The organism is Sporosarcina sp. YIM B06819 (genome assembly GCF_033485175.1).
Lineage (GTDB): Bacteria > Bacillota > Bacilli > Bacillales_A > Planococcaceae > Sporosarcina.
Genome location: NZ_JAWLIQ010000014.1, coordinates 57,672 through 115,342 on the forward strand (window position 1 = coordinate 57,672; position 57,671 = coordinate 115,342).

General features: G+C 42.4%; 53 protein-coding genes and 1 other annotated feature (2 of these 54 cut by a window edge). Of the genes, 44 read left to right on the plus strand and 9 right to left on the minus strand.

The window, feature by feature from the left end:
• On the plus strand, positions 1-448 hold the end of the coding sequence (locus R2B72_RS10975; protein ID WP_318616589.1) for an EAL domain-containing protein. The gene continues 1,913 nt to the left of window position 1, outside the view; the window shows 448 of its 2,361 coding nt (coding positions 1,914-2,361); its start codon lies beyond the left edge, outside the window; it ends in the stop codon at positions 446-448.
• A gap of 43 nt (positions 449-491) precedes the next feature.
• Here the strand turns inward: R2B72_RS10975 and R2B72_RS10980 are convergent, their stop codons facing one another.
• Entirely contained in the window at positions 492-1,682 is a 1,191-nt protein-coding gene (locus tag R2B72_RS10980) for a coenzyme F420-0:L-glutamate ligase (protein ID WP_318616591.1), read from the minus strand.
• A 309-nt stretch (positions 1,683-1,991) separates the two neighbouring features.
• Here R2B72_RS10980 and R2B72_RS10985 point away from each other — a divergent pair, with 309 nt between their 5' ends.
• Positions 1,992-2,882, plus strand: a complete 891-nt coding sequence (locus R2B72_RS10985; protein WP_318616592.1) for a LysR family transcriptional regulator — start codon at positions 1,992-1,994, stop codon at positions 2,880-2,882.
• A 69-nt stretch (positions 2,883-2,951) separates the two neighbouring features.
• Here R2B72_RS10985 and R2B72_RS10990 read toward each other — a convergent pair whose 3' ends face one another.
• Positions 2,952-4,253, minus strand: a complete 1,302-nt coding sequence (locus R2B72_RS10990) for a uracil/xanthine transporter (RefSeq protein WP_318616593.1) — start codon at positions 4,251-4,253, stop codon at positions 2,952-2,954.
• Between the two features lie 152 nt (positions 4,254-4,405).
• On the opposite strand from R2B72_RS10990, the gene R2B72_RS10995 reads away from it, so the two are divergent.
• Both R2B72_RS10995 and R2B72_RS11000 read left to right on the plus strand, forming a co-directional pair.
• A complete protein-coding gene (locus tag R2B72_RS10995) occupies positions 4,406-5,269 on the plus strand; it encodes a Cof-type HAD-IIB family hydrolase (protein WP_318616594.1) in 864 nt (287 codons plus the stop codon).
• A gap of 15 nt (positions 5,270-5,284) precedes the next feature.
• The gene (locus R2B72_RS11000; protein WP_318616595.1) at positions 5,285-5,902 is read left to right on the plus strand and encodes a class I SAM-dependent methyltransferase; all 618 of its coding nucleotides are present in this window, start codon (positions 5,285-5,287) and stop codon (positions 5,900-5,902) included.
• 29 nt (positions 5,903-5,931) lie between these two features.
• On the opposite strand, the gene R2B72_RS11005 is transcribed toward R2B72_RS11000, so the two are convergent.
• Positions 5,932-8,352: an EAL domain-containing protein gene (locus R2B72_RS11005; protein ID WP_318616597.1), complete on the minus strand. Its 2,421-nt coding sequence runs from the start codon at positions 8,350-8,352 to the stop codon at positions 5,932-5,934.
• 217 nt (positions 8,353-8,569) lie between these two features.
• Entirely contained in the window at positions 8,570-10,531 is a 1,962-nt protein-coding gene (locus R2B72_RS11010; RefSeq protein WP_318616598.1) for a translation factor GTPase family protein, read from the minus strand.
• A 119-nt stretch (positions 10,532-10,650) separates the two neighbouring features.
• Here R2B72_RS11010 and R2B72_RS11015 point away from each other — a divergent pair, with 119 nt between their 5' ends.
• Both R2B72_RS11015 and R2B72_RS11020 read left to right on the plus strand, forming a co-directional pair.
• Positions 10,651-10,827 carry a hypothetical protein gene (locus R2B72_RS11015; protein ID WP_318616600.1) on the plus strand — a complete coding sequence of 59 codons (177 nt, stop codon included), beginning with the start codon at positions 10,651-10,653 and terminating at the stop codon, positions 10,825-10,827.
• Between the two features lie 379 nt (positions 10,828-11,206).
• A complete protein-coding gene (locus tag R2B72_RS11020) occupies positions 11,207-12,439 on the plus strand; it encodes an MFS transporter (RefSeq protein ID WP_318616602.1) in 1,233 nt (410 codons plus the stop codon).
• 1 nt (position 12,440) lies between these two features.
• Here the strand turns inward: R2B72_RS11020 and R2B72_RS11025 are convergent, their stop codons facing one another.
• Positions 12,441-13,406 carry an effector binding domain-containing protein gene (locus R2B72_RS11025; RefSeq protein ID WP_318616603.1) on the minus strand — a complete coding sequence of 322 codons (966 nt, stop codon included), beginning with the start codon at positions 13,404-13,406 and terminating at the stop codon, positions 12,441-12,443.
• Positions 13,407-13,592: 186 nt separating this feature from the next.
• On the opposite strand from R2B72_RS11025, the gene R2B72_RS11030 reads away from it, so the two are divergent.
• From R2B72_RS11030 to R2B72_RS11055, 6 genes are all read left to right on the plus strand, one after another.
• A complete protein-coding gene (locus tag R2B72_RS11030) occupies positions 13,593-14,444 on the plus strand; it encodes a class I SAM-dependent methyltransferase (protein WP_318616605.1) in 852 nt (283 codons plus the stop codon).
• Positions 14,445-14,458: 14 nt separating this feature from the next.
• Positions 14,459-15,760, plus strand: a complete 1,302-nt coding sequence (locus R2B72_RS11035; RefSeq protein WP_318616606.1) for an ectonucleotide pyrophosphatase/phosphodiesterase — start codon at positions 14,459-14,461, stop codon at positions 15,758-15,760.
• Positions 15,761-15,829: 69 nt separating this feature from the next.
• Positions 15,830-17,092 (plus strand): MFS transporter, encoded by a 1,263-nt coding sequence (locus R2B72_RS11040; protein ID WP_318616608.1) that lies wholly within the window; start codon positions 15,830-15,832, stop codon positions 17,090-17,092.
• A gap of 204 nt (positions 17,093-17,296) precedes the next feature.
• On the plus strand, positions 17,297-17,971 hold the full coding sequence (locus R2B72_RS11045) for a hypothetical protein (RefSeq protein ID WP_318616609.1): 675 nt from the start codon (positions 17,297-17,299) through the stop codon (positions 17,969-17,971).
• Between the two features lie 38 nt (positions 17,972-18,009).
• Positions 18,010-18,291, plus strand: a complete 282-nt coding sequence (locus tag R2B72_RS11050) for a hypothetical protein (RefSeq protein ID WP_318616610.1) — start codon at positions 18,010-18,012, stop codon at positions 18,289-18,291.
• A gap of 510 nt (positions 18,292-18,801) precedes the next feature.
• Positions 18,802-19,482: a VOC family protein gene (locus R2B72_RS11055; RefSeq protein ID WP_318616611.1), complete on the plus strand. Its 681-nt coding sequence runs from the start codon at positions 18,802-18,804 to the stop codon at positions 19,480-19,482.
• A 52-nt stretch (positions 19,483-19,534) separates the two neighbouring features.
• On the opposite strand, the gene R2B72_RS11060 is transcribed toward R2B72_RS11055, so the two are convergent.
• Positions 19,535-20,164, minus strand: a complete 630-nt coding sequence (locus R2B72_RS11060; protein ID WP_318616613.1) for a CBS domain-containing protein — start codon at positions 20,162-20,164, stop codon at positions 19,535-19,537.
• Positions 20,165-20,286: 122 nt separating this feature from the next.
• Here R2B72_RS11060 and R2B72_RS11065 point away from each other — a divergent pair, with 122 nt between their 5' ends.
• From R2B72_RS11065 to R2B72_RS11085, 5 genes are all read left to right on the plus strand, one after another.
• Positions 20,287-20,931, plus strand: a complete 645-nt coding sequence (locus R2B72_RS11065; protein WP_318616614.1) for a LytTR family DNA-binding domain-containing protein — start codon at positions 20,287-20,289, stop codon at positions 20,929-20,931.
• A gap of 146 nt (positions 20,932-21,077) precedes the next feature.
• Positions 21,078-22,592 (plus strand): acetyl-CoA hydrolase/transferase family protein, encoded by a 1,515-nt coding sequence (locus R2B72_RS11070; protein ID WP_318616615.1) that lies wholly within the window; start codon positions 21,078-21,080, stop codon positions 22,590-22,592.
• Positions 22,593-22,858: 266 nt separating this feature from the next.
• Positions 22,859-23,413 (plus strand): DUF4358 domain-containing protein, encoded by a 555-nt coding sequence (locus R2B72_RS11075; RefSeq protein ID WP_318616616.1) that lies wholly within the window; start codon positions 22,859-22,861, stop codon positions 23,411-23,413.
• A gap of 224 nt (positions 23,414-23,637) precedes the next feature.
• Positions 23,638-25,047 carry an MBOAT family O-acyltransferase gene (locus R2B72_RS11080; RefSeq protein ID WP_318616617.1) on the plus strand — a complete coding sequence of 470 codons (1,410 nt, stop codon included), beginning with the start codon at positions 23,638-23,640 and terminating at the stop codon, positions 25,045-25,047.
• Positions 25,048-25,058: 11 nt separating this feature from the next.
• A complete protein-coding gene (locus R2B72_RS11085; RefSeq protein ID WP_318616618.1) occupies positions 25,059-26,177 on the plus strand; it encodes a DHHW family protein in 1,119 nt (372 codons plus the stop codon).
• Between the two features lie 81 nt (positions 26,178-26,258).
• Here R2B72_RS11085 and R2B72_RS11090 read toward each other — a convergent pair whose 3' ends face one another.
• Positions 26,259-26,633, minus strand: coding sequence for a VOC family protein (locus R2B72_RS11090; RefSeq protein WP_318616619.1), 375 nt, complete (start codon positions 26,631-26,633; stop codon positions 26,259-26,261).
• A 97-nt stretch (positions 26,634-26,730) separates the two neighbouring features.
• Between R2B72_RS11090 and R2B72_RS11095 the strand changes: the two genes are divergently transcribed.
• Together R2B72_RS11095 and dacB are read left to right on the plus strand one after the other, a co-directional pair.
• Positions 26,731-27,414 carry a GNAT family N-acetyltransferase gene (locus R2B72_RS11095; protein ID WP_318616620.1) on the plus strand — a complete coding sequence of 228 codons (684 nt, stop codon included), beginning with the start codon at positions 26,731-26,733 and terminating at the stop codon, positions 27,412-27,414.
• Positions 27,386-28,933, plus strand: coding sequence for a D-alanyl-D-alanine carboxypeptidase/D-alanyl-D-alanine-endopeptidase (gene dacB / locus R2B72_RS11100; protein WP_318616621.1), 1,548 nt, complete (start codon positions 27,386-27,388; stop codon positions 28,931-28,933). The genes R2B72_RS11095 and dacB overlap by 29 nt, the downstream gene beginning before the upstream one ends.
• A 294-nt stretch (positions 28,934-29,227) precedes the next feature.
• On the opposite strand, the gene rluF is transcribed toward dacB, so the two are convergent.
• The gene (gene rluF, locus R2B72_RS11105; RefSeq protein ID WP_318616622.1) at positions 29,228-29,932 is read right to left on the minus strand and encodes a 23S rRNA pseudouridine(2604) synthase RluF; all 705 of its coding nucleotides are present in this window, start codon (positions 29,930-29,932) and stop codon (positions 29,228-29,230) included.
• Between the two features lie 345 nt (positions 29,933-30,277).
• Positions 30,278-30,507: a binding site (T-box leader), on the plus strand.
• A 117-nt stretch (positions 30,508-30,624) separates the two neighbouring features.
• Here rluF and trpE point away from each other — a divergent pair.
• The 6 genes from trpE to trpA are packed head-to-tail and all read left to right on the plus strand — an operon-like array spanning position 30,625 to position 36,443.
• Positions 30,625-31,998 carry an anthranilate synthase component I gene (gene trpE, locus R2B72_RS11110; protein ID WP_318616623.1) on the plus strand — a complete coding sequence of 458 codons (1,374 nt, stop codon included), beginning with the start codon at positions 30,625-30,627 and terminating at the stop codon, positions 31,996-31,998.
• Between the two features lie 36 nt (positions 31,999-32,034).
• Positions 32,035-33,066 (plus strand): anthranilate phosphoribosyltransferase, encoded by a 1,032-nt coding sequence (gene trpD / locus R2B72_RS11115; RefSeq protein ID WP_318616624.1) that lies wholly within the window; start codon positions 32,035-32,037, stop codon positions 33,064-33,066.
• Positions 33,063-33,851 (plus strand): indole-3-glycerol phosphate synthase TrpC, encoded by a 789-nt coding sequence (trpC, locus tag R2B72_RS11120; protein ID WP_318616625.1) that lies wholly within the window; start codon positions 33,063-33,065, stop codon positions 33,849-33,851. The genes trpD and trpC overlap by 4 nt, the downstream gene beginning before the upstream one ends.
• Positions 33,848-34,465 (plus strand): phosphoribosylanthranilate isomerase, encoded by a 618-nt coding sequence (locus R2B72_RS11125; RefSeq protein WP_318616627.1) that lies wholly within the window; start codon positions 33,848-33,850, stop codon positions 34,463-34,465. Before trpC ends, R2B72_RS11125 begins: the two co-directional genes overlap by 4 nt.
• Positions 34,465-35,658, plus strand: coding sequence for a tryptophan synthase subunit beta (gene trpB, locus R2B72_RS11130; protein ID WP_318616628.1), 1,194 nt, complete (start codon positions 34,465-34,467; stop codon positions 35,656-35,658). Before R2B72_RS11125 ends, trpB begins: the two co-directional genes overlap by 1 nt.
• Complete coding sequence (gene trpA, locus R2B72_RS11135; protein WP_318616629.1) at positions 35,655-36,443, plus strand: tryptophan synthase subunit alpha; 789 nt, start codon at positions 35,655-35,657, stop codon at positions 36,441-36,443. The genes trpB and trpA overlap by 4 nt, the downstream gene beginning before the upstream one ends.
• 91 nt (positions 36,444-36,534) lie before the next feature.
• Here the strand turns inward: trpA and R2B72_RS11140 are convergent, their stop codons facing one another.
• Positions 36,535-37,368 carry an AAC(3) family N-acetyltransferase gene (locus tag R2B72_RS11140; RefSeq protein ID WP_318616630.1) on the minus strand — a complete coding sequence of 278 codons (834 nt, stop codon included), beginning with the start codon at positions 37,366-37,368 and terminating at the stop codon, positions 36,535-36,537.
• Positions 37,369-37,547: 179 nt separating this feature from the next.
• Between R2B72_RS11140 and R2B72_RS11145 the strand changes: the two genes are divergently transcribed.
• From R2B72_RS11145 to ureC, 19 genes are all read left to right on the plus strand, one after another.
• Positions 37,548-38,513, plus strand: a complete 966-nt coding sequence (locus R2B72_RS11145) for a DUF4003 family protein (protein WP_318616632.1) — start codon at positions 37,548-37,550, stop codon at positions 38,511-38,513.
• A 304-nt stretch (positions 38,514-38,817) separates the two neighbouring features.
• Entirely contained in the window at positions 38,818-39,840 is a 1,023-nt protein-coding gene (locus R2B72_RS11150; protein ID WP_318616634.1) for an ABC transporter ATP-binding protein, read from the plus strand.
• A complete protein-coding gene (locus tag R2B72_RS11155) occupies positions 39,827-40,753 on the plus strand; it encodes an ABC transporter ATP-binding protein (RefSeq protein WP_318616635.1) in 927 nt (308 codons plus the stop codon). The genes R2B72_RS11150 and R2B72_RS11155 overlap by 14 nt, the downstream gene beginning before the upstream one ends.
• A gap of 16 nt (positions 40,754-40,769) precedes the next feature.
• Positions 40,770-41,738 carry an oligopeptide ABC transporter permease gene (gene opp4B / locus R2B72_RS11160; RefSeq protein ID WP_318616637.1) on the plus strand — a complete coding sequence of 323 codons (969 nt, stop codon included), beginning with the start codon at positions 40,770-40,772 and terminating at the stop codon, positions 41,736-41,738.
• A gap of 29 nt (positions 41,739-41,767) precedes the next feature.
• Positions 41,768-42,673, plus strand: coding sequence for an ABC transporter permease (locus tag R2B72_RS11165; protein ID WP_412177825.1), 906 nt, complete (start codon positions 41,768-41,770; stop codon positions 42,671-42,673).
• A gap of 21 nt (positions 42,674-42,694) precedes the next feature.
• Positions 42,695-44,524 carry an oligopeptide ABC transporter substrate-binding protein gene (gene opp4A, locus R2B72_RS11170; protein WP_318616638.1) on the plus strand — a complete coding sequence of 610 codons (1,830 nt, stop codon included), beginning with the start codon at positions 42,695-42,697 and terminating at the stop codon, positions 44,522-44,524.
• Between the two features lie 179 nt (positions 44,525-44,703).
• A complete protein-coding gene (locus R2B72_RS11175; RefSeq protein WP_318616640.1) occupies positions 44,704-45,528 on the plus strand; it encodes a M55 family metallopeptidase in 825 nt (274 codons plus the stop codon).
• A gap of 12 nt (positions 45,529-45,540) precedes the next feature.
• Complete coding sequence (locus tag R2B72_RS11180) at positions 45,541-46,476, plus strand: ABC transporter permease (RefSeq protein ID WP_318616641.1); 936 nt, start codon at positions 45,541-45,543, stop codon at positions 46,474-46,476.
• A complete protein-coding gene (locus tag R2B72_RS11185) occupies positions 46,476-47,414 on the plus strand; it encodes an ABC transporter permease (RefSeq protein WP_318616642.1) in 939 nt (312 codons plus the stop codon). The genes R2B72_RS11180 and R2B72_RS11185 overlap by 1 nt, the downstream gene beginning before the upstream one ends.
• Positions 47,415-47,558: 144 nt before the next feature.
• Positions 47,559-48,539, plus strand: a complete 981-nt coding sequence (locus R2B72_RS11190; RefSeq protein ID WP_318616680.1) for an ABC transporter ATP-binding protein — start codon at positions 47,559-47,561, stop codon at positions 48,537-48,539.
• Between the two features lie 62 nt (positions 48,540-48,601).
• On the plus strand, positions 48,602-50,263 hold the full coding sequence (locus tag R2B72_RS11195) for a peptide ABC transporter substrate-binding protein (RefSeq protein WP_318616643.1): 1,662 nt from the start codon (positions 48,602-48,604) through the stop codon (positions 50,261-50,263).
• Between the two features lie 285 nt (positions 50,264-50,548).
• Complete coding sequence (locus tag R2B72_RS11200; protein WP_318616645.1) at positions 50,549-51,472, plus strand: LD-carboxypeptidase; 924 nt, start codon at positions 50,549-50,551, stop codon at positions 51,470-51,472.
• Positions 51,473-51,574: 102 nt separating this feature from the next.
• Complete coding sequence (locus R2B72_RS11205; RefSeq protein ID WP_318616647.1) at positions 51,575-52,741, plus strand: dipeptide epimerase; 1,167 nt, start codon at positions 51,575-51,577, stop codon at positions 52,739-52,741.
• On the plus strand, positions 52,686-53,609 hold the full coding sequence (locus tag R2B72_RS11210) for a C40 family peptidase (RefSeq protein WP_318616648.1): 924 nt from the start codon (positions 52,686-52,688) through the stop codon (positions 53,607-53,609). The genes R2B72_RS11205 and R2B72_RS11210 overlap by 56 nt, the downstream gene beginning before the upstream one ends.
• Complete coding sequence (locus R2B72_RS11215; protein ID WP_318616649.1) at positions 53,606-54,619, plus strand: oligopeptide/dipeptide ABC transporter ATP-binding protein; 1,014 nt, start codon at positions 53,606-53,608, stop codon at positions 54,617-54,619. Before R2B72_RS11210 ends, R2B72_RS11215 begins: the two co-directional genes overlap by 4 nt.
• Before the next feature lie 263 nt (positions 54,620-54,882).
• Positions 54,883-55,827, plus strand: a complete 945-nt coding sequence (locus R2B72_RS11220; protein ID WP_318616650.1) for an urea transporter — start codon at positions 54,883-54,885, stop codon at positions 55,825-55,827.
• 479 nt (positions 55,828-56,306) lie between these two features.
• Complete coding sequence (gene ureA / locus R2B72_RS11225) at positions 56,307-56,609, plus strand: urease subunit gamma (protein ID WP_318616651.1); 303 nt, start codon at positions 56,307-56,309, stop codon at positions 56,607-56,609.
• Positions 56,610-56,625: 16 nt separating this feature from the next.
• A complete protein-coding gene (ureB, locus tag R2B72_RS11230) occupies positions 56,626-56,994 on the plus strand; it encodes an urease subunit beta (RefSeq protein ID WP_318616653.1) in 369 nt (122 codons plus the stop codon).
• A protein-coding gene (ureC, locus tag R2B72_RS11235; RefSeq protein ID WP_318616655.1) for an urease subunit alpha crosses the window boundary here: on the plus strand, positions 56,991-57,671 show its 5' end (the start). It continues 1,035 nt past the right edge of the window; the window shows 681 of its 1,716 coding nt (coding positions 1-681); it begins with the start codon at positions 56,991-56,993; the stop codon falls past the right edge of the window. Before ureB ends, ureC begins: the two co-directional genes overlap by 4 nt.

Below are 57,671 nucleotides of genomic sequence, written 5' to 3' on the forward strand. Positions count from 1 at the left end.
TGTTGACAAGATTCAAAAGAAATTAGCATACTATGAGGTTGATCCATCCTTACTAGAAATTGAAATAACAGAATCCATCATCATCAATCACCAAGAAGAAACCATTAGAAAATTAAATGAGTTAAAAAACTTAGGCATTCAAATTGCATTGGATGACTTTGGTACTGGCTACTCTTCCTTGAATTATTTGCGTATGATGCCAATCGATCGTGTGAAAGTAGATCGTTCCTTCATCCAAAAAGTTGAAGAAGACAGCATCGTGCAAGCTATCTTAACAGCCATTATTACGTTAGGGCATAGCCTTGGGTTTCAAATTGTCGCGGAAGGGGTTGAGGAGGAGGCGCAGCTTCAGATTCTACGTGATATGAATGTCAATACCGTGCAGGGCTATTACTACAGTAGACCGTTGGATGAAGAGGCGCTACTGGACTTTTTACAACAACAATAAAAATACCATGTACTCATCCATTTTGATGAGTACATGGTATTTTTTATTTCGTGAAGTTATCAAAGTATCCTTGGATAAAGACAATCGGTGTACCTTTATCGCCACTGCCTGATGTTAAGTCAGAAAGAGAGCCGACGAGGTCCGTTAGTTTACGTGGAGTTGTACCTTGTGCTTCCATCGAGCCAGTGAGGTCCTCATTTTTGTTGTCGATGAATTCAGAGATAGCTTTTTTCAGCTCATCGCCGCGTAAATCTGCAAAGTTGTTATCCGCGAGATATTTTAATTTTACTTCGTTTGGCTTGCCCGCAAGTCCTGGTGTATAGGCAGGAGAGACGACTGGATCAGCTAGTTCCCAAATCTTACCGACAGGATCTTTGAACGCCCCATCCCCGTAAACCATTACTTCTACGACTTTGCCTGTTTTCTCAAGCAAGATGCGTTGAATATTGTCAACTACTGGTTGGCAATCACGCGGGAATAGCTTAACGCCATCATCCGTTGATTTGTTTGAACCAAGTAGACCGTATTCTTCATTATATCCGCTACCGTCCACAGATTCCGATAAAATATCATCGAGCGTGTAGACTTTTTCGGCGCCATTTTCTTCTAAAATGCGCTTTGTGCGGAAACGCGTGTGAATATCGCAAGTTAAAACACTCTTCGTATATTGTAAAATTGTTTTCGGTTTTTGAGAGAAAATAATTTCGCATTCAACACCAAATTCAGCAGCTAACGATTTGTAGTAGTCAATATAGTCGACGCCTGTGAACGTATGCTTTTGGTAGCCAAAATGCTGGCGGAATTCTTGCTCTGTAAGCACATCAGTCCATGGATTAATGCCTTTTTCATCGAGTTGATCTAAGCTGATTAAGTGATTTCCAACTTCATCAGATGGATAGCTCAGCATGATGACAATTTTCTTAGCACCTTTTGCGATACCACGAAGACAGTTTGCAAAACGATTGCGACTTAAAATTGGGAAAATGACACCAATTGTGTCGTCCCCAAATTTAGCGTGAACATCTTTAGCGATTTGATCGATCGTTGCATAGTTTCCTTGCGCACGGGCAACGATAGACTCTGTAACGGAAACGATATCTTTATCATTAATTTGAAAGCCTTCAACTTCCGCAGCGTGTAAAACACTTTCTACAACGATGTCCTCGATATTGTCCCCTTGATTGATAATAGGGCAACGTAGACCTCTCGCAACTGTTCCAACTACTCTTCCCAATAGAATCGCTCCTTATTATAAAGTTCAAATATCTTACTTCTGTCGAAGTAAGGTAAGCCTCCAGCGGATGTCACAAATTTTGAAAGGAATCAAGGAAGGCAGTCTAAGTTCGCGACGTCCTGTCGCAACAAGGAATGATGCAGTTCAATCCTTCCCCCTATAGGCCTCAAGCACAATTCAAAATTTGGACGCAATTACGCCTTGGCGTAATCGATATTATCATTATCTAACTATCTACTTGTAATATACATCAGTCTAATGGTATAAGTAAAATTAATATATCAAATGACGGCTATAAGGGGTGCTTATGTGGTAAGTAAACTAGATTTATATAAAGTTTTTTGTCAGGTAGCTGTTAACAAAAGCTTTTCCAAGGCGGCAAAAGAGTTGTATATGACACAACCAGCCGTCAGCCAATCCATTATGCAGTTAGAAAAAGAATTGGATACACGCCTTTTTAACCGGACGTCTAAAGGAGTGTCTTTGACAAATGAAGGCAGCCTGTTATTCGAATATGCTAATTCGGCCATTAACTTATTACTTGTCGGAGAAGAAAAGATTTTAGAATTTAAGAATTTAACGACAGGTGAATTAAAGATTGGAGTAGGCGACACCATTTCTAGGTATTTTTTATTGCCATTCCTAGAGTTTTTTCATAATGGTTACCCGAATATTAAGTTCAAAATGGTCAATGGAACAACGGTGGAACTATGTGCGACGTTAAAATCAGGTGGGGTAGATATTGCGATTTGTAACCTCCCTATTGACGATCCTACATTGGAAGTAAGACCTTGTTTCGATGTCCAGGATACGTTCGTCTATGGAGAAAAGTTTAAAAAGATATTAGCAAAGCCATTAAGTTTGGATGAATTAGTGAAATTACCTTTAATATTTCTTGAACCAAAATCAAATTCAAGAAAGTATGTAGAGGACTTTATGATAGCACGCGGCATACAATTTTCACCAGAATTTGAACTAGGTTCACATGAATTATTATTAGAGTTTGCGAAAATCAATTTAGGCATTGCGTGTGTGACGAAAGAGTTTTCCCAAGAGTATTTAACAAATGGGTTGTTATCTGAAGTCCAATTGCTCGAGGAAATCCCCAAAAGAAGTATTGGCGTGTGCTTTTTGAAAAGTGTACCGTTATCTCCAGCCTCCACACGTTTTGTAGAGATTTTGGAGAGTAAGCGCTTTTGATTGTTAATTAGGTAGATAAAGCGGTGAAGGATTATCCAGCAATGGCGTGATACCTTCATAATGCTTTTTTTACAATTGTACTTTTCTATACTGCCCAAGATAATACACCAGCTCCATGAAGAGAGCTGCCAAAATACCGACAAGCATGCCGTTTGACAGAAGTGGCTGTAAGAGTGCTGGCAACGTTGCGAAAGCAGCTGCTGGTAGTGACATGATTGATAGTCCTACCAAAGCGGGCAATGCAATGCGATAGACCGTTTTGGGTTCGAATGTTAAGCCTTCGATGTTTCGGAGTGCGGAACTGAATAATTGCAAATAGGCGACGAATAGTACGGTATTGCCGACACTTTGTGGAATGGTTGAGAAAAAGGCACTAAGTTCAGGAATCATTCCTAGAAGAATAAATAACAGTGATCCGATGAAAAATGGAGTCCGCTGGCGAATGCCGGTAGATTGTAAAAATCCTAATGAAGAAGCATATGGTGTATAAGGAACGAGACCCAGCATGCCAGATCCAGTCGTCAAAGCACCTGTCAGTAAGAAGGAAGCACGGTATTGCCCGGCTGTTGTCTTTTGTTCATAAATATCTTCCGCACCTTTTAATGTGGCAATCGTATTTGTGGTGTTCAATAAACCAGTAATGACAACACTGATGACGATTCCCCATTCAAATGTGGGCTGCCCCCAAGGAAACCAGGTCAGAAACGGTGTGGTTGCAATGGTTTCCGTTGCTTCTATGGGAAATAATAGGACTGCACAAATCCAGCCAACGACCATTCCAATTAATAGATTCAAGCTACTAATTATTCCTTTTCCTTTTACATGGATTAAAATTGTCATCGCAGCGAGAAGGAATGAAAAACAAGCAATTTTGAGATCAATAGACTCACTCGTATTGAGTCCTATCATTCCTTTTAAAAAAATAGTAATAAGCTGATTGGCTAATAATAGAAGAAAAACAAACATGACAATAGGTGTAAACCATTTTTTCAGTAGCTCCCCCATGCCAAGCATTCCAAAGCCTGCTACTAAAACTCCCGAAATCATGACCCCAACGGCAATGCTCCCCCCGACCGTTGTCAGCTCAAGATTCATTGTACTCGCTGTGGCAGCCAAGCTGAGAATAACTCCCCACCAAAGCCCGGACTGACCTTCCATTAATGCTAAACGATGCCCGATAAACCCCTGTAACAGACAGGCGATTCCGGTGAAAATGAAGGACCGTTGGATGGCAGAGACAATTTCAATTTGCTCTAATTGAAAAGCATTACCAACCGAAATTGGAATGACAACTGTATTGGCAAACATAAAGAATAGCCATTGAAAGCCCGCTAACAGCGTAACGGATACTTGTAATGGTTTTGTGTTCATCTAGTCAACTCCTTAATTGGAAGTAGCTTCATACATATAGAGGATATTATACCATGGTATTATCTGAGTTGACTGAAAAATCAAGGAGATTAAAACATCTATCGAGGAATGGGGTATAATGAACAAAGTGTAACTGAATGGAAAGGGGATTGATGGTTTTGAAATTAATCGCGATAGATCTGGACGGTACATTATTGTCGGAAAACGGCACGATTAGTGAAGCAAATAAGGAAGCTATTTTAGAGGTGCAGAAACAGGGGGATGTCGTTGCAATATCTTCTGGACGTGCCTTACCTGACGTGGAAGCAATTCTTCAGCCTACTGGGATAGATTGCCCGATTATGACAGGGAATGGTGCGGTTACTTATTATAAAGGACAAGAGATCCAGCGTTTTTCACTTTCGAATCATGTTGTCGAGGAAGTTGTGGCAATACTTGAAAAAAATGAGGTTCATTATGAGCTTTATACAGCACAGGGTATTTTCAATCGACTGGGTGGCAAGGAATTATTGCGCGAAGAAATTGGACAGTTAGCTGAAAAAGTTACAGGATGGGCGGGCGAATTGCTTCATCATTATATCAATCATCAATATGATTTGAATCAAACATTATCCAAGACTGCTAATCAGACGCCAGATACTGCACACTTGGATGTTTATAAACTATTAGTGTTGTCGCTAGATGAAAAGAAGTTAAGTGAGCTCCGTGAAGTGTTATCGGGGCGGGAAGATTTATCTCTTACTTCATCAGGAAGGGGGAATTTAGAGCTGGGTCATCCTGATGCAGGGAAAGGTAGTGCTTTACGGTTCATGGCTAATTATCTAGGTATTCCTTTAGAAAATACCGTTGCAATAGGGGACAATTATAATGATTTGACGATGTTTGAGGTTGCTGCCACGAGCATAGCGATGGACAATGCGGAAGAGCAATTGAAAGAGTTAAGTACGTATGTAACGAAGCATCATAATGAGGATGGTGTTGCTTATGCTTTACGGACGTATGTCTTACATAAGTGATACGGGGGAATATCCATGAACGATAAAGAATATGATCGCTTGCTGCGCATCAAAACTGTAGGTACACGGGAGTGGCAAAATCAGTCGCCCCATTATAATCGTTACGAAGCAACGCCTTATTTGGCACTAGAAGAGTTATTCCGTGACTATGAGCTGGAAAGAACAGATGGGGTCGTAGATTTTGGCTGCGGCAAGGGACGGCTGGCATTTTACTTGCATCATCGTTTCCAAGTTTCGGTGACAGGGATAGAAATGAGTGCGCAGCTATATCAAGAGTCGCTTGAAAATCAAGCAAGTTATAAGGAGAAGTTGAGTCAAATCAGTGGTGCTATTCGTTTTGACTGCTGTCTGGCGCAGGACTATGCGGTGGAGTTGACGGATAATCGGTTTTATTTTTTTAATCCATTTTCCATACAGATTTTTAGAAAAGTGATAGATACTATTTTACGTTCAGTTGAGAAAAAAAAGCGGACAGTGGATGTTGTTTTTTATTATCCGACTGCTGCCTATATCGAATTTATTGAAACGGAAACTCCTTTTGAATTGATAAAAGAAGTGAAGGTTCCGGGGCTATATGAGCAAAACGACAATGAACGTTTTTTAGTTTTTCGGTTGGAGACAGGCACAGTCTAAGTTAACTGTGCCTGTCTTCGTTGTACCTATCACGTTTTACGTAATAATACTTCAATTTGTTCAACAGGAAGTGGCTCAGAATAAAGGTAACCTTGTACTTCATCACACTGTAATTCTTGCAAGAACTGTTGTTGTTCAGCTGTTTCAATGCCTTTTGCGCTAACTACTAAATTCAAATTTTTTGCCAGCATAATAATCGTTTTGATAATTGTTTGGTTTTTTACACTCAGATCTTGTATGAAAGACTGGTCAATTTTTAAACGGCTAATAGGGAATGTCGTTAAATAGTTGATTGAAAAATAGCCGGCTCCAAAATCATCGATATTGATGCCGATGCCAAGGTCTTTCAGCTGACTAAGGATGCTTTCACAGTTCGTTTTGTCAGATGTTGTAGCTTCAGTGAGGTCCAAGTCAAGATGTTCAGGTTGAAGTCCAGTTTTTTTCAAGGTTTCTTTGAGCTGTTCGACAAAAAAGGCATGCTTGCACTCAGTATGAGAAACATTGATGGTTAATTTTAAATGTGGAAAGCCTACACGATGCAATTTTTTCATTTGTGTACATGCAGTTTCGAGTACCCATTGTCCAATCGGCACAATTAACCCCGTCTCTTCAGCGATTGGAATAAAGCGGGTGGGGGCAACCGTACCCATCGTTGGATGCTGCCATCGGATGAGTGCTTCCAATCCAGTTAATGTTCCTGATTCTAAATTGAATAGCGGCTGATAATACAGTTCAAATTGATTTTTTCTCAACGCCTGTCGAAGTTCTAGTTCAATCATCGTTTTTTCCATCATATCGCGATGTAATTCTTCCGTGAAAAATTGGAAGTTGTTTTTGCCATTATCCTTTACTAAATACATGGCAGAATCAGCATTGGTCATTAACGTATCGTAGTCATTGCCGTTCTCAGGGAATAGGCTAATTCCGATACTGGAACTGACAAATACCTCATGGTTATGAATGATAAAAGGTTTGGACATCTCTTCAACGATTCTTGTGGCTACCGTTTCTGTTAAGGAAGCCGGTGCGTGTGGTAATAAAATGACATACTCATCTCCACCAAGACGCGCAACAATATCCTCTTTACGAACGCAATGCCGAAGCCGTTCTCCAACAAGAACGAGTAGTTGATCCCCGATGGAGTGTCCCATCGAATCATTAATATTTTTAAAACGGTCCAGATCGATGAACATGATGGCGAATGTGTCATCTCTTTCGTCTGAATGCTCGATAACCTCGTTAACTTTCTTTTGAAAAACGCGTCGATTGGGTAAGCCGGTTAAATGGTCGTAATACGCCATATGTTCTACAAGTTTTTCAGCTTCTTTATGCCCCGAAATGTCTGTCGCGGTGCCGACAACCTCAATAACACGATCATTTTCAAAAATAGGCGATAAGTATACAAGGAATGTTTGGTTCAGAAACAGCACTTCGAATTGTGTAGCTTCTCCTCGTAGTGCTGTTTTTAAATAGCCTCCAATTTGAATGAATTCATCTTCGGAAAAGATATGCTTTAGCTGATTGGATGCAACATTTTCTATGGTGATGCCAAATTTCTCTGCTGCTTTTCCTTCAATAAGTGTAAATGTGATGCTATCATCTGGTCCCGCAGTATATTTAAAAATTGCATTTTGAAGATTTTTTACGGTCTGCTGAAAATCATTTTTTAAGGCTAGTTCTAACGCATGTTCAGCCTCTTTTCTTGCTGTAATATCGGTTCGAATTCCGATGTATTGGTAGGGCTTCCTATCCCCATCAAGGAAAGGGACAATTGTAGTATTTACCCAGTACTCTTTGCCATCCTTTGCTCGATTTTTAATTTCACCTTTCCAAATTTCCCCGTTACCAATGGTTTTCCATAGTTCTTTGAAAAAACTTTTTGGATGAAAGCCTGAATTAATAATTCGATGTGTCTGTCCAATGAGCTCCTCTGCTGTGTACTTTGAAAGCGCGCAAAATGTATCATTTGCGTATGAAATAACCCCTTGTGGATTAGTGATTACAATAGCGGAAGACTGATCAAGTGCATTTTCGATAGTCACGAGTCTTTCAAGCGTTTGCTCGTACGACTTATTTGAAATTACTTTAGCTGTAACGTCTATATCTAGGGAAATAAATTGAATAACCGCCTCGTTTTCATCGAGGATGGGGACAATTGTTGCTTGTACCCAATAAGGAGAGCCATCCTTGGCAAAGCATTTAATTTGCCGTTGCCATAATTTGTTTTTGCTGAGCTCCATTTCTAGCTCAAGTCTAAATTTTTCATTAGTGTACTCTGGATTTAATAAACCGTAGTCATTTCCAATTAGCTCTTCTTGGTTGTACTGTGAAAGGTCGCAAAATAGTTGATTTACGTATATGATGGTTCCGTTAGGATCTGTAATGGAGAGACAGAATTTTTCTTCCAGCAGAAGAGAAATAGACGTCATATCTTTAATTCCCGTCAACATGATGAAACAATTCCTTCCTATGCCTATATACTTACTAATCTTAGGATATACGGTAATCCAAAACATTCTGTTGGGATACATTAAATAATCAGTATTAACTCACTTTCGTTTATTCTAACATTTGTTATGCAACTTATCTACTATATCAGTAAATATTAATTGATTCTTTGGTAATGTTTTTGGGTGAAAAATGATAGGTGATATTACTCTAGTTAGGTTAATAGTTACCTTTAGCCTTCAACAAACAATGCATAGCTACTTCTGCTTCATCCCAAGGGACTGGATAGCCTTTGCCTTTTGCAAGGAAAATGGAGATAGATGTGTATTCTGGGTCCGCATCTTTGTTGTACCCGATAATTTCAATCACTTGTTCCTCATTATGGCAACGATCATAGCCGCCAAATTGTAGACGTAGCGTTCCTTTTCCGTGAGTGAAGGAGGCAAATGTCGTGCTGTAGTTCATGAAGGTAGCAACGGGCACTCGTCCCGTAACGGTCACTTTGCCTCCGATGGTTTCGGGCGGGTCAAAGCTACCGTGTGCTTGTTGGATATCTGATAGCACGCGCCCGATATGATCTACTTCCACCTTAATTTTATAATCGTAATACGGTTCAAGTATGATATTTGTGGCTTGCTCTAATCCTTGGCGCAAGGCCCTATGGGTAGCTTCTCTAAAGTCGCCGCCAGACGTGTACTCGTTATGTCCCCGTCCTGTCAGTAATGTGATTTTGACGTCGGTGAGGGCGGAGCCAGTTAACAGTCCGTGATGGTCGCGTTCGAATAGATGATGACGGACTAGGTTTTGATTGCCGATAGACAGATCATTGGGGTGACAGACATTGTCGAAAGAGATACCACTATTTCGTTCGGCGGGTTCGATTTTCAGGTGAACTTCCGCATAATGTCTTAACGGCTCAAAATGCCCATAGCCGTTGACGGTTGTCTCAATTGTTTCTTTGTAAAGAATTTTCGGCTCACCGAATGAGACGGTAAACTGAAATCGTTCTTTGACGATCTCCTTCAACACTTCAAGTTGAATAATGCCCATGACGTGCACGTGAATCTCTTGAAAATGTTCATCCCAATAGACACGCAAGGAAGGGTCTTCTGCGTCCAATAGATTGAAGCATCGCAATACTTCTTTGATATGGATGGACGCATCAAACATAACTTTTGATTTTAGGGTAGGAATCAAATCAAACGTGACTTTTTCTTTCAGTGCCCCTACGCCATCTCCTATAGATGCATTCGTCAGGCCGGTAACGGCAAAGAGTTCGCCAGCTTGAACGTGGTCGACAGTCTTGAATTTACTGCCATTATAGACGCGGATTTGAGTAACTTTTTCGGTCAGTTCCCCGTAATTCACTTCGTCTCGAACACGTAGCGTGCCAGATACTGATTTGAGAAAAGTGACACGGTTGCCGCTGTCATCATGCCGAATTTTATAGACTTGGGCAGCAAACTCTTCGGCATCGTTGTAGGAAGTCTCTGTTAAACAATCGAGTTTCGCGAAAAATTCAATGATGCCTAGATCTTTTAGTGCGGAACCACTGGAACAAGCGAAGACTTTATTGTCTCGAATCATGATCTTTAATGTTTGAAGCCAGAGCTCCTTGTCATAGCCGGATTCCATATAGGTTTCTAATAGTGCTTCATCCCGTTCAGCGATAAATTCGATAAGTTCTTCTTGCATGAGGCCTTCATTGAAAGATGTTGTAAGATTGCAGATATCTTGCGATAAATTAGTGCGAATTTCTTGTAGAGTACTTTCAATATCCGTTCCTTCACGGTCGATTTTATTGATGAAGAAAAATGTCGGTATTTGATGTTTACGTAGTAGTTGCCAGACGGTTTCGGTATGACCTTCGATGCCATCTACAGCACTAATAATGATAATGGCATAGTCCATGACTTGAATGGCGCGTTCCATTTCTGGCGAGAAGTCGACGTGTCCTGGCGTATCGATAATGGTATAGGTAGAATTGTTATACGAGATGATTGCTTGGTCAGCGAACACTGTAATGCCTCGCTCTTTTTCGATGGCATGACTGTCGAGGAAGGCGTCTTTATGATCGACGCGTCCACGTTGCTTAATGCTTTTGGTATGATAAAGTAGTTGTTCTGAAAATGTTGTTTTTCCTGCATCTACGTGTGCGAGGATGCCGATAGTTTTAAACATAATGCCACTCCAATCCATTTCTCGCCGTTATGATTAGTATAGCAAATCTGAATCGAATAGATGCGCGTTAAGCAGTGGTATACTGAAGAGAAAAGATTGAAGCGAAGGAGGATTGGATTATGCAATATTCGAAACCGAAGATGGAGCAGCTTGTGAAGAATGACGCGGAGCTGACAAAGAAGCTTAGACAAATCATGAAAGAGCATGACTTGGAAAAAAGTTTTGCGTTAAAAGCGTTGTATCACTCAGATGTAAAAGGCGGCGGGAGATACCAGCGGGATTATCAGGAGCTGTGAATAGATGTGAAGCGTGGAGAATCCGAGAGGAATCTTTGTGCTTTTTTTGTTTTAAGTAGTGTTAGTGAGCAGCAATGAAGGATTCTTTCAGCTTTTCTGTCATGTTTGGTTAACGTTCCATGTGAAACATTTTTTAAGAGTAACGTTGTCTAGTTTAGTGAAAGTGTTGCTAGGTTTGTGAGAAACATTGTTTGGTTCGTTGAGAGCGTTACCAGGTTGGATGATTATGTTGTTTAGTCAGCAGAGCGTTGCCAGGTTGCATAATTACATTGTTTAGTTGGCTGAACATTGTCTAAGATCTTATTAATCGTTCATTACCGCAAATATGGACAAGAAACTGATTCCCCCTCCACATATAATCAAGCGGAGGGGGAATAAAATGAATAGATTACAGGCAAAAGATCCGTATCGTGTGTATATTACTACTTGCTTCCTATCACAATTATTTTTTACGTTTATCTTTACGCTGAACTTGTTATATCACGTGAAAATTGTAGGACTTAGTCCACTTCAACTTGTGTTAGTGGGGGGAGTATTAGAACTATCGGTTTTTCTTTTTGAAATTCCGACTGGAATACTTTCGGATTTGAAGAGCCGGAAGCTTTCGATTATTGTGGGTTACTTTTTAATAGGAATCGGTTTTTTAATTGAGGGATTGTTCCCATTCTTTATCACTGTGCTGTTGGCTCAGGTAGTATGGGGAATTGGTTATACGTTTACAAGTGGCTCTCAGCAGGCTTGGATTGCGGATGAAGTAGGGGAAGAGCGTGCATCGTTAGCTTTTATTAGGGGGGCTAAGGCCGGGAAACTCGGGCAAGTGATAGCCATTCCATTAAGTATACTAACGGGATATTTTATGATGCAGTTACCCATTGTTATTGGTGGACTCTGCATGGTTGGGCTGGCGGTCTATTTAATTTTATTTATGCAGGAAGAAAACTTCAAACCATTAGGTGGAAAGGAAAGAGTATCGACATGGGGAAGCATGAAGGACAATGTGGGCAAAATTATTTCCCATTCTAAAGCGAGTTTTATCATGAGAATGTTATTCCTGATTGCTTTGTTTGTTGGATTTTATAGTGAAGGTTTTGATCGTTTATGGATTTCCCATTTTTTAGAGGTATCTAACCTATCGAATCTGGCGGATGAGCAATTAGTGATGGTAATGGGAGGAATTCAGTTTATTGTCGTGCTTGTGTCCTTTGTGGCCCTTCATTGGATGAATCGCGGTGCTTTTCACGAGAATATTAGCCGTATTTATATCTTCCTTTTTATCGGAAGTGTCCTTATTATCATCTCGTTGATAGGCTTTGCACTGTCATCCTATGTCATTGGTTTACTTGCTTTCTATATAATTATTCAGGTCACGAGGCAAGTCATGTATCCGCTGGAGGACATTTGGCTTAATAAAGTCATACCCGATTCCTCCACAAGGGCAACTTTCTTTTCGGTAAAAGGCCAAGTGGATGCTATTGGACAAATTGGAGGAGGCCCGGTTATTGGTGCTGTCGCGTCAAGTTTTACAATAAAAGCAGCAATTATCGTGAGTGCAGTGTTATTAGCACCTGTATTATTTTTATATAAGTTGATTTTAAGACAATCCAAGGAATGAATCACTCCTTGGATTTTTCTTTAATCGGTAGGTAGATTTCCATATATATTTTTTCGTACTCCCAGTCATGGCAATGCTCATCATAGTATTCAAAGTCATAGCCTGTTTCATCGACTTCGTAAAGAGAGTGGGGCAGCCAATCTTCTAAGATGTATTGCCAAGTTCCTTTGATGGAGGAGACAAATTGCCCGACTTCAACGGGAGGCGTTCTAAAAACGGCATAAGTTGTTTCTGGAAGTCGTAGCTTTGTCAGTCCAGTAGGTAATTGAACATGCGGATCATAGTTGACTGCAAATAAATACGTAAATCTGTCTTCCAGGTCCCCGCTATTTAGATTGATGCAATACTCGCCATGTATTTCAGGAGATAGTGCCTCATACAGTGTGCTTTCAATTGCTTCATCTGGTGAAATTCTTTGATCCCAAAAGGCGGGGGCATCTCTTGTGTAGGAAATATTTTCGATAATGCTTTCAAAGGTTTTACCAGCAATCGTAAAAGCGGTTTTCTGAACAATTTTGGGTTGCATGACAATACCACCGACCTTTTTTTCAAGGAGGCTTACTAGATCCAGCTTTTGGGGTAATGATAGTGGACAGTGCAGTCGATATAGGCTTGGCGGGCTAGCAAAACATTTCTTAAAAGCCTTTGTAAAACCAGAATGTGTTTCAAAGCCATAGTCCAAAGCAATTTGAATAATCTTCCCACCCTGCGCTAAGTCATATAATGCGTATTGCAGCTTTCTCTTTAAGACGTACTCCATAACGGTGTAGCCGATATGTTTATCAAAAATTCGATAAAAATGATAAGGAGAATAGCCAACTAATTTAGCTAGTTCCTCGGGTTTGATGTCCTCTTTAATATGTTCCTCGATATAATCGATGACTTGTTGTAGTGATTGTAACTGTTGGATAGTAATCGCCTCTTTATTTAAAATGAGACTCTTGGATAGTTTCGACTTACTATTCAAGGGTTTTCAATAAACATTATCACGGGAAAGGTAAATTGAAAACTAAATTATCGGTAAAAAGGAGGAATATGAACTGATATAGGGTGAGAAATCTATTGCTATCTAAAAATAGTAAAGCTGAATAAAGGTAAACAGTGGCATTTTATCGAAATAAAGAGGAGCTGCTATAACAAGTGGGGTGTATATATGAAAAAGGATATGATTGAAAATATCGTTGAATGTATGTCGTCTGATAGGGATATGAGTGTGATTCAACGAATTCAGACGGAGCATCGTTTGAAATTGGTACAGGCGTGGGGGATTCAAGAAGGAAGTCGTGTGTTGGAAATTGGCTGTGGGCAAGGAGATACGACGGCAGCTTTAGCATATATCGTGGGACAAGCTGGGTTTGTAAAAGGTGTGGATATTGCCTCTCCCGATTACGGAGCACCAATCACATTAGGTGATGCTGCCCGTTATTTACAGCAATCGACGTTAGGGAAACAGATTAACATGGAGTTTAACGTTGATGTGTTAGCGGCGGATGTTGATTTTCCAGAAGATAGTTTTGACTATATTGTGTTTTCGCATTGCTCTTGGTACTTGAAGTCATTCGAGGAACTAGAGGGCATATTGAGGAAGGTTAGAAAATGGGGCAAGGGTTTACGTTTTGCGGAATGGGATGCGCGTATTCAGACGATTGAGCAATATCCTCATTTTTTAGCTGTGCTGATTCAATCTCAGTATGAGTGCTTTAAGGAAAGCAGTTTGTCAAATATACGTACATTATTTACGCCAGGTGATGTGAAGCGGATTGCGGAAAGTGCAGGATGGACGATTATCCATGAACAATCTATCCACTCGCCGCAGTTGCAAGATGCTGAATGGGAAATTGCTATGACGTTAGATGATTATAAAGAAGAGATACATAAACTTGTTGATGTGCCTGACAAACTAAAGTACCTCATTCAATCTGAAGTTACTTTATTAGAACAGACTCGTAATCATCGGCAAGTTAAACCAATGTCTACGTATGTATTCAGCGCCAACAGGTCATAAAAAGGAGAATTAGCATGCCACGTTTAACGGATCATTTACTTGTACTTTCGTTTGATTGTTTATCGTCACTTGACCTTCCAATGTTAGAGACGCTACCGCATTTTAAGGAGCTGTTAGACAAGGCGGCGATTTGTAGAAATGTAGAGACGGTTTATCCTTCAGTGACGTACCCGTGTCATGCGAGCATTGTGACTGGTAATTTGCCGAAGCGCCATGGAGTGGTGACGAATACGTTGCTTCAGCCGAATCGACTGTCGCCGGATTGGTATTGGCATCGTCGTCATATCAAAGGAACAACGTTGTATGATGAGGCGAAGAAAGCTGGAATGTTGACGGCTGCATTGCTATGGCCTGTGACGGCAAAGGCAAGGATTGATTATCATATGCCGGAGATTTTTTCTAATCGTCCATGGCATCATCAAATTGCTGTGTCAATTATGAATGGTAGCAAGCGTTACCAGATTGAGATGAATAACAAGTTTGGTCATCTGCGTAATGGTGTGGCGCAGCCCGAACTAGATGATTTTGTAACTGCATCAACGGTACATACGATAAAAACGAAAAGGCCGAATTTGATGCTAGTTCATTTGGTGGACCTTGATACACAACGTCATCATCATGGTTTTTCTTCGGAAGAAGCTCATGCAGCAATTCATCGCCATGATCGACGACTTGGTGAGATTTTGTCGGCTTTAAAGGACAGTGGGATGTATGAACAGACGACCATTGTGGCGTTGGGGGATCATAGTTCACTGGATCATTCGAAGGCAGTCAAGTTGAATGTATTATTGAAGGACAGTGGTTTGATCCAACTAAACGGGCGTGGCATGGTGAAAGATTGGCGGGCATATTGTAAGAGTAATGATGGTTCGGCTTATATCTATGTGAAGGATGAGCAGGCAAAGGATAAAGTGCGTGCGCTGTTACATTCACTTGCGGTTAATGAAAACAATGGCATTGAATTTGTGTTGGAGGGTGCTGAAGCGGGATTACGAGGCGCGGATGAGCATGCAGCTTTTATGGTAGAGGCACGTCGTGGTTTTTATTTTACAGAGCATCTTGATGGAGAGCCAATGGATATCATTACGGCTGAGGATGTGGTAGCGGGCAAGTATACACATGCTTCTCATGGCTATTCACCAGAAAAACAGGATTACTCGACGGTTTTTATTGCGAAGGGGAAAGGAATCCGACCGAATGTGGAAATTGAGCATATGAGACTGATTGATGAGGGACCGACGTTTGCACGATTGCTGGGGTTAGATTTAGGAAAGACGGATGGTAAGTTAGTTGAGGGGATTTTGAAATCCAAGTAGATTGAACCTTTACAATGTTTACATTCATTTTCATGTAAACTATCTGTAGAGAAAGAAAGGGGTGTGGGGATGAAGAAGTATACGAAACAAGAGAATAGTTGGATTTTCTATGATTGGGCGAACTCAGCGTATTCTATCATTATTACGACAGCTGTTTTTCCGCTATATTATAAGGCAGTTGCCACGGACGCTGGCGTGAGTCTGTCGAATTCGACTGCGTATTTGGGCTATTCGGTTGCCATTGCGACGTTCATATTGGCGATGATTGGGCCGATCTTAGGGGCAATTGCGGATTATGAAGGATTAAAGAAGAAGTTTTTCCTGTTCTTTTTCTTAATGGGGTCGGTTTCAACGGTATCATTAGCATTTGTGCCAGGGGATAATTGGTTGTGGTTATTGATTATTTACACGATAACCGCCGTTGGTTTCCATGGTGCGAATATATTTTACGATGCATTTCTTGTGGATGTAACAGCGGAAAAGCGGATGAATCATATATCTGCTCGTGGTTTTGGTTTTGGATATATCGGGAGCACAATTCCGTTTATGATTAGTATTGCTATTATTTTATTGGCTGGAAAAGAGCTTATTCCACTAGCGGTGCCTACGGCAAGTAAGCTGGCTTTTGTCATTACAGCAATTTGGTGGTTTGTCTTTACGATTCCAATGCTGAAAAATGTCCATCAACTTCACGGCATTAAACGTGAACCGAATCTACTTGGTGGTAGTTTCAGACGTCTTGGTGGGACATTTAAAGAAATACGTAAATACCGGACAGTGTTTTTATTCTTACTGGCCTACTTCTTTTATATCGATGGTGTGGGAACGATTATTAATATGTCAACGGCGTATGGAACAGATTTAGGCATTGATGCGACAAGTCTTCTTATTATTTTGTTTGTCACGCAGGTGGTGGCTGCACCATTTTCGATTCTTTATGGCAAGTTAGCGCAGAAGTTTACGGGGAAAAAGATGCTGTACGTTGGTATTTGTATCTATATCATCGTTTGTATTTACGCGTTTTTCATGAAAACGACGATGGACTTCTGGATATTGGCTATGCTCGTTGCGACGTCACAGGGCGGCATCCAGGCACTTAGTCGCTCGTATTTTGCAAGAATTGTTCCGAAAGAGAAGGCGAATGAGTTTTTCGGCTTCTATAATATTTTTGGTAAATTTGCATCCGTCATGGGTCCTTTATTGGTCGCATTGACGACACAGCTGACAGGAAGCTCGGCAAACGGAGTATTTAGTCTGGTGGTCTTGTTTGTTATCGGGCTTGCGATACTTGCGAAGGTTCCAGAACCGGATGACAAAGTGAATGCTGCTTAACTAGAAAAGTGAGGTGCGCCGCGAGAGGTGCCCTCGCTTTTTGGTATTGAATGAACGTGGAGGATGAATGACATTGATTGTATCAATGGGAGAAGTGAGAGGTTTGTCGATTAATCTATTGAGAAGAAAACGACTAATTGATATGTAACTATTCCGAATAATACGCGTCTAGTTAGTGTGGATTGGATTATAGGGGGAGTAGAAATGACGTTGTTAAAATCAAAAGTATTCCTCGTGTTGGCCATTATTGTTGCTGTCATCTGTGGATTCGTTTTTTATTTCAATTACGGGAAACCTTGGGATTTAATTTCGTATAAAAACGAATTCGGGGCGTATTTGGAAGAAAAGTATAACAAGGAATTTGTTATCGAAAAAATTTCATTTGATATTCTTCACGGTGGTACATATCACGCTTATGCCCATGCTAAAGATAACCCAGAAGTAACTTTTTATGTTGGTCAAAATCCATCCACAAAGGATACCGAAGATAGTTACCATTATGATAGCTGGAGAAAACAAGCAAATGAAGCATTAGGTCCGATTGTTGAGAAATTCTTTCCAGACAACTTCAATTATGCTATTCAAATTTTAGGAATGGAAAATAATAATGATGTTGAGGGATCTGAAATACCTAATTTTATACATTACTCGACCGTTGAAGTAGGTATCTCTATGGCAGAACTCGAAGTAACAAATGACAATAGGGATAACGAAATTGAAAGGTTATTCCTGCTATTAAATGCTTTAAAAGAACAAGGTATAAATTTTCATCATTTTGGCGTTAGCTATAAAAACAAAACAATTCAGTTGCAACCTACTGTCATTGATTCAATCAATAGTACTGAAGAATTGGAAAAATTGTTAGTGGATTATAGGTAAGTGCTACGCCTAAAGAGAAATGTCAGCGGGGGGCGTATATGAAAAATAATTTAAATGTATGGTCTTTTATATTTTCATTGTGCTGTATTCCAGCATTTTTTATGGCGACATCATCTGCAAGCTTTTATGAAATGACAGGTATTCATCCGTTAGATATTGTCTTGGGCATGTCGGTGAGTACACTTTTTCTTGGACTGATTGGTTTAAAGGATGTAAGGGAATGGAAGGCAATGGCTAGAAGTGTATTTACTATTATATTCACTGCAGGTTTTTCGCTGGTCTTAACTTTCATTATATTTATTGGTAGGATGCTTAGTTAGTTCTTTACAATAAAATTGGGGTGGGTCACTTGATAATTAGAAAAATTATTTCTGCAATAGTGACCTGTGTCTTGGTTGTGGCCACTTACTTTTTAATAGAACAATCAGGGTTTGCAATTGTTGTAGGTGTGTACTCACTGCCTATTCTTTTATTGTATGGAGTGCCTTCATCGATACTGTCAGACGTCGTTACAAAAAAGTTGAGAGGAACGATTAGAGTGATATCGGCATTATGGATTCACTTATTTCTTGCTACTTTATTTGTTGTAATGTCTCTTTTATTTTCAGAATGGGAAAGAAATATTTTATTGTCTGATATCAAGAGCTTGTTCACGAATTTACTTTTTTGTACTGCAATACTATCAGCTATTCTCTTTTGGTGTATAGATGAGTTTCTTAAATCTACTTGCGTAAAAGCTCTACGTGAGAAGATAGATGATTTGAAGATTTATTAAAGTATCAATGATTGTTCGAGGAAATTTAATCTAAGAAATCAAGGGGGTATTTCATATGTTGATTAGCAAAGTAAAGTTGTATAGTAATGCGCTAGCTAAAACGAAAGATTTTTATGTTACATTATTGGGATTTAACTTGTTGTCTGAAACAAAAGATTCTTTTGCCATTCAGGCGGGGGAAAGTGAATTGGAGTTTCAACAAAGTGATGTGAATGACCATCCCTTCTACCATTTTGCGTTTGACATCCCGTCGAATCAATTCAAAGATGCGAAAAAGTGGGTTGAGGCTAAAGTGGTGCTAAATAGGGAAGACGGTGAAGATGAAGTGCAATTTGAGAATTTAGGTGCACATTCATTATATTTTGAAGACCCATCTAAAAATATTGTAGAATTCATTTCAAGGCAATCATCGCCTAGCATCGAAGGGGATTTTTCTTCCAACTCTATTTTGAATATAAGTGAAGTAGGCATTACGACAAACGATGTGTTGTCAGTGGGTCATCAATTAATGGAATTCGGTATTCCCGTTAAAGATAATCAACCGTTGGAAGAACAATTTAATTTCATGGGGTATGATAATTCGTTTGTAATACTTGTCTGTGAAAATAGAACATGGTTCTTCTCGGACCAAGATTCAGTGATTCACCCGAGTACAATTGAGATAGATAAGCTGAAAGTGATTGAAGTGGATAGACAAGGGGGAATTGAGCTACGGGATGGGCCAATTAAAGTATAAAAAAGGCTAGATCAAGCGAAATTATTCGCTTTGATCTAGCTTTTTTCTTCACTCACTTTTGTTCAATATGGTCAACATGCAAAATTCTAAAACCATTCTTCTCCAGCTTGTCACTCAACTTCTTAATATCTTCTTCTGTCTTGTCGCCCTCAAGCGTAATCACAACTCTTCGTGCCAATACGGAACCATTATCCAGCGTGAACATGCCTTCAATATTTTCACCACGTAGTGTCTTCGTTAATTTCTCAATCATGCCTTTCGCCTCGGTTGATGAAATCGTGATATTAATACCGCCAGTTTTCAAGCCGAATGCATCCTCCAACACACTTTCCACCTTATTATGCGTTAAGATGCCAATCAGTTTGCCATTTTCAACGACATTTAAAAACGGTAACGACTTAATTTCGATTAACGCATTTAAGAAAGAAGATCGATCAGATATAAACGCATCCTGGTGCTTCAATAACTGTTCGACAGGTGTATTTTTATCCCCACCACCTTCGTAAATGTATTCAATCAAATGTACCTTATAAATCATTCCTTTATAATCTTCGTTGCTATCCACAACAGGAATACAGCGGTAGCCGCTTTCTTTGATTTTCGTTAACACGTCCATAACAGTTTGTTCAGTATGCGCAATAATTACATCTTGTTTAGGTAAATATAAATCTCTTACTAGCATGTAATTTCCTCCTTCGAATTTTCGAAATTTTTTGGATGTATTTATATAGTATTATAGTAGAAGAATTGAATGGTAAACAAGTTATTTCGGCATTGTTGCTCATAAAGGAGTTATAAAATAGAATGGAGATTTTAAGTCTTAGTGCGCTTTTAGATGTTGTAGGAGAATTGTTTTCGGATGAAATCTCGATTGCTGTGTCCAATACAGAGGAGTATTTGTATTATAGACCGAGTAAGCGCGTGGATTTGAAAATTAGACCGGGAGATTTGGTAAAGGAAGGGACAATTGCTTATAAGGCACTTCATCAACATCAGAAAGTCTCGGAATTCATTAACCGTGATGTGTTCGGTGTTCCTTATCATGGGATGGCAGTGCCGTTTCATAGAGATGGGAAACTTGTGGGCTGTGTGACTGCCATCTATCCGGCTTACACGGACGGGAAATCTGTTGTGACAGTGAAAACGCATGATGGATGGATTCCAGTTCCTTTTGCAGACGTGAAGTATATTGAAGTGAAGGATCGGAAGACGTATGTGGTGGCGGATGGCTTTGCGGGTACCCATAAAAATTCGCTGCAGAACTTCGAGTTTTTATTGCCACGGGAATCGTTTGTGCGCTGCCATCGTTCCTTCATCGTCAATGTCCATCATATTAAAGAAATTTACCCCGATACCCATTCGACTTTTATGCTATCGATGGACGATGGTACGCGGATTCCTGTAAGTCAATCATACTCTAGTTATTTCCGAAAGCTGTTAGGTTTTTAGGGAATTACTATATTTAATAAAAAATGCTACTTTATCCATTGAAATAGCCGCTTTAACCTTTTTTTCCGTATCCAAACCTTAAAACCTCTTTCATGTAAGCGCTTGATATACTATTATCTAAAAGTTGCGAAAAGGGGCGGTTGTAGATGGAAAACTATATGGAACGGATTAAAAATATCCAATTGCGAGATGTTGTTGTCTCACCGGAAGAGGCGGCTTCTTGGATTGAAGACGGCATGACACTAGGATTAAGTGGATTTACGCGTGCAGGGGATGTTAAAGCAGTTCCGTTAGCATTGGTAAAACGTGCTGAAACAGAGTTTTTCAAAGTAAATGTCTTTACGGGCGCGTCATTAGGTTCTGATGTCGATAAATTATTTGCCGAAGCTGGAATCGTCAACAAGCGATTGCCATTCCAAGCAGATCGGACAATGCGCAACAAAATTAATGAAGGTGAGCATCTGTTCGTTGACCATCATTTATCACATACAGCTGAATTAATACGTGCAGAAGTAATTGAACCCATTGATTTCGCTATTTTGGAAGCGATTTTAGTCACGGAAGATGGCATGCTCATTCCAACGACATCTGTCGGGAACTCATTAACATTTGCCACACATGCCAAGTCTATCATCATTGAGATTAATCTAGCGCAGTCGACGCAGCTAGAAGGGCTTCACGATTTATATGATCCAGGTAAACAAGGTGAACGTATGCCAATTCCGCTAATGAAGGCGGATGACCGCATTGGTACGATTGGTATTCCGATTGATATGACAAAGGTCAAAGGTATCGTCTTTACGAATCAGCAAGATTCGCCGTCGACGATTGAGATGCCGGATCATGAAACAGAAGTGATGGCACGGCATTTATTGGCATTTTTAAGGACAGAAGTTCAAGCAGGTAGATTGACGGAGAGCCTTGCGCCGTTGCAGTCAGGGATTGGTTCGGTTGCGAATGCCGTTCTTCACGGCATGATTGACTCTGAATTCAAGGATTTGGAGGTATATTCAGAAGTACTGCAAGATGCGGTATTTGATTTAATCGACGCAGGCAAGGTTCGTTTTGCATCATGCGCGTCTATCACGCTTTCTGAAGACAAGATGAATCAGGTGTTTAATAATTTCGAGCAATATCGGGACAAGTTGGTTATGCGTCCGCAGGAAATTTCGAATCACCCAGAGATTATTCGTCGTCTTGGTTTGATTTCTATCAACACAGCACTTGAGTTGGATATTTACGGTAACGTCAATTCGACGCATGTGTCTGGGACGAAAATGATGAATGGTATTGGTGGTTCAGGCGATTTCGCTCGCAATGCACGTCTAGCAATTTTTGTGACGAAATCAGTGGCAAAAGGTGGCGACATTTCGAGTATCGTTCCGTTTGCTTCTCATATCGATCATACAGAGCACGATGTTGATGTAATTGTGACAGAACAAGGCTATGCAGATTTACGTGGTCTTGCTCCGCGTGAACGCGTTGGACTTATTATCGAAAATTGTGCTCATCCGATGTACCGCGAACAACTGCGTGGCTATTATAAGGAAGCACTTGAAAGAGGCGGACAAACGCCGCATGTATTGGAAAAAGCATTTTCATGGCATACAAACTTGGCACAGCATGGCACGATGCGTGAACGTGTTGCAGAGTTAGTATAAGTGTTAGAACAAAAAAGAGCTGGACGATAATAATCGTTCCGCTCTTTCTTGTATTTACCTATTTGAATAATACCTAGTGACGTTTTCCAATGATTAAATAGACTCGAACCATTCTTTAAGGTGTAAAAGGATAAGGGAGTTAAGACGATTTTATTGTCTTAACTCCTTTTTGAATAGTTTCCTGGAAATGGTTGAAACGCGAGAGGAGTTTATCCGTCAAATTAGTTAACAGCCAACATAAGTGGCTAGTTAAGGAGGAGTTTTTTATGAAAAAAATGCTTGGATTGGTGATAGGTGCATTAGTCATCTATGCAATAGCGGGCTGTTCAAATAATGGTGGAACGGCTACGATCGATGTTGCTGTAAAAGATATAATGGACGACATTAAGGGGCAAATTATCCAAGATATAAAAGATGCCGGGTTTGATGAAGGGCAATCTGATGAGGAAATTCTTCAAGGTTATGAAGAAATAAACTTAGTAGATACCGGGACAGACGATCAATATGGGCAAATGTTTTTTGAGCGCACTGGGCTTGATAAAGAGCTACTTGCAGAAGGTGTAATGTACATCCCCATGTTCATTACCAATGCGGATGAGATTTTTGTTTTAAAAGCAAAGGAAGAGAAGGACGTAGAGGCATTGAAGGCATCATTGCAAAAAGAATTAGATGCACAAATCCAAACATGGGAACGATATCTTCCGGATCAATATGAAAAAGTGAAAAACAATATGTTAAAAACAAAAGGAAATTATGTGTTATATGTGACGTATGGCAATGTCGATGCGGTAGAGAAGATTTTTGATGAGAAAGTAGAATGATGTCTAAAGGCGCTGAATAAGCGCCTTTTATGAAGATAAGAAAGTATAAAACCATCAACTTAGGGTAATAGTAAATTTCTAGTTTGCTGATAACTTGGATGTAAACACCAATAAGTGGTCATCGGGCGCTGATTAACGACTGGCAAACGCTGATAACTATGCCCTAAGCTCTGATAATTCTATGTCAAAGAAATTAAATTAATAAAAGAGGACCAGGTGGTTTTGTGGTATTCAGTAGCCTATTATTTCTATTTTTCTTTTTACCAATTACATTACTCCTGTATTTTAACGGTTCAAGAAAGATGAAAAATGGTATTCTCCTTATTGTCAGTCTGATCTTTTATGCATGGGGAGAGCCTGTTTATATTTTTTTAATGATTTTTTCAGCCGTTACAGATTACTTTCACGGGTTGTATATTCAAAAGTATCGTTTAACTTCTCCGCTTAAAGCAAAATTAGGCTTGTTGTCCTCTATTGTTATCAATCTAAGTATATTGTCTTTTTTCAAATACGCAGATTTCCTTATTGAAAACATAAATAATTTATTTCATATGAATGTACATGCACTTGATCTTCCATTGCCGATTGGCTTATCTTTTTACACGTTTCAAACGATGTCATATGCGATTGATGTGTACCGTGGACAGGTGAAAGCACAACGAAATCCATTAACGCTTGCGTTGTACGTTTGCTTATTTCCACAACTTATTGCGGGACCCATCGTCCGGTACGAAATTATTGAACGTGAATTGAACAGTAGGATTGTCACGCTCGATCAATTTTCAGAAGGCGTTAAAATATTTTTGATTGGTCTTGGAAAGAAAGTATTGCTTGCGAATAATATCGGGTTTTTATGGAGTGAAATTCAGCAACAGAGTCCAGCTGAACTATCCGTTCTGTCAGCGTGGATGGGGATTGCAGCGTTTGGCTTGCAACTCTATTTTGACTTTAGCGGTTATTCCGATATGGCAATTGGGCTAGGGAAAATGTTTGGTTTTAATTTCCCACAAAACTTCAATTATCCGTTTGTTTCCCGCAGTATTACGGAGTTTTGGCGAAGATGGCATATGTCGCTTGGTACGTGGTTTCGGGATTACGTGTATATTCCGCTCGGTGGGAGTAGAAAGGGAAAATACAGGCTCTATTTAAACCTATTCATCGTGTGGGGTCTGACTGGCTTATGGCATGGTGCCGCGTGGAATTTCGTGGCTTGGGGTTTATACTTTGGTGCAGTGATTGCGATTGAGAAAGCAGGGCTACTGGTACTGCTAGAGAAAATACATCCGATATTTCAACATCTCTACGCATTTGTCATCGTCATGATTAGTTGGACGTTGTTCGTTTTTGAAGACCTTTCCATGAGCCTGACCTATTTGAAAATTTTGTTTGGGTTTTCGGGACAAGCATTGGTGAATGAGCGATTCCTGTATGATATGTATACCAATGCAGTTCTTTTCTTATTAGCATTTTTGGGAATGGTTCCAATTTGGAAGATGCTAAGGAGTAAACTAATGCATCGCCATAAAGTAATTGACGAAATCGTGATTCCTGTATTTTGTTTACTCATTCTCGTCTTGTCGACTGCTTATTTAGCAGACGATTCATACAATCCATTTCTTTATTTTCGTTTTTAGGGGGAAACGCATTGACTTTATATAAAAAAATATTTGTAGGTGCGTTTCTACTATTTATTTTTGGGATAGGTTTATTCAATGTGGTAGCAAGCGACCGTGCTTTTTCAGAGAGGGAAAATCGTCCATTAGCCCAAATGCCTGACTTTTATTCAGGGAAGTTCACGCAGCGTTTTGAAACATATATATCTGACCAGTTTGTATGGAAAGATAGTTGGGTTCAGTTAAAGGCGATGGCAGAAAGGGCTTTATTGAAAAAAGAAAATAACGGGGTGTTCTTCGGTAAAGATGGATTTCTCATTGAACCGTTTGAAAAACCCCGTGACCAGTTTAATAAGAACATTGAGTATGTGAACAGATTTGTGACATCTGCAGAGGGGATTCAGTCGTATGTATTGCTTGCTCCAACGGCGATTGGGTTATATGAGGACAAGTTACCGCTGTTCGGCCAAACTTCTAGTGAGAGAGATGCTTATGAAGTTGCGGAAGGTGAATTGACTTCTGCACTGGAAGTGATTGGCGTCTATGATGCCTTGCAATCACATCGAGACGAGCAAATCTATTTTAAAACAGATCATCATTGGACGATGCGTGGTGCATATTTGGCCTATAAGGAAACCGCGAAAACGATGGGCATAAAACCGTATGAGAAAGACGATTTTCGTATTGAAACGGTATCGGAAGACTTTTACGGGACACTCCATTCTAAAGCCAATACAATTGGGATTGAGCCTGACAAGATTGAGGTTTATTTGCCGAAATTTCAAACGACCCAAACAGTGACCTATGAAGATGGCAGGCAATCTGATTCATTGTATGTATGGGATTATCTCGAAAAGAAAGATAAATATTCGCTATTTCTGGATGGTAATCATGCGCTAGTTAACATCAAAACAGGTGTCAAGAATGGCCGTAAGTTAGCAGTAATTAAAGACTCTTATGCCCATGCATTCATCCCTTTTTTAGCAAATCACTTTGAGGAAATCCATGTACTCGATCTTCGGTATTATCATTCAGACGTCTTAGTTTATTTGAACGATCAAAAAATATCTGAAGTATTATTTTTATACAATGTTGCTAATTTTACTAAGGACCCAAATGTGATTTGGCTGTCGCAAAGTACACGGAAATAAGTTGTAGTAAAAATGAAATCGTTGGTATAAGAGGCATTGAAAGTAGTTACTTTACTCAAGGAGAGTAGAGTAACTACTTTTTTATATCACCACTTCGCTCATCAGTGCATGCGTATTGCCTTCGGTGTCATTGAAAAACACCATCCACGTTTCGGTAGAAACTATCTTCGCAACGATATGCGGTTCGTCGTCGAATGAAACTCCTTTTTCTATCAACCGTTTATAGCTTTCGTTAATGTTGTCCACACTAAAATAAAGGACTGAACTTGCGTTTGCGAATTGCTCTTTTTCGGGCAGACTAAGCAATAAACGGACACCATTGCAGTCGAAGAAAGCCATTGTGTCTGTGTTGAATAATAGTGGCAATCCTAGTAGATCTTTATAAAATGAAATGGCTCGATTGATATCTTTTACAGGAACTCCGATTTGTCCGATGCTTTTTAAATTTGTCGTCATCAAATATTCCACCTATTCCGTTTTCTTTTATTGTAGCATAGTAGGCCATCAACCAACTATCGTCGTGTCACTTTATCCCAAAATGGAGGTTTAAGAAATGGATATTCTACATAGCGGTTTATTGAGAGAGAAGGATTCGTTTTATATCCGGAGGCTGCACCCGGAGGATGTCACGGCTATTTTACGTGTGCAACAGGAAGTGTTGTATGTACTGGATGACCCAAAATCATTGTCGACGTTGTCGGAAGAAGAGTATGCATATATTTTGTCGGGTGGCGGTAAGATGGTAGGGGTATTTGCAGATGGAAGGTTGGTTGCGTTCCGCGCGTTACTTGTGCCTGCAATCGATGAAGAGCATCTGGGACATGATATCGAGCTTGATCCGACTGATTTGGCTTCTGTTGTTTATCAGGAAATATCGAATGTGTTGCCGCGCTATCGTGGCTATCGGCTGCAAAAGTTGATGGGGGACATATTAATGGAACAGCTGCGGAAAGAGGAATTTAAGTATGTTTGTGCAACGGTTGCACCATACAATATTGCAAGCTTGAGGGACAAGTTTGCACAGCAAATGGAAATCGCAGCGTTGAAGAGGAAGTATGGTGGCTTATTGCGCTACGTTTTTGTAAAACATCTTCACGAAGATGCGAAAGTATATGAAACTGAACAGGATATTCCGATGCAAAATACAAAATTGCAGCAAAAGCTTTTAGCGGAAGGTTGGCGGGGGACAGGCGTTTCCGGCGGTCCAGATGGCTGGCTTGTTCGTTATTGTAAATGAGGTGAATGTACTGAAAAACAATCGTGTCGTATTCTTAGTGCTTTTTTTTATCCTTATGCTACTGCCGTTTGATCAACGAAAAACGGAGAAACCAGTTACTGCATCGAACGACAGGATGCAGATGGTTAGTAAAGTACATGACCTTAACCAATTTAGCGCACTTCAAGATATTTTACATGATTCAAGGTTACAAGGTGCAACGACTGCGATTAGTGTTCGAAATGCAGTGAGCGGCGAAATTGTGTATGAGCAGCTTGGTGATACGCGAGTCCATCCGGCGTCTGTTATGAAATTGTTGACGGGAGCGGCGGCACTTGAAACACTTGGGCAAGACTATACGTTCAAAACGGAATTGTACACGGATGGGGAAATTCGTGGAAATGTACTGCATGGCAACCTCTATTTACGAGGGCAAGGAGATCCGGCGCTAACGAAGGCAGATATAAGGGCATTTGCATCTGAGTTAAAAACGCAAGGCATTCAAGTTGTCGACGGAAATGTATACGGGGATGACACCTGGTATGACGATGTTAGGCTTTCCCAAGACTTGAACTGGTCTGATGAGCTGGCCTATACGGGTGCACAAGTGTCGGCACTGACGTTTTCACCAAACAACGATTATGATGCGGGAACAGTCATTGTCGAAGTGACTCCTGCGAAGAAAGCTGGACAAGCCGGGAAGGTTAGTATGGTGCCTGCTAATAGTTATCTGACAATCGTTAATCACACGAAGACGGTGGAAAAAGGCGGGAAGAAAAGCATTCACGTTGAACGACAGCACGGTACGAATATACTTATTGTGTCAGGTGTGATTCCAGTCGGAGCGAAAAAAACACGTTCTTGGGCTTCGGTTTGGGAACCGACGGACTATACCGTAAACGTATTTAAACATGTACTTGAGGAGCAAGGCATAACCTTTTCAGCAGCACCAAAAGCCGAACGTGGAACGGTCCCTAAAGGAGCAATTTTATTAACATCGAAACAATCGATGCCGCTGAGCGAGTTGTTTATTCCATTCATGAAATTAAGTAACAATGGACATGCTGAGGTGCTGGTCAAAGAGATGGGGCGAGTGATTGGCGGCCGGGGGAGTTGGCATAAAGGACTAGCCGTAATGAAAGCAACATTAGCTGATATGGGTGTGGATACGGCAACACTACTACTGCGTGATGGATCAGGCATGTCGCATAAAAACCTTGTCACGGCTAATGAAGTGACCCATTTACTGTATGCTGTCCAATCGAAATCATGGTATCCAGCATTCTTGAATTCGCTGCCGGTTGCGGGGAATGAGGAACGATTTGTCGGCGGTACATTGCGCAATCGAATGACAGGAACTGTGGCGACGGGTAATGTTCGGGCAAAAACAGGTTCACTAAACGGCGTCACTGCCTTGTCGGGTTATGTCGAAACACAGGGCGGGGAGACACTTATCTTTTCGATTATAGTTAATAATTATTTGAGCGATAGTGTGAATGAAGTGCTGGATGAGATTACGGTTACACTTGCGAATTATTAGGTGAACCATACCGAAAAAGGAGGCTGCCAACAACGTGGCTGTGTCAAAGTGGTGAGTCAAAGGCCCTAAAATGACAATAACTCCGTTCAATTGATCGATAACTTTGCTCAATTGATCGATAAGCTGGCGGAAATGATCGATAACAGCTTCGAATTGATCGATAACTCCCGGCAATTGATCAAAAAGTTTCCAAAGGTGCTTGTTGGGGAATGGAAATTAGTCTTTTTACGATTAATAAAGCAGGGGCTGTTCAAAAAGGTTAGTAAAAACTAACTTTCTGGGCAGCCCCTGCTCTTATCGTTTTGGTTTGTAATTCATCATACTAAACATTTCCGTAAGTTCTTCTTTCGTCAAATCGCGCCATTGTCCATTCGGTAAATTACCCAAGTGAATGTTGAGAATGCGCGTACGTCGTAAGTTCTGAACATTGTAGCCGAGCGCGGAGCACATGCGGCGGATTTGGCGGTTCAAGCCTTGGGTTAATGTGATATTGAATTTGCGTGGTCCGAGTTGCTTCACTTTGCAGGGCTTTGTCACAGTGTCTAAAATTGGGACGCCTGATTCCATTTTGTCGATGAATGTTTTCGTGATGGGATGATCGACAGTGACGATATATTCTTTTTCGTGACCGTGTTCTTCACGTAGTATTTCATTGACGATGTCGCCGTCATTTGTTAGAAGAAGTAATCCATCCGAGTCTTTGTCGAGTCGGCCGATATGGAAAATACGGAGGGGATGGTTGATAAAATCGACGACATTTCCTTCGATATGGCGTTCGGTTGTACTTGTGATACCGACGGGTTTATTGAGTGCGATATAGACGAGCTGTTCTTCCGTTTTGACGGGTTTTCCATCGGCGCGGACATCGTCACCTTCTTGGACTTTGCTACCGAGTTCGGCGAGTTGCCCGTTAATCGTTATGCGCCGGTCTTCAATCCATTTATCTGCACCGCGGCGGGAAACGATTCCCGCTTCGCTTAAATATTTATTAATTCTCATTGCTGTCACCCTATCCAGGAAATTTCTTTCCTCTATTGTAGCGCGTTAGTGAGGAATGTTCAAAAATGATGAGTTTACCTTGAGTCAGTAGGGAGTTCAAACTCCTTGCTGACTCAAGGTAAGCCTCCGGCGGATGTCACAGATTTTTAAAGGAACTTTTCGAGCGACCTCGAAAAAATCTGGACGCCATTACGCTGAGGCGTAATGGGAATGTTGACTGAAAAGGTTGACAACTAACTTATCTAGTACTAAGATAAGAATAACTTTTTTGTTCAAAGACGGGCAGGAGGTACCGAGAGCGGTGCCGCCCACGGATAGATGAGTCGAGATGAGAAGAGCATAGCTGAGAAATTGTTGAATAAGAAGAGTAGCATAGGTGCGCGATTTAGAGAGTCAGTGGGTGGTGGAAACTGATTCGCAGCCGATGTGAATGGACTTATGAGAGTTCCCTTAAATTGTTTACAAGGGAGACGTGGATCTCGCGTTAAGGGATGTGTCTTTTAACGATAAGGCACGCTAAGTGGAAGCAATTATGCTTCAATTAGAGGTGGCAACGCGGTTATCCCGTCCTCTGCAAACGGACTATTATGTCCTTTTGCAGAGGGCTTTTTTTATTCCGTTTGGTGCCAGTTGCTGCCACAATTTGAAAAGCACAAATGGTGTCAGTAACTGGCACCGGGAGGAGAGATGAGATGAGTACAGAGCAGAAGAGTTTACGTACAACGATGAAGAAGGTAAACGGTGATTCGCTTACCCCAATTTTGATTTTCAGACGAATGCAGGGAGAGCGTAAGTTTTTACTGGAAAGTTCCACAAAGCATGATGGATCTGGACGTTATTCGTTTATGGGGATGGATCCGTTGAAGTGTTACAGCGGGCGGGATGGCAGGATTGAAGAGTATGTTTATGCAACGGGGAAGAAATACAGCCATGAGGGCGATTTGTTTGTGCTGTTGAAACGCTTGATGCCGCGGATTACGGATGATATCGACTTTCCGTTTACAGGCGGTGCAGTTGGCTATGTTGGGTACGGGGCAGCGCGGGAAGGTGGCCGTCATACTGAGGAGAACTTAGGATTCCCTGATGTCAATTTCAATATCTATGAAACTATCGTCATTTTTGATCATGTGTTGAATGAAGTAACATTACTTCACACAGAGATTAATGAGGTACAGGGTGCACCCGATTTAGATGCGCTAGCGGACAGCATGCTATCTGGTCCTGAAAAAGAAGATTCTACTTTTGAAATCTCGGATTATAGCTGTTCCGTGACACAGCAGCAGTTCGAAGAGCTAGTACGTCAAGCAAAAGGCTATATCGAAGAGGGTGAAGTGGAGCAAGTCGTGTTATCGAGAAGAATGGTGGCAGACTTCAAAGGGGATCCGTTTTCATTGTATCGCAAGCTTAGAAAGCGCAATCCATCTCCTTATATGTACTATATGGAATTCGATGATCATGTCGTGGTGGGGACATCGCCAGAAAGTCTAGTCCGGGTGTCGAATGGCAAAGTGATGACGAATCCGATTGCGGGGACCCGTCGACGTGGGCAAGATAAGGCGGAAGATGTGGCGCTTGAAAAAGAGTTGTTGGCCGATCCAAAGGAAGTTTCGGAACACGATATGCTGGTGGAGCTGGGGCGTCATGATATGGAGAAAATATGTGTGGAGGATTCGGTTGCGGTGACGAGCTATATGGAAGTGGTGCGTTATGAGCATGTCATGCATTTAGTGTCGGAAGTAGAAGGGACCTTATCGCCGGTGCTTCATTCCTTGGATGCGTTACGTACATGTTTACCGGCGGGTACAGTAACGGGAACGCCGAAAACACGGGCAATGGAATTGATTGACGAATTGGAGCAAATGGATCGAGGCATTTATGGCGGGGCCATTGGTTATATCGGTTTTAATGGCAATATGGATTTTGCGTTAACGATTCGGACGATGATTGTGCGAGATGGCAAAGCGTATGTGCAAGCAGGCGCAGGGATTGTCGCGGCGTCGAATCCGACGGCAGAGTACATGGAGACGGTCAATAAGGCCCGTTCGTTGTTGGAAGTCGTCAACTGAATACAATGAGTTTAGCTGAGCGGAGGAGAGATCGAGATGAGAGAAATTGTGAGCAAAGTAGAGCTAGGGAAGCATTTGATGTATGAAGAAATGTTGGAAGCAGCCAATCAAATTTTTGATGAACAGACGGATTCGCAGGATATTGCTGATTTCCTTGTTGCGTTGTCGCGTAAAGGAGAGACAGCCCATGAAGTGGCGGCTCTCGCATTTGTTATGAAATCGCACGCTGTTCAACTGTCCGTTCCCGAAGGTGTCTATATGGATAATTGTGGAACAGGCGGAGACGGCTCGAACAGCTTTAATATTAGTACGGCATCTGCATTTGTATTAGCAGGTGCAGGTGCCTTGGTTGCCAAGCACGGCAACCGGAAAATTTCCAGTGCAGCGGGTAGTTCTGATGTGTTGGAAGAACTCGGTATTCGTTCGGATTTCAGTAAGGAGGAAACAGCTGAATTGCTTCGTCAAGAAGGCATCACCTTCCTTCATGCACCACAGGTCCATCCTAAAATGAAACGGATTGGTGCGATTCGACAGCAAATTGGTAAGCCAACAATATTTAACTTGGTAGGGCCTTTAACCAATCCAATTCCGTTAAAAACGCAGTTTACGGGCATTAATCGTCCTGATTTCACAATGGATTATGCAACGGTTTTGCGCATGCTTGGTAGGGAACGTGCGATTGTCGTATCGGGTGCGGGTGGCATGGATGAGGCATCGCTCGCGGGGCAAAACATTTTCGTCCTATTAGATAAAGGAGATTTAATCCCATTTTCATTAACAGCAGATGATGTTGGTCTAACACCAGCCCCTGCTTCAGCCATTCGTGGAGGAAACGCTAAGGATAATGCGGCTATTATTCGTACAATTTTCCAAGGTCAGCGTGGTCCCCATTTTGACACAATTGTCTTTAATGCCGGCATTGGATTGTTTGCCAATGGGCAAGTCAGAACCATACAAGAAGGAGTAAAACAAGCGACAGATAGTATCTTATCAGGAAAGGCGTTGCAGAAATTAGAAGCAGTCGCTGCGTATAGTGAAAAAACGAGGCAAAGGGCGGTGGCGAAATGACAATTTTAGATAAAATTCTGCAACAGAAGCATCATGAAGTACGGCAGCTGTTGACACAAAAAGCCGTACAACAAGAAAACCGACCATCGCGCCCTTCGCTATTCGACAAGTTACATCAATCGGAGCATTTGCAGGTCATTGCAGAAATGAAACGTGCCTCTCCTTCGAAGGGGTTGATTGCCGAAGGGGCGGATCCTGTTGCACAAGCGATTATGTATGAACAAGCAGGTGTAGCATGCATTTCGGTGCTGACGGATGCTCATTTTTTCAAAGGCTCATTTGACGATTTAGCGGCTGTTGCGGATGCTGTTGCGACTCCACTGTTATGTAAGGATTTCATGATTCACACGGTACAAATTGACAGGGCAAAGAGTGCGGGGGCTTCGGTGATTTTGCTCATTGTTGCGGCACTTACGGATGAAGAATTGTCTGCCCTTTATGCGTATGCAGTGGCAACTGGACTGGAGGTACTGGTAGAAGTACATGACCAGGCAGAGTTGAAACGTGCGCTTGCACTAGATGCCAAGCTGATTGGGGTTAATAATCGGGATCTCCGTACATTTGACGTTGATTTGAAGCGGACAGAAGAGATTGCAGCGCTGTTTCCATTCCACGAAGAGCGCGTCCTCATTAGCGAAAGCGGTATTTGGCAGGCAGATGATGCGTTGCGTGTCTCAAAAGCTGGCTCTAGCGCAGTGCTTGTTGGTGAATCACTGATGCGCAGTGACTCGGTTGCTGAGGCGATTCGATCATTGCAAGTGGCTGCCCAAGGTGTGGTTCGATGACGAAAGTAAAAATTTGTGGGTTGATGGAGCGGGAGCATGTCAAAGCGGCGGTCGATGCCGGAGCAGATGCCATTGGTTTCGTTTTCGCTCCGAGTCGGCGGCGAGTGACGATTGGCGAAGCGCAAGCGTTAGCGCATGATATTCCACCTGGAATTCTAAAAATTGGTGTCTTCGTTGATGCTTCACCTGAAGAAATAGAGGAAACGTATCGGCAAGTGCCGCTCGATGTCATTCAATTTCATGGGGATGAAAGCGCAGAATTTATCAAAAAAATTGGGCTTCCTTCTATTAAAGTTTTATCAGTTCACAGTGATGAAGAAGTGAAACGTGCAACACAATTTGAAGCGGATTATTTTTTGTTTGATACACCTGGAACAGATTTTAAAGGCGGGAGCGGCAAGACGTTCGATTGGGCACTGATGAACAATGTCGGGATACAGGCTGATCGGGTTATTCTTGCAGGTGGATTGAATGTAGAGAATGTTGGGGAAGCGATTCGACGTGTGAAGCCAAATATGGTAGATGTGTCGAGTGGTGTGGAAAAGTTGAGGCGAAAAGATAGCAAATTGATTCGTGAATTTATTCAAGCGGTTAGGGATGAGGAGCGATTGTGATGGTAAAGGAATTGAAGGCAGGTCGGTACGGCAAGTTTGGTGGGCAATTTGTGCCGGAAACATTGATGACAGCGTTGCTGGAGTTAGAGCAGGCGTATGATGAGGCGATTATAGATCCAGCGTTTTTGGATGAAGTGAATCATTACTTAAAGGATTTTGTTGGGCGTGAAACACCGCTGTATTTCGCAGAGAGACTGACGAAGCAGGCGGGCGGCGCAAAGATTTACTTGAAACGGGAAGATTTGAATCATACGGGTGCCCATAAAATCAATAATACAATCGGGCAGGCGTTACTAGCAGTACGCATGGGTAAAAAGAAGATTGTGGCGGAAACGGGAGCTGGGCAGCATGGAGTGGCGACGGCGACGGTTTGCGCATTGTTCGATCTTGAATGTGTCATTTTCATGGGAGCAGAAGATATTCTCAGACAGGAATTGAATGTTTTCCGTATGGAATTGTTGGGTGCGACAGTCGTTTCGGTTGATAAAGGTGGAGGAACGCTCAAGGATGCGGTTAATGAAGCACTGCGTTATTGGGTGGCAAATGTCGAAGATACCCATTACATTTTGGGATCAGCTCTCGGTCCACATCCATTTCCGAAAATTGTGCGTGATTTCCAACGTGTCATTGGTGTAGAAACGAGAAAACAGATTATAGAAAAAGCAGGGCGTCTACCAGATGCAATTGTGGCGTGTATTGGTGGAGGTAGCAATGCGATCGGCATGTTCCATCCGTTTTTAGACGATGAAGAAGTGGCATTGTACGGAGTAGAAGCAGCTGGCAGTGGATTGGCAACAGGCCTTCATGCAGCAGCGATTGCGGATGGTAAAGAAGGTGTTTTGCACGGGGCGTATATGTATGTATTGCAAGATGAGGATGGATTTATACAGGAAGCGCATTCGATTTCCGCGGGACTTGATTACCCAGCTGTTGGTCCAGAGCACTGTCATTTGCATGATATCGGACGTGTGAAGTACACGGCGGTGACGGATGCGGGGGCATTGGAAGGTTTGCAGCTGCTGGCAAAATTAGAAGGTATTATTCCAGCTTTGGAAAGCGCGCATGCTGTGCAGTACGCAGTTGAACTGGCAGGACAAATGAGTGAGGAAGAAATTCTTGTCATTTGTCTATCCGGGCGAGGCGACAAAGACGTTCAAACGGTGCGCGATGCTTTGGGAGGTGGAGTGAAATGACGAAAACGACGCTAACAAATGCTATTCAAGCTTGTGTAGAGCGCGGGGATAAAGCATTTGTCCCATATATTATGGCAGGAGACGGCGGACTGACCGCATTAAAGGAGCAGATTTTATTTCTCCAAGAAGCTGGCGTGACGGCGATTGAACTCGGCATTCCGTTTTCTGATCCAGTGGCGGATGGCCCAGTGATTCAAGAGGCAGGAGAACGGGCACTCAGCTCTGGAGTGACGCTACGCAAGGTGTTGAAAGAGCTGACTTTATTTATCGATGAAGTGAAGGTTCCGTTAGTCATCATGAGTTATTTGAATCCGATTTTAAGTTATGGTATTCGTGAGTTCGTCAAGGATTGTGGCGACAGTGGAGTTCGAGGTCTTATCGTTCCAGACTTGCCGCTTGAGGAAAGTGATTTGTTGCGAGCTGAATTAGCGGGCACTGAAGTTGCACTTATTCAACTCGTATCGTTGACAAGCCCGCCGGAACGGATACAGAAAATTACGGCTGCGGGGGAAGGTTTCATTTACGCGGTAACGGTGAATGGAATTACAGGCGTGCGCGATGGTTTTGGTGATGAACTGCAAGCGCATTTGGAGGGATTAAAGGCGGTAAGTTCAGTTCCGGTGCTCGCTGGATTCGGTATTTCTACGCCTGAACAGGTTCAATCGATTGGTGCTTTTGCAGATGGTGTGATTGTAGGAAGTGCCATTGTCGATGCATTTCACCGTGGCGATTTAAGGGCAGTGGCAGCATTGGTGAAGGCAGCAGAGAAAGAAGTTTATAGTTGAAAAAGCGCCTCTCCGTGTGTGGAGAGGCGTTCCTTATCCAAAGTGGCTTAAGCGTATTCGGGTTTGGGCGCGGCGTGGCCCAGTTTCCATTTTAATCTTCAAGCATAGCTTCAGACATTCTTTTCCTTGCAATCCAGCTCGATCCGAACTCGATTAGTGGTTTCATCGGCATGATTTTACAAGTGGCTTGTCCTAGTAAACCGTTAATGCCTATCTCGGGATTTATCACTTCAAATGCCCTAACGAGTTCTGGGAACATGTCAGAGTCAAGGTATGCCATTTCGTAAGTTGCCCAAATACGTTCGCCATTTCGTAACATAGCTGCACCATCTGAAGAAGTTGTGAGTCCTGGTGCAAGATACTCGGCTAGATGAAGGGCTGTGCAAGTATCATAATCGACGCCAATCATCACAATTTTTACATCTGCCCCCAACATTTTTCCGAGTGGCGAAGTCATGCCGAACGAATCATGTAAGGAATGAACGGTCATCCAATCCTCTGCATGCTGGCCCCATGCTATAAAGGAATGTGCAGGGTGCGGGCTTCGAATGACTGCTGGGTGACGGTGGAAGCATTCTGCAATTTTCCCCATTCCTCGAAGAGGCGTAAGATTTGGATCATAGGCAGGAATAGACTGACGAATGGACTCATGCCATTCTTCGGGTACAGGAGGAAGTTTCCAGTAAGATGGCTCTGAATTATCGGCAGATTGTGCTGGCATAACAATTGTCCCGTTGTGCGTAACTGTTTCCATTAGGGCTTCGACGACAGCTTGTGCACCTCCCGCAATCCACCCCATCGATTTGAGGGATGAATGAACAATGATGTTGTCACCTGCATTAATTCCAAGTGTATGAAGCTGCTGGTGTAACGTATTTTTAGATTGGAATGTATGTGTACGCTGAATAGTTTTAAATTCGCTCATTATGAATCACCCAATTCTTTAAAGTATGTGTAGCATAGCAATTGTTACTAGATTCGACAAGTCAAGATTCAATTACGCTCGCTTAATTAACTCCCTTCAAAATTTGTGGCATTCGCCGGAGGCTCAACTTGAAACTTTTCCCCTTGTGAATCGTACATATAGAAAAGGGGTGGGTCGGATTGGATACGCATGTCATTAGGCAGGAAGTCGAAACGACATATGACAAAGTGAAATCATTAGCGGGTTGGGCAGTGGACAAGGCCGTCGTACTGACAATTACATCGTACTATGTCACGTCCGAGCGCGAGTTTGATGCAGTCAGTTTGAATCAAGCGATGGATGCGCTAAAAAGTAGGACGGGCTGGCTTTCTCCGTTGCGTGGCAATCTTCTTCCTATGATGGCCGCATTTCTCAATCAGCCTGGAACTGTGATAGAAGAAGAAGTAGATCGTTTATTTGCGAAGCAGCAGGTCCTAAAGGGAGTTGGCTTCCGCAATACAATCCATTCATATTTGGCTGCGCTCCTGATGACAAACGACCAAGCTCTATATGAAACTGAGGCACGTCAGGCGAAGAAGCTATATGATGCCATGAAAAAACAACATTTCTTTCTAACGTCTGATGACGATTATGCATACGCAGTATTGCTTGGAAAAAGAGGGGCTAATCCAGTTGAGCATGCTAAGTCTATGCGTACATACTACGATGCGCTACGTACGGAAGGCTTTCGTTCGGGCAATGAATTGCAATGGTTATCACAGGTTATGACATATGTACAAATTGAATTCGATTCACATCTTGTATCTAGGGCAACGGAAGTTCTTGCTCATTTCAAGCGAGATACAAAAGTGCGTCCTGTCCATTATCCGATGATTGGTTTTCTGACTGTTTTTGGAGTTGCAGATGGAGAATTGAAGAATATTGTCGAATTGACGCATATTTTGGAGGCATCTAAGCCTTTTAGATGGAATCGCGAGATGGCTTTGTCCATTGGCATTGGGTATAGTATGCATGAATTAACGGAAAATGTAGATGAAGCAACAATTAGTCTTGCAACGTCTGTGGAATTGATATTACAAGCGCAACAAGCCGTGATGGCTGCAACAATGGCTGCATCTTCCGCAACAAATTCAACCGACAACTAATGAGTTGTAATGGTTGAAGTATGGAATAGACAAACGGATTCCTTTTCAAGTTGAGAAGGAATCTTTTTTGCGTTCTGAAAGAAAAATAAAATCTATTTTATTGAAACTATTTCGGATTCGAAAACGCTTTCACCGCAACGTTTGTAACCTATTTGTCATATATGAAACATTCTAGGAATTTAGTATTCTGGAAAAATAGTATTGTCATCCGTTAAATTGTATAGTATATTGGGGCAAGTGATTTAGTCAGAAAATTTGATATTAACAGTTTCGGATTTTACGTAATGTAAGGGGGGAAGTTGCCTTGGGAAAATCAGTATTGGAAATTGAAAATCTCCGTACATCATTTCGTATAAAAGATAACTACTTCGCCGCTGTAGATGGTGTTTCCTTAACCATTTATGAAAATGAGGTTGTGGCAATTGTAGGTGAGTCAGGTTGTGGGAAAAGTGCTTTTGCCCATTCCATCATGGGGCTACATGATTTAAAAAGAACAAAGCTTGAGGGGAAAATAAACTTCAAGGATCAGAATCTATTGAACTTGTCGGTAGCTGGATTGAATAAAGTGCGTGGTAAAGACATCGGTATGATATTCCAAGACCCTATGACTGCGCTCAATCCACTGGCAACCATTGGTAAACAGATTGAAGAACCAATGAACTATCATATGAAAATATCGGCAGCTGAAAAGAAGAAGCGGACACTAGAACTTCTTCGGCGTGTTGGTATTAAAAACGAGCAACGCGTCTACGGTCAATACCCGCATGAACTTTCTGGTGGAATGAGACAGCGTGTTGTCATCGCAATTGCACTGGCATGCGATCCAGTTTTACTTCTTGCGGATGAGCCAACGACTGCCTTAGACGTAACGATTCAAGCACAAATTATGGATCTTATGAAAGAGCTACAAAGTGAAATCAAATCAGGGATTATTCTCATTACGCATGACCTTGGTGTTGTAGCTGAAATGGCTGACCGTGTCGCGGTAATGTATGCAGGGGAGTTAGTAGAAATTGCGCCAGTTCGCGAAATTTTTGCCAATCCACTTCATCCTTACACACGTTCATTATTGAATTCATTGCCGTCAAGCATGGGCGAAAAAGAAAAATTACACGTCATCGAAGGGATTGTTCCTTCCATTCAGAATTTGGATCGTGTAGGCTGCAGGTTTGCGCCTCGAGTTGAGTGGGTCCCAGAGGAAGAACATGAAGCGAACCCACAATTGCATGAAGTACAGCCAGGTCATTTTGTTCGCTGTACATGCTATAAAAACTTCAGTTTCCCTGAGGAGAAGAAAGTAGGAGAAGAGAATTATGTCACTACTTAAAATAAATAATTTGAAAATTCATTATCCTATCCGCGGAGGTTTTTTCCGCCAAGTTGTCGATCATGTAAAAGCAGTAGATGGTGTCAATTTTGAATTGCAGGCGGGCGAAACTTACGGACTTGTCGGCGAATCTGGCTGTGGAAAAACAACAACTGGTCGAGCGATTATTGGGTTGAACCAAGTAACGTCTGGGGAAATTCTATTTGACGGCAAAGATTTAGCGAAACAAAGTCGGGCAGAGCGTCGCAATAGCGTGAAAGATATCCAAATGATATTTCAGGATCCTTACTCGTCATTGAATGTTCGGAAAAACGTCTTGAATATTATTGCAGAACCGTTGCGTAACTTTGAGCGGATGTCTCCGGACGAGGAATTGAAAAAAGTTCAGGCGCTTGTTGAACGAGTTGGTTTGAATCCAGAGTCAATTTACAAGTATCCGCATCAGTTTTCCGGTGGTCAAAGACAGCGGATTGGAATTGCACGTGCCCTTACATTAAATCCTAAATTGATTATTGCAGATGAGCCTGTATCCGCACTGGACGTTTCTGTTCAAGCGCAGGTGTTGAACTTTATGCAGGATATTCAAAAGGAATTTAACTTAACTTATTTGTTCATTTCACATGATTTAGGCATTATCCAGCATATGTGTGACCGCATCGGTATCATGTATAAAGGTCGTTTCGTCGAAGAAGGAACAGCGGCTGATGTCTATAAAAATCCGCAGCATTTGTATACGAAAAGGCTGATTGCAGCTATCCCTGAAATGGATCCGGAAAAACGTTTTGAGAAGACGTATCTCCGCCAAGCCATTAACGAAGAGTATCGCACAGACTATAACAGTTATTTCGATAAAGATGGGCGGATGTTTGATCTGAAAAGGGTCTCTGCTACGCATTCCGTCGCATTGCAGTAAAGGAGAATTGTGAAAAATGCTGACATTTATCTTAAGAAGAACATTGATCATGATTCCACAACTACTCCTTCTCAGTTTGATAATCTTTATGCTTGCAAAAGCTATGCCTGGGGATGCGGTTACGACTTCGTTCATGAGTAATCCGAATGTGACAGCGGAACAGATGGAGAAAGCCCGGGAGAAATTGGGATTGAATGATCCATGGTATGTCCAATATGGGAAGTGGGTTGGGAAAGCTGTACAAGGTGACTTTGGTATGTCTTATGTGCATAAGCAACCTGTAACAAAGCTACTTGCCGGCCGGGTTTCCAATACGTTGCTGCTTTCATTTTTCATCTTGCTAGTCTCATATATCATTGCCATTCCTCTTGGGATTATTGCAGGTAGATGGACGGATTCTTGGGCGGATAAAATGATTGTCACCTATAACTATTTTTCATTTGCTACACCGACATTCGTTTTTGCATTATTAATGTTGTTTGGGTTCAGCTTCATCCTAGGCTGGTTCCCGATTGGCGGAAGTGTAGATATCCGAATTGAGGTAGGAACTTGGGATTATATTGTCAGCAAGGCGAGGCATTTATTCTTACCAGTGATGACGGGAGCAATTTTATCTACGTATGCAACCATTCAATACTTACGGAATGACATTATCGATACAAAGTTAAAGGATTTCGTTAAAACAGCCCGTGCAAAAGGGGTACCAGAAGGAAAAGTCTATACGCGACATATTTTACGTAACTCGATGTTGCCAATTGCGGCATTCCTTGGTTATGAAATTACTGGTCTTATCGCTGGATCGGTATTTATAGAGTGGATTTTCAGCTATCCCGGACTCGGAAAACTTTTCATAGAATCATTGGGTGGACGTGACTTTACGGTTGTTACAGCGCTTGTCATGATTTCAGGTACAGCCGCTATTGTTGGAACGATGCTGTCTGACATTATTTTAAGTATTGTCGATCCACGTATCCGAATTGATTGATGAAAATGAAAGAAGAGGAGGGGAAATAAGTGGTAGTTTTAAATAAAAAAGAACTGTTAGCGAAAGAAAGACTCAATAATCCATCGTTTATAAAAACCATTTGGCGTGAAATAAAAAACGACAAAATGGCACTTGGGTCACTGATCTTATTGATGCTGATTTTATTGGTTGCTTATAGTTCTCCGCTTTTTGTCGATCAGACACAGTTGAACCGTGTAAACTTTTTCAATAACTGGAAACCACCTTCCGCGACTAACTGGCTTGGAACGGATGATGGTGGACGTGATGTATTTGGACAGCTATTACTGGGGACGCGAAATTCCTTTACAATTGGGGTTTCCGTTACGTTGATTGCTGGGGTGATGGGATTGACATATGGTCTCATATCTGGGTTTTACGGCGGATTGGTTGACAATATTATGATGCGTATCGTCGACTTTCTAATGGTGTTGCCGGCATTAATGTTTATCATTGTTTTCGTTGTTATTGTTCCACAATATAATGTGTTTAGTTTTATTTTAATCATGAGCTCTTTTGCTTGGTTTGGAAAAGCGAGGCTAATTCGTTCCAAAGGATTGGCTGAAAGGGAGCTAGATTATATCAATGCTTCCAAGACATTGGGGACACCGAGTTGGAAAATTATGTTTTTCGAAATGTTTCCCAACTTAAGTTCTCTTGTTATTGTAAATATGACACTTACACTTGCCGGCAATATCGGTTTGGAGACAGGCCTTACTTTCTTAGGTTTCGGTCTGCCCGCTGGTACGCCATCTCTAGGAACGTTAATCGCTTTTGCGAGAAATCCGGATATTATGCAAAATAAGTGGTGGGTTTGGTTACCTGCAGCATTGCTAATTTTAGTAATGATGCTGTGTATAAATTATGTTGGACAAGCGATTAAACGCGCGTCTGACGCAAGACAAAGATTAGCCTAAAAAATAGGGGAGGTAGTACAATTGGCAAAGAAGCAACTGATGTTACTCGTTGGTCTAATGCTTGCTCTCAGCGTATTTTTAGCTGCGTGTTCAGGTAAAGAAAATGCTGGTGATGAAAAGACAGAACCGGTAAAAGAAGAAGAGAAAAAACCAGCTGAAGAAGAAACAAAAGAGGATCCAGTAGATCCAAATGCAGCACCGGTATTCCCACTTGATGTGAGTAATACTGGAACACCAATCGAAGACGGGGAACTAACATACGGCCTTGTGGCTGATGCTCCATTCGAGGGTACTTTGAGTTACGCGTTCTACTCTGGTGCACCGGATGCGGAAGTACTTGATTTCTTTGATGAATCACTTCTAGGTGCCGATGGCGATTATTTGATCACAAATGACGGTGCGGCAACATATGAATTATCTGAAGACAACAAAACAATTACGCTTAAAATTGGTGATAATGTTAACTGGCATGATGGTGAGCCTGTAAAATCAACGGACCTTCTGTACACATATGAGTTATTAGGTCACCCTGAATATGTTGGGGATCGTTATGACTTTATGATTGAAAATGTTGAAGGTATGCCTGCTTATAATAAAGGCGAAACGAAAGAAATTTCTGGTATTAAAATTATTAGTGATAAAGAAATGTCGTTCACATTTACAGAAGCTTCACCATCTATTATGTCTGGATTTGTGTCAAACGCTACTCCAAGACATCATGTTGGAGATGTAATGACTGGCGAAGTGACATTAGAAGACATTATGGCATCTGATAAAATCCGTGTAAATCCAATTGGTTTCGGACCGTATAAAGTTGCAAAAATCGTTCCGGGAGAGTCTGTTCTTTATGAGCGTAACGAAGACTACTGGCAAGGGAAACCTGGTCTTAAAACTGTTGTTTTAAAAGTAGTTAGCTCTGCAACTGTGCTTGAAGCACTTAAAAAAGGTGAAATTGACTATGCAAGTGTTCCAGTCGACCAGTACCTAGTCGCAAAAGATATCGAAAATACTGAACTACTTGCAAAAGTAGACCTTGCATACACATACATCGGCTTCAACCTAGGTACGTGGGATGCAGACAAGAAAGAAAACATTATGGATCCAAGCAAAAAAATGTCTAACAAACTTGTGCGTCAAGCAATGTGGCATGCAATGGATAACGACACAATCGGTAAAGAACTTTACCACGGTCTTCGTTTCCCAGCTACGACTTTGATCATCCCTGTATTCGCAGGCTTCCATGATGCAAGTAATCCAGGACGTGGCTATGACCCTGAAAAGGCTAAAGCACTTCTTGATGAAGCTGGTTACGTTGATACAAATGGCGATGGTTTCCGTGAAAATGACAAAGGTGAAGAATTCGTTCTAACATTCGCTTCGATGTCAGGCGGAGAAACAGCTGAACCAATTGCACAGTTCTATATGCAAAACTGGGCTGATGTAGGTATTAAAGTTGAACTCTTAGACGGACGTCTACATGACTTCAACGCATTTTACGATATGTTAAAAGCAAGTGATCCAAGAATTGATATTTACCAAGGCGCATGGGGAACTGGTTCAGATCCAGATCCATCAGGCCTATATGGAAGAACTGCTTCATTTAACTACCCGCACTACGTTAGCGACAAGAACGACGAACTGCTAGCAGCTGGAACATCTGAAAAAGCGTTTGATGCTGCATACCGTAAAGATATCTACAATCAATGGCAGGCGCTAATGGTTGAAGACGTACCGGTTGCACCAACTGTTTACCGTTATAAGCTAGCAGCTGCTAACAAACGTGTTGTTAATCTCTCAATCGACCCAGGATCAGATAATTATTCTCGCTGGAAATGGGCAGTAACTGAATAATTTTGATTGTTGAGCTTGCTCAACGATTACATGAAAAATCGTCATCCGGGTAACTGGGTGGCGTTTTTTTTTGCTCTGGAAATAATATTGTAATATTCCTAAAAGTTTGATAGTATTAGTTAAATTGGTGAATCATTCTGTTTACTTTTAGATAAAGTAATTTCAAGGGGGATTTTTGGATGAAAATCTATGTGTCTATTGATATGGAAGGCATTACGGGATTGCCGGATTATACGTTTGTTGATTCGACTAGGCATAATTACGAACGTGCACGGCGTATTATGACGGAGGAAGCGAACGCAATTATTTGGTCGGCATTTGAACAGGGAGCGGAGCGAGTGTTAGTCAATGATAGTCATTCCAAAATGAATAATCTTCTCGTGGAAGATATCCATCCAGATGCGGACCTCATAACGGGAGATTTGAAACCGCTTTCAATGGTGCAATCGATTGATGAATCTTTTGCGGGGGCTATTTTTGTAGGCTACCATGCACGCGCGGGACAACCGGGTGTCATGAGTCATTCGATGACGTGGGGCGTGCGGAATATGTATATCAATGATGTTGTCATTGGTGAACTCGGTTTCAATGCCTATGTTGCTGGACATTTCGGTGTGCCGGTTATTATGGTTGCTGGCGATGATGGAGCTTGCCGAGAAGCGGAAGCCCTTATTCCAGGTATCGTGACAGCAGCTGTGAAGCAATCGATTTCTCGTTCGGCAGTACAAACGCTGCATCCGAAAAAAGCGCATGCATTATTGGAAGACAAGACGGCTGAAGCCATTGCCAAGCGCCAATCGATTCAACCGCTTGTGCCGCCAGAAAATCCGGTATTGCGTATTGAATTTACCAATTACGGACAGGCCGAATGGGCTGCCCTGATGCCGGGCTGTGAAATTGAGCCAGGAACGACGACGGTGAAATTCGAAGCGAAAGACATTATTGAAGCCTACCGAGCAATGCTCGTTATGGTGGAGTTGGCCATGCAGACAAAGTTTTGCTAAGGGGGATAAGGCGTGTTAGTTTACATCGTTAAACGATTTTTTATGATGATTGCAACAATTCTTATCATCGCGACAATGACCTTTTTCCTTATGCATACAATACCTGGATCACCGTTTGATGAAGAGCGGACGTCGAACCCGACTATCCAAGCGAATCTTGAAAAGTTTTACAAGCTAGATCAACCCATAGCTGTACAATATGTCTATTATTTGAAGTCCATTGTGACCTTCGATTTTGGGCCTTCCATTAAAAAACCGAATGAATCGGTGAATACCCTGCTAGCGAGAGGGTTCCCGATTTCATTTGAACTAGGAATGGTAACAATTCTCGTGGCGGTCGTGTCTGGCATTATTTTGGGTACGTTCGCTGCGCTACGACATAACGGAATCATTGACTATATGGCGATGACGTTTGCGGTTGTTGGTATTTCGGTACCAAACTTTGTGCTCGCAACGCTGCTCATCCAACAGTTTGCCGTCACATGGCCGCTCTTTCCACCTGCAACGTGGAGCAGTCCGCTCCATATGGTATTGCCAACATTGGCACTAGCCACAGGCCCGACGGCTATCATTGCGCGGCTGACACGGGCAAGCATGCTGGAGGTGTTGACGCAAGATTATATGAAGATGGCGCGGGCAAAAGGGTTGACACCATTCCGTATTGTCGTGCGCCATGCACTGCGTAATGCGCTGATGCCGGTTGTCACGATAATGGGAACGATGCTGGCCGGGATTTTGACGGGAACGTTCGTTATTGAGAAAATTTTTGCCATTCCAGGCATGGGGAAATATTTTGTTGAAAGCATAAATAACCGAGATTATCCCGTCATTATGGGCTCGACAGTCTTTTATAGCGCGTTTCTTGTGTTCATGCTGTTCCTCGTCGACATTGTCTATGGCTTCCTAGACCCGCGCATTAAATTGCACAGGAAGGAAGGGGATGTGTGATGGTTCAGAATGATCCGCGGATAACGGTTCCGGATGACTGGTTTAAGCCCAAGAAAAAGGATTCAGACAAAGCGGAATCCGTTGTTAGGCCTTCGCTATCGTATTGGAAAGATGCTTGGCGACGCTTGCGAAAAAACAAATTGGCCATGTCAGGACTTATTTTCCTTATTGTATTAACGTTGTGTGCCATATTCGGACCGATATTGTCACCTCATTCTGTAACGGGAACGGATTATCCAAATCAGAATCTAGCACCATCGACTGAACATTGGTTTGGAACGGATGAGGCAGGGCGTGATGTCTTTACCCGTACATGGTATGGTGCGCGTATTTCATTGTTCGTAGGTGTTATGGCAGCGCTAATTGATTTCTTTATCGGTATCATTTATGGCGGAATAAGCGGCTATAAAGGTGGTCGGACGGATACGCTCATGATGCGTGTTATTGAAATTTTATACGGGCTGCCGCATCTTCTTGTTGTGATTTTGCTAATGGTTGTGATGGGGCAAAGTTTAACGACGATTATTCTGGCATTGACCATCACGGGATGGGTCGGAATGGCCCGAATTGTTAGGGGACAGGTTCTCCAAATCAAAAATTATGAATTTGTCACTGCATCGAAATCATTTGGTGCAAAGACGCCAAGAATTATTCGGAAAAATTTACTGCCGAATACGATGGGTCCAATTATTGTCCAGATGACATTGACTGTGCCAAGCGCGATATTTGCAGAGGCGTTCCTGAGCTTCTTAGGGCTCGGTATTCAAACGCCATTTGCAAGTTGGGGAGTGATGGCGAATGATGCATTGCCGGTCATCTTATCAGGGTATTGGTGGCGCTTGTTCTTCCCAGCGTTTTTCATTTCAATGACGATGTTTGCATTTAACGTTCTTGGTGACGGTATGCAAGATGCACTCGATCCGAAACTAAGGGGGTGATGGCTTTTGAATGAACATCAACTGGTCAATGCACAAGCACTCGTCCGCAATCGGCAGGAAGATGTCTTGCTGGCTGAACGGCAAGGCGATGCGGATAAACAGCATGGTAAGAAACGACAACGGAAAGTAGTTTCAACTGAAGTAGTGTTAACCGTAGAGGATTTACATGTGTCATTTAAAACTTTTGGTGGGGAAGTCCAAGCATTACGCGGAGTGTCGTTTGAACTGTACAAAGGGGAGACACTCGCGATAGTAGGGGAATCAGGGTGTGGGAAAAGTGTCACAGCAAACACAATCATGGGGTTAATTCCACAGCCACCTGGAAAAATAAAAAACGGCAAAGTGTTGTTTAAAGGAAAAGATTTAACGAAACTGAGTAAAGCGCAGTTACGGAAAGTACAAGGCGTCGATATATCGATGATTTTTCAAGATCCAATGACTGCTTTGAATCCTACCTTACAAATCGGTGAGCAGTTGACCGAAGGATTTCGGACACATCATAAAGTGAGCAAAGTGGATGCTCGGAAGAAAGCGATTGAGATGTTGGAATTGGTTGGTATTCCGAATCCGGAAGAGCGATTGAAACAATTCCCGCATCAGTTTTCAGGGGGAATGCGGCAACGAATTGTCATAGCAATTGCGCTAATCTGTGAACCAGAGCTGCTAATTGCGGATGAACCGACGACTGCTCTGGACGTGACCATTCAGGCACAAATTCTAGAGTTGTTTGAGGAAATCCAAGAGAAGACGGGTGTGTCAATTATTCTGATTACGCATGATTTAGGTGTTGTGGCTAAAATAGCAGACCGAATCGCGGTCATGTATGCAGGCAAAGTGATTGAGATTGGCGATAAGCGTGAAATCTTTTATACGCCGCAGCATCCGTATACGAAAGGGTTGCTCAATTCGGTACCACGCCTCGATTTGAAGGAAGAGGAGCTGCAACCTATAGAGGGGACGCCCCCGGATTTATTTGCACCCCCGGAAGGTTGCCCGTTTACTGCAAGATGTCCATTTGCGATGGATGTTTGCGACCGTGTGTATCCGGCAACGACACAATTGTCACAGGACCATGCAGTTGATTGCTGGCTGCAAGATGAGCGCGCAAAACTTGTTTTCGTCTAAAACTTACAGGTAACACGCACGTAAGTGCTTCCATAGTCATTACAAACTGAGGGGGATTTTGCATGAAGAAGTGGTTGACGTTTGTCATTGTAGCAATGCTTACACTTGTATTGGCGGCCTGTACAGCAACGAAAGATGCCGGGAAGGAACCGGTAAAGGATGACATAAAAAAAGACGAGGGAACAGAGGAAGGGACGAAAGAAGAGCCATTGGCTGCGGAGAAAATCCTTTATTTGAACAACGGCGAGGAACCGACGTCGTTTGATCCATCTATTGGGTTTAACGCTGTTTCGTGGAGTGCGTTGAATAACTTGATGGAAGGTTTGACGCGCCTGTCGAAGGATCATTTGGCAGTCGAGGCGACGGCTGAGAAAATCGATGTTTCTGAAGACGGTTTAACATACACATTTACAATTCGTGAAAATGCGAAATGGTCGAATGGAGACCCTGTCGTAGCGGGAGATTTCGTCTTTGCATGGCGTCATATGCTTAATCCCGAAACGGCTTCACCTGCGGCTTTCCTAGCTTATTTCATCGAGGGAGCAGAAGCTTATAATAACGGAGAGGGTGCAGTTGAAGATATTGCCATCAAGGCGCCGGATGAGCGGACGTTTGTTGTAAAATTGACGTCACCGAATGAGGCGTTCTTGAATATTATTACAAATCCAAGCTTTTTCCCTATCAATGAAAAGGTGGCAACTGCTGATCCGAAATGGTATACAGAAGCAGCAACATTTGTTGGCAATGGTCCATTCAATCTAGCGGCATGGAGTCATGATGTCAGCTTTGAATTTGAAAAGAACGCAAACTATTGGGATGCAGATGCTGTGAAATTAGATAAAGTACATTGGGCGATGGTCAATGATCCGACGACAGAATATCAGATGTATCAATCGGGTGAGTTGGATGAGTCGGGCGTACCGGCAGAACTGGCGGAACAGTTGAAAGACAGCGCTGAACTGCACATCGATGACCAAGCAGGATTGTACTTCTACCGATTCAATACGTCTATGGAACCTTTCACAAATACCAAGATTAGGAGAGCATTCGGACTTGCGGTGAATCGACAAGAAATCGTCGACTATGTCACGAAAAATGGTGAGAAACCAGCAAATGGCTTTGTCACTTATGGCTTCATCGGTCCGGATGGCAAAGAGTTCCGAGAGTCGGTTGGTAAGCTAGTTGAGTTCAATGCGGAAGAAGCGAAAAAGCTTCTTGAGGAAGGGATGAAAGAGGAAGGTTATACGGAATTGCCGAAAGTGGTATTGACGTATTCCACAAGCCCAAACCATCAAAATATTGCGGTAGCATTACAAGCGAAATTTAAAGAAGTGCTCGGGGTTGATGTAGAATTGCAAAACGTTGAAAGTGCAGTTTTTGCATCTGAACAAAAAGAATTTAAATACCAATTGTCTCGTTCATCCTTCTTGCATGACTATGCAGATCCAGTCAATGCACTGGAAAGTTTCATCACGGGCTCGTCTATGAATCGGACGACATGGTCGAATGCAGACTATGATAAACTGATTACGGACATTAAAAACGAGACGGATACCAATAAACGTTGGGAATTGCTGAAACAGGCAGACCAGCTGTTGATGGCAGAAATGCCTGTCTTCCCAGTTTATTTTTACAACCAGACAACACTTGAAAAGCCGAATGTTTCTGGAATTTTACGTCATCCAGTCGGTTATCTAGATTTGAAGTATACAGATAAGAACTAAGTGACAGTCGCGGCGTCCGTTGTGGCGCCGCGATTTTTGAATGGATGCCAAGGCGTAGTTTTAACTTCAACTCTAGTGTTCTGATTGTGAATCCATAGTTATAATTGCAAGCCGGACAACGAAGAGTTCGGTTTGTATAATTTCTGTGCCTTTTACAGAAATTATACAATGAATGCCAAGATGTAATTTTAATTGCAACTCTGGGATTCTAATTGTAACTTTGCAGTTTTAATTGCAACTCCATAATTTTCGCAAAATGAAAACAAGAAAAGGAAGGAAGACATCATGAAAACTCGACCACAGCGTTTACAAAAAGGGGATACGATTGGCATTATTGCGCCATCGAGTCCACCGAATCAGGAAAGTTTGGAGCGGGCGCTCGCGTTTTTGGAGCAACTTGGCTTGAAATGGCGGTTTGGAAAAAGTCTCAAAAATATTCATGGTTATCTTGCGGGAACGGATGAACAACGATTGAACGACTTGCATGACATGTTCACGGATCCGGCGATTAAAGGAATTATTTGTGCGGGCGGAGGCTTCGGGTCGGCGCGTTATACGGATAAGATTGATCTCCAACTGATGCAGGAAAACCCGAAAATCTTTTGGGGATTCAGTGATATTACGTTTTTGCATACAGCGATGGGCTTGTATTCAAACCTTGTGACGTTCCATGGCCCGATGCTGGCATCCTGCGTTGGAAAAGAGTCTTTCCACGAACTGTCTGCAAAAATGTTCCAACAGTTGTTTGAACCAATGGAGCTTCATTATACGGAAGCGATTGCACCTCTTGAAACGGTGACGGGCGGGGTGGTACAGGGCGAACTGGTTGGCGGGAATTTGTCTTTATTGGCAAGTGGAATTGGTACGAAATTTGAAGTAGATACAAAGGGGAAGCTGTTATTTATCGAAGATGTTGGTGAGGAGCCTTATCGTGTCGATGGGTTGCTCAATCAGCTGCGAATGGCTGGAAAATTGGATGATGCAGCAGGTATCGTTGTTGGTGATTTCTCAGATGCGGTGCCGAAGAAAAGGGAAGTGTCGCTTACACTCGATGAAGTGTTCGACCATTACTTAGGAAGACTCGGTAAACCTGTTGTAAAAGGCTTCAAAATTGGTCATTGCCAGCCGCATTTTGCGATACCACTAGGTGTTGGGGCGAAGCTTGACGCGGACAATCGGACATTGACGATTTTACCAGGAGTGGAATAAAGTGAAACTTCAATAAGTGGGGGGCCTAATCCCCTACTGATTGTTAGTTGAACCAATCGGGCATTTACGGGCAGTTAATGCGGGATGAAAGGGGAATAACGCATGCTAATCCGTTCCATTGAAACAGTTCCGGTAGCAGTGCCGCTGACGAAGCCTTTCAAGACGGCACTTCGGACAGTTCATACAGCTTATGCTGTTTACGTAAAGATCACGTGCGACGATGGACGTGTAGGTTGGGGCGAGGCGCCACCAACGCATGTCATTACAGGTGATTCGATGGGTAGCATTACATATGCTATCGAAGAAGTGATTGCACCGCAGTTAATTGGGCTTAATATTCGGCAACGTGAAGTAATTTTTCATGTGCTGAAACGGTCGATTGTTCGTAATACAAGTGCAAAAGCAGCGGTTGACATGGCGATCTATGATTTACTTGGTCAATTGGCAGGCATGCCATTGGTTCAATTGCTAGGTGGCTGTCGGCAGACTATCGAAACGGATTTTACAGTCAGTGTGAATAGTGCTGCGGAAATGGCGGATGACGCGGAGCGTTGTGTGGCGGATGGTTTCAATGTCTTGAAAGTGAAAGTTGGGATTGGGGACATCAGTGAAGACACCATGCGTATTCAAGCCATACGCGAACGTGTTGGAAATGCTCCCAAAATACGACTTGATGCCAACCAAGGATGGCAGGCGAAAGAAGCGGTCCGGGCCATACGATTAATGGAAGATGCAGGTCTCGATATTGAATTGATCGAGCAGCCGGTGCGTGCTGATGATATAGAGGGTTTGAAATATGTAACGGACAACACGCTGACGCCGATTATGGCCGATGAAAGTGTCTTTTCGGCAAAGGATGCATTGCGGGTTCTGCAGTTGCGCGCGGCAGATTTGCTGAATATCAAGCTGATGAAATCAGGGGGCATTCACGAAGCGTTGTCTATTAATGCGCTGGCACAATCGTATGGTGTGGAGTGCATGGTTGGCAGTATGATCGAGACAAAACTCGGCATTACGGCGGCCGCTCATTTTGCAGCAAGTCAGCCGAATATTACCCGCTTTGATTTCGATGCGCCGCTGATGTTAGCGAAAGATATTGTCGCGGGGGGCATTGTATACGAAGGAAGGATGATTCATCTTCCCGAAGCATCGGGTCTTGGCATTGATAGCGCTGGAATGGAGCTTATCGGAAAGGATGGTGGAGGCGGTGAACATGTGGTATTGTGCGGTCCCGGTAGCGACAGTGTGGACGTCACCCGAATCTGTTAGGGACGTCGATCAAGATGGCATAAAGAATCCTGTTCAGTTAACAAAGTGGTTGGAGCAGTTGCCGTTTGCAGTGCGTCTCGATCTGTGTGACGGCAATCGCGTGCAAACGCAGTTGTTGTATGGCGAGCCGGTTATTATCGAGGAAATCCAAGGCGATTGGGCGAAGATCATTGCTGTTTGGCAACCATCTAAAAAAGATGAGCGCGGTTATCCGGGATGGGTACCACTTGTGCAGTTGAAGGAAGCGAAACCCATTCACGCGCAAGGGTTTGCCAAGGTGACTGCTGGGAAAGCGCAACTTTGGCAAATGGATGGCTCACCTTCCATCGTTATTCCATTTAATGCGATGTTGCCATATACAGGTGAGTTGGGCGACTATGTACGTGTGTGTACGCCGGACGGGGAAGCGAAGTTGTTGATGCGAGATGTGGAAACAGCTCCATCGATTCATCTGTTTGATAAAAAGCCTGCTTCGGAAGCTGTCACTAAAGGTCTTGCTTTTTTGGATTTACCATATTTTTGGGGTGGGATGTCTTCGTACGGCTATGATTGTTCCGGTTTCACTTATAGTATGTTGAAAGCGTGTGGCTATACGATTCCGCGGGATGCCGATGATCAGGCTCGAGGTGGCGAGGGAATTCCGGTTTATAATCCAACACGTTGGAAAAAAGGAGATCTTCTTTTTTTCGCCAATGATCAAGGGAAGGGTAATGTCCGACATGTTGGGTTTTATTATGGGGATGGATTACTTCTTCATTCGCCATCTACGGGTAAATCAATTGAGTTGTTGAAACTTGAGGGATCCGGCTTGAAGAGTGAATTGTGCGCTGTTCGGCGTTACGGGATGGCAGAGGGGGAAAGGGTATGACGCAACCGGTTTTATTGTCAGTGAAAGATTTGAAGCGTTATTTTGACGTTGGCCGTGGAGAGCAGTTGAAAGCGGTTGATGGCATTAGTTTTGATATATACAAAGGGGAGACGTTTGGGCTGGTCGGTGAGTCGGGGTGTGGCAAATCGACAGCGGGGCGAACGATTCTCGGGCTGTATAATAAAACAGACGGGGAAGTGCTGTTTGCTGGTCAAAGTGTTCATGATATGACAAGTAGGGAACGGCAACGATTTCTGAAAAAGATGCAGATGATTTTCCAAGATCCGTATGCATCGTTAAATCCGCGTTCCACCGTATTTGAAATTATTGCGGAGCCGATGGAAGTGCATAGTTTGTATAAGACGAAAGAGGAAATGCGCAACCGTGTCCATGAATTATTGGAAGATGTCGGGTTGAACCGTGATCATGCGAATCGCTATCCGCATGAGTTTTCTGGTGGGCAACGTCAGCGTATCGGGATTGCCCGTTCACTGGCGCTGGATCCAGAATTCATTATCGCGGATGAACCGATTTCGGCGCTCGATGTGTCTGTGCAAGCACAAGTGGTCAAGTTGTTGCAGCGGTTACAGCGAGAAAAAGGGTTGACGTATTTATTCATCGCCCATGATTTGTCGATGGTGAAATACATTTCTGATCGAATTGGCGTCATGTATCTTGGGCATATGGTAGAGCTGACGACGAGTGCACAGCTCTATGATAAACCGCTTCATCCGTATACGGAGGCGTTGCTGTCGGCCATTCCGATTCCAGATCCCGACATTGAAGAAGCGCGCGAACGTATTTTGTTGCAAGGTGAGTTGCCGAGCCCTATCCATCCGCCTTCCGGATGCGTGTTCCGAACACGTTGCCCGCACGCGATGCAGGTTTGTGCACAATTGAAGCCGCAATGGCTTGAGCAAGAGAAAGATCATTATGTCGCCTGCCATTTACATGATAAACAAGTGATGGCGCGCCAAGATACCATTGCAGTACCTGAGCTGTCCCGATGAAAATTGGGATGGTTTTTTTGTTTAGGAAAATGCTATTCAACTGGTTTATAGCGAGTAATATTGGCAATAGTTCGGTTTTGTGCAGTAATTAATTTCCATAAATAAATTCTTTTCAAGCGATAAAAAAGCGAGTAGAATGTGAAAAGTTCCCTTCCTGAATAACACGTTTAGTGAATGTGGTTTGGTGGAAAGATAACATTCACGAGGCGAAGGCTAAGCCGCCTGTTCATACGGAATAAAAAATATCAGAAGGGTAGATTATTATGCAAAACGTAATGCGCAAGTCATGGACCGAGGGGCCAGTTGCGACGTTCCTTTCAGCATCACTTAAAGGGATTTCCCAAGTATTGTTAATTGAAAATGCCTTTTCTGGGTTACTAATTCTATTGGCAATTACAACTTCCTCTTTATTATTGGGAATCATGACGATTTTATCAGCTTTCATAGGTAATATCATCGGGAAAATAGGTGGAGCAGATGAAAATAGCATAAATCAAGGCCTATTCGGGTACAATTCCGTACTAACAGGAATTGCGCTAACTTTATTTTTAACCGGTCCGTATCATTGGATCATCGCTCTAATCGGAGCGGCAATCGCAGCAATTTTTACAGCCGCCATGATGCATGTGATGAAAAGTTCGGGAATTCCCGTCCTTACCATCCCTTTTATCGTCCTTTCATGGTTGATGCTGCTGGCTTCATATAGACTAAAAGCGTTTCAATTAACTCCCGACTTAGTCCCCCAGGATTTATCTAATTGGGAAGTGGATATGACTGGGAAAGCAGACTGGGTAGAGGGAACATTTAATGGTATTGGACAAATTTTCTTCCTTCATAATACACTGTCAGGCGTCCTACTTTTTGTTGCTGTATTTTGGGCTGGATGGAAATTCGGGCTTTACGCGATCATCGGGAATTTCGTCGCTTTAATAACGTCGTATCTACTGGGCGGAGAACCACATTTGATCTTTATGGGCCTTTACGGTTACAACGCTATATTAACTATTTTTGCTGTATCTGTCGTATTTAAAGGGAAATCACATCGCTTTGGTCCATATTTAGGTATCATTGGCGCTTGTTTAACCGTACTCCTCACGGCAAGTATAGCCACTTTGCTTTTACCTTTCGGACTTCCGGCTTTAACCATGCCTTTTGTCCTTAGCACATGGCTTCTCCTGGCTGCAAGAAAGGTTCTGCCCCGATTGTAGATAGTAGCAAGCTCGAAGGTTTGTTGTGAAATGAAAATGAAAATGAAAGTTTTCACCTTACTGAATAAATACACAAGAAAAAGATTAGCCTAAGAACGATTCGGTCAACCTATCTTTTGTATTCATTCAGTAAGGTTTTGAATTATCATTAAATCCAGTGATGCAATTCCAATGACATTCCACCGGATGCTGCAAAAGTTAGGCTTCCAGAGGAATTGTAAAAAACCTGGTCAATTTACCGATGACTTTAGTATGTTGTTAAGTTGAAGAAAAAACCATTTTCCTTTATAATAAAGTAGGTACGACAAACTTCGACAGATTCTGCGCAAGCCTAATTCAAATGGGTTCCATCCACCGGGACACTTGTCCCAAACTGTATGTTCATGCAAATGCAAAGTAAACAAAGAAATAACTACAACAATTTTCTGAATTTTATTAAATTTGGTTTTTTTACTAATTAAAAAAAGAGGTGCTTTGAATTGAAATTATCACCAGTTGAACAGGAAAAATTGTTATTGCACGTTGCGGGGGAACTTGCCCTTAAACGTAAAGAACGCGGACTCAAACTGAATTACCCAGAATCAGTTGCTTTAATTTGTCATTACATCATGGAAGGGGCACGCGATGGTAAAACTGTTGCACAGCTCATGAGTGAGGGGAAACAAATCCTAACGGTTGAAGACGTTATGGAAGGCGTCGGTGATATGATTTCGGACGTCCAAATGGAAGCAACATTCCCAGACGGAACAAAACTTGTGACGGTTCACCGTCCAATTCAATAAATAGGAGGCTTCAATAATGATTCCAGGAGAAATAAGAACAGCTGAAGGTTTAATAGAAATAAATGCTGGACGTGAAGTGAAAACAGTACGTGTCGCAAGCACTGGTGATCGTCCGATACAAGTCGGTTCCCATTTCCACTTTGTCGAGGTTAATAAGTTTCTTGAATTCGATCGTGAGAAAGCAGTAGGCATGCATTTGAATATTCCATCGGGGACGGCTGTACGTTTTGAACCGGGCGAAGAAAAAGAAGTCGAGTTAGTTGAATTTGGCGGAAAACGTCATGTGTTCGGACTGAATGCGTTGACGGAAGGCTCAACACATAACAAAGACCTTATCATGGATAATGCAACAGATGGCGGCTTTAAAGGAGCGGAAGATAAATGAAGGTAACACACGATCAATATGCAAAAATGTTCGGTCCTACGGTAGGAGACCAAGTGCGTCTTGCTGATACTGATCTTTGGATTGAAATTGAAAAAGATTATACATCGTACGGCGACGAGGGTGTTTTTGGAGGCGGGAAATCGCTCCGTGTTTCAATGGGGCAAAATGGTAACCGCACAAGTAACGAAGGCGTCCTAGATACGGTAATTACCAACGTTGTAATTATTGATCACACAGGTATCGTGAAAGCGGATATTGGGATTAAAAACGGTCGCATTGTGGGTGTCGGAAAAGCCGGTAATCCGGACACGATGGACGGCGTGGATCAGGATATGATCATCGGTGTTGGGACGGAAGTCTATGCAGGTGAAGGGCTCATCGCTACAGCCGGTGCTATCGACACGCATATTCACTTGATCACTCCTCAGCAAGTCGAGACTGCACTTAATGCTGGTACGACAACATTTATCGGCGGTGGGACAGGTCTTGCAGCTGGTTCAAAAGCAACAAGTTTAACAGCTGGTGCGTGGCATATACACCGGATGTTACAAGCAGTTGAGAGTTTGCCAATTAACTTTGGTATTCTTGGAAAAGGGAGTGCATCCACTACTGAACCGATTATCGAACAAGTTCGTGCGGGTGCAATCGGTATGAAGATCCATGAAGACTGGGGTGCA

Coding starts and splice junctions, on each gene's coding strand:
- R2B72_RS10990 (WP_318616593.1), bottom strand. CDS start 4,253: ATGAACACAAAACCATTACAAGTATCCGTTACGCTGTTAGCGGGCTTT.
- R2B72_RS10995 (WP_318616594.1), top strand. CDS start 4,406: ATGGTTTTGAAATTAATCGCGATAGATCTGGACGGTACATTATTGTCG.
- R2B72_RS11000 (WP_318616595.1), top strand. CDS start 5,285: ATGAACGATAAAGAATATGATCGCTTGCTGCGCATCAAAACTGTAGGT.
- R2B72_RS11005 (WP_318616597.1), bottom strand. CDS start 8,352: ATGTTGACGGGAATTAAAGATATGACGTCTATTTCTCTTCTGCTGGAA.
- R2B72_RS11010 (WP_318616598.1), bottom strand. CDS start 10,531: ATGTTTAAAACTATCGGCATCCTCGCACACGTAGATGCAGGAAAAACA.
- R2B72_RS11015 (WP_318616600.1), top strand. CDS start 10,651: ATGCAATATTCGAAACCGAAGATGGAGCAGCTTGTGAAGAATGACGCG.
- R2B72_RS11020 (WP_318616602.1), top strand. CDS start 11,207: ATGAATAGATTACAGGCAAAAGATCCGTATCGTGTGTATATTACTACT.
- R2B72_RS11030 (WP_318616605.1), top strand. CDS start 13,593: ATGAAAAAGGATATGATTGAAAATATCGTTGAATGTATGTCGTCTGAT.
- R2B72_RS11035 (WP_318616606.1), top strand. CDS start 14,459: ATGCCACGTTTAACGGATCATTTACTTGTACTTTCGTTTGATTGTTTA.
- R2B72_RS11040 (WP_318616608.1), top strand. CDS start 15,830: ATGAAGAAGTATACGAAACAAGAGAATAGTTGGATTTTCTATGATTGG.
- R2B72_RS11045 (WP_318616609.1), top strand. CDS start 17,297: ATGACGTTGTTAAAATCAAAAGTATTCCTCGTGTTGGCCATTATTGTT.
- R2B72_RS11050 (WP_318616610.1), top strand. CDS start 18,010: ATGAAAAATAATTTAAATGTATGGTCTTTTATATTTTCATTGTGCTGT.
- R2B72_RS11055 (WP_318616611.1), top strand. CDS start 18,802: ATGTTGATTAGCAAAGTAAAGTTGTATAGTAATGCGCTAGCTAAAACG.
- R2B72_RS11060 (WP_318616613.1), bottom strand. CDS start 20,164: ATGCTAGTAAGAGATTTATATTTACCTAAACAAGATGTAATTATTGCG.
- R2B72_RS11065 (WP_318616614.1), top strand. CDS start 20,287: ATGGAGATTTTAAGTCTTAGTGCGCTTTTAGATGTTGTAGGAGAATTG.
- R2B72_RS11070 (WP_318616615.1), top strand. CDS start 21,078: ATGGAAAACTATATGGAACGGATTAAAAATATCCAATTGCGAGATGTT.
- R2B72_RS11075 (WP_318616616.1), top strand. CDS start 22,859: ATGAAAAAAATGCTTGGATTGGTGATAGGTGCATTAGTCATCTATGCA.
- R2B72_RS11090 (WP_318616619.1), bottom strand. CDS start 26,633: ATGACGACAAATTTAAAAAGCATCGGACAAATCGGAGTTCCTGTAAAA.
- R2B72_RS11095 (WP_318616620.1), top strand. CDS start 26,731: ATGGATATTCTACATAGCGGTTTATTGAGAGAGAAGGATTCGTTTTAT.
- dacB (WP_318616621.1), top strand. CDS start 27,386: ATGGCTGGCTTGTTCGTTATTGTAAATGAGGTGAATGTACTGAAAAAC.
- rluF (WP_318616622.1), bottom strand. CDS start 29,932: ATGAGAATTAATAAATATTTAAGCGAAGCGGGAATCGTTTCCCGCCGC.
- trpE (WP_318616623.1), top strand. CDS start 30,625: ATGAGTACAGAGCAGAAGAGTTTACGTACAACGATGAAGAAGGTAAAC.
- trpD (WP_318616624.1), top strand. CDS start 32,035: ATGAGAGAAATTGTGAGCAAAGTAGAGCTAGGGAAGCATTTGATGTAT.
- trpC (WP_318616625.1), top strand. CDS start 33,063: ATGACAATTTTAGATAAAATTCTGCAACAGAAGCATCATGAAGTACGG.
- R2B72_RS11125 (WP_318616627.1), top strand. CDS start 33,848: ATGACGAAAGTAAAAATTTGTGGGTTGATGGAGCGGGAGCATGTCAAA.
- trpB (WP_318616628.1), top strand. CDS start 34,465: ATGGTAAAGGAATTGAAGGCAGGTCGGTACGGCAAGTTTGGTGGGCAA.
- trpA (WP_318616629.1), top strand. CDS start 35,655: ATGACGAAAACGACGCTAACAAATGCTATTCAAGCTTGTGTAGAGCGC.
- R2B72_RS11140 (WP_318616630.1), bottom strand. CDS start 37,368: ATGAGCGAATTTAAAACTATTCAGCGTACACATACATTCCAATCTAAA.
- R2B72_RS11155 (WP_318616635.1), top strand. CDS start 39,827: ATGTCACTACTTAAAATAAATAATTTGAAAATTCATTATCCTATCCGC.
- opp4B (WP_318616637.1), top strand. CDS start 40,770: ATGCTGACATTTATCTTAAGAAGAACATTGATCATGATTCCACAACTA.
- R2B72_RS11175 (WP_318616640.1), top strand. CDS start 44,704: ATGAAAATCTATGTGTCTATTGATATGGAAGGCATTACGGGATTGCCG.
- R2B72_RS11185 (WP_318616642.1), top strand. CDS start 46,476: ATGGTTCAGAATGATCCGCGGATAACGGTTCCGGATGACTGGTTTAAG.
- R2B72_RS11195 (WP_318616643.1), top strand. CDS start 48,602: ATGAAGAAGTGGTTGACGTTTGTCATTGTAGCAATGCTTACACTTGTA.
- R2B72_RS11200 (WP_318616645.1), top strand. CDS start 50,549: ATGAAAACTCGACCACAGCGTTTACAAAAAGGGGATACGATTGGCATT.
- R2B72_RS11205 (WP_318616647.1), top strand. CDS start 51,575: ATGCTAATCCGTTCCATTGAAACAGTTCCGGTAGCAGTGCCGCTGACG.
- R2B72_RS11210 (WP_318616648.1), top strand. CDS start 52,686: ATGTGGTATTGTGCGGTCCCGGTAGCGACAGTGTGGACGTCACCCGAA.
- R2B72_RS11215 (WP_318616649.1), top strand. CDS start 53,606: ATGACGCAACCGGTTTTATTGTCAGTGAAAGATTTGAAGCGTTATTTT.
- R2B72_RS11220 (WP_318616650.1), top strand. CDS start 54,883: ATGCAAAACGTAATGCGCAAGTCATGGACCGAGGGGCCAGTTGCGACG.
- ureB (WP_318616653.1), top strand. CDS start 56,626: ATGATTCCAGGAGAAATAAGAACAGCTGAAGGTTTAATAGAAATAAAT.